The 55770-nt window shown below is 43.0% G+C and carries 66 protein-coding genes and 4 pseudogenes; 28 read left to right on the forward strand and 42 right to left on the reverse strand.

From position 1 onward, the window contains the following. The coding region (locus F6K53_RS02285) for a DNA/RNA non-specific endonuclease (RefSeq protein ID WP_293079799.1) at positions 1–1620 on the forward strand (1620 nt) is incomplete at its 5' end. Between the two features lie 65 nt (positions 1621–1685). Here F6K53_RS02285 and F6K53_RS02290 read toward each other — a convergent pair. The 3 genes and pseudogenes from F6K53_RS02290 to F6K53_RS02305 form a co-directional block, all read right to left on the reverse strand. Further along, positions 1686–2381, reverse strand: a complete 696-nt coding sequence (locus tag F6K53_RS02290) for an IS4 family transposase (RefSeq protein ID WP_293063920.1) — start codon at positions 2379–2381, stop codon at positions 1686–1688. Beyond that, the gene (locus F6K53_RS02295) at positions 2369–2824 is read right to left on the reverse strand and encodes a hypothetical protein (protein ID WP_293063918.1); all 456 of its coding nucleotides are present in this window, start codon (positions 2822–2824) and stop codon (positions 2369–2371) included. The genes F6K53_RS02290 and F6K53_RS02295 overlap by 13 nt, the downstream gene beginning before the upstream one ends. A gap of 322 nt (positions 2825–3146) precedes the next feature. Further along, positions 3147–3428 (reverse strand): annotated as a pseudogene (locus F6K53_RS02305) (XisI protein); the annotation flags it as partial. Positions 3429–3455: 27 nt separating this feature from the next. Between F6K53_RS02305 and F6K53_RS02310 the strand changes: the two are divergent. Then, positions 3456–3779 (forward strand): type II toxin-antitoxin system HigB family toxin, encoded by a 324-nt coding sequence (locus tag F6K53_RS02310; RefSeq protein WP_364300590.1) that lies wholly within the window; start codon positions 3456–3458, stop codon positions 3777–3779. Continuing rightward, a complete protein-coding gene (locus tag F6K53_RS02315) occupies positions 3754–4137 on the forward strand; it encodes a transcriptional regulator (protein ID WP_293063915.1) in 384 nt (127 codons plus the stop codon). Before F6K53_RS02310 ends, F6K53_RS02315 begins: the two co-directional genes overlap by 26 nt. Before the next feature lie 40 nt (positions 4138–4177). Here the strand turns inward: F6K53_RS02315 and F6K53_RS02320 are convergent, their stop codons facing one another. From F6K53_RS02320 to F6K53_RS02330, 4 genes are all read right to left on the reverse strand, one after another. Then, on the reverse strand, positions 4178–4336 hold the full coding sequence (locus F6K53_RS02320) for an element excision factor XisI family protein (RefSeq protein ID WP_293063912.1): 159 nt from the start codon (positions 4334–4336) through the stop codon (positions 4178–4180). Continuing rightward, a complete protein-coding gene (locus F6K53_RS45680) occupies positions 4287–4406 on the reverse strand; it encodes an element excision factor XisI family protein (protein ID WP_293064140.1) in 120 nt (39 codons plus the stop codon). The genes F6K53_RS02320 and F6K53_RS45680 overlap by 50 nt, the downstream gene beginning before the upstream one ends. 109 nt (positions 4407–4515) lie before the next feature. After that, positions 4516–4902, reverse strand: coding sequence for a PIN domain nuclease (locus F6K53_RS02325; protein ID WP_293063909.1), 387 nt, complete (start codon positions 4900–4902; stop codon positions 4516–4518). Between the two features lie 63 nt (positions 4903–4965). After that, positions 4966–5244, reverse strand: coding sequence for a hypothetical protein (locus F6K53_RS02330; protein WP_293063906.1), 279 nt, complete (start codon positions 5242–5244; stop codon positions 4966–4968). Positions 5245–5466: 222 nt separating this feature from the next. Here F6K53_RS02330 and F6K53_RS02335 point away from each other — a divergent pair, with 222 nt between their 5' ends. The 4 genes from F6K53_RS02335 (at position 5467) to F6K53_RS02350 (ending at position 8107) form a co-directional block, all read left to right on the forward strand. Next, the gene (locus F6K53_RS02335; protein WP_293063904.1) at positions 5467–5625 is read left to right on the forward strand and encodes a hypothetical protein; all 159 of its coding nucleotides are present in this window, start codon (positions 5467–5469) and stop codon (positions 5623–5625) included. 170 nt (positions 5626–5795) lie between these two features. Then, a complete protein-coding gene (locus F6K53_RS02340) occupies positions 5796–6131 on the forward strand; it encodes a XisI protein (RefSeq protein WP_293063901.1) in 336 nt (111 codons plus the stop codon). 120 nt (positions 6132–6251) lie between these two features. Continuing rightward, positions 6252–7358: a hypothetical protein gene (locus F6K53_RS02345; protein WP_293063898.1), complete on the forward strand. Its 1107-nt coding sequence runs from the start codon at positions 6252–6254 to the stop codon at positions 7356–7358. Between the two features lie 92 nt (positions 7359–7450). Then, positions 7451–8107: an ankyrin repeat domain-containing protein gene (locus F6K53_RS02350; protein ID WP_293024472.1), complete on the forward strand. Its 657-nt coding sequence runs from the start codon at positions 7451–7453 to the stop codon at positions 8105–8107. 326 nt (positions 8108–8433) lie between these two features. On the opposite strand, the gene F6K53_RS02355 is transcribed toward F6K53_RS02350, so the two are convergent. Then, complete coding sequence (locus F6K53_RS02355) at positions 8434–8574, reverse strand: hypothetical protein (RefSeq protein ID WP_293039604.1); 141 nt, start codon at positions 8572–8574, stop codon at positions 8434–8436. A gap of 43 nt (positions 8575–8617) precedes the next feature. Between F6K53_RS02355 and F6K53_RS02360 the strand changes: the two genes are divergently transcribed. After that, entirely contained in the window at positions 8618–8959 is a 342-nt protein-coding gene (locus F6K53_RS02360; protein WP_293024468.1) for a XisI protein, read from the forward strand. A 35-nt stretch (positions 8960–8994) separates the two neighbouring features. Here the strand turns inward: F6K53_RS02360 and F6K53_RS02365 are convergent, their stop codons facing one another. From F6K53_RS02365 to F6K53_RS02400, 8 genes are all read right to left on the reverse strand, one after another. Then, complete coding sequence (locus F6K53_RS02365; RefSeq protein WP_293024466.1) at positions 8995–9102, reverse strand: type II toxin-antitoxin system YoeB family toxin; 108 nt, start codon at positions 9100–9102, stop codon at positions 8995–8997. A gap of 185 nt (positions 9103–9287) precedes the next feature. Further along, positions 9288–9593 carry a type II toxin-antitoxin system prevent-host-death family antitoxin gene (locus tag F6K53_RS02370; RefSeq protein ID WP_293024464.1) on the reverse strand — a complete coding sequence of 102 codons (306 nt, stop codon included), beginning with the start codon at positions 9591–9593 and terminating at the stop codon, positions 9288–9290. A gap of 624 nt (positions 9594–10217) precedes the next feature. After that, positions 10218–10352, reverse strand: coding sequence for a hypothetical protein (locus F6K53_RS02375; RefSeq protein WP_293063892.1), 135 nt, complete (start codon positions 10350–10352; stop codon positions 10218–10220). 13 nt (positions 10353–10365) lie between these two features. Further along, the gene (locus tag F6K53_RS02380; protein WP_293024498.1) at positions 10366–10716 is read right to left on the reverse strand and encodes a DUF5615 family PIN-like protein; all 351 of its coding nucleotides are present in this window, start codon (positions 10714–10716) and stop codon (positions 10366–10368) included. Positions 10717–10718: 2 nt separating this feature from the next. Further along, on the reverse strand, positions 10719–11045 hold the full coding sequence (locus F6K53_RS02385; protein ID WP_293024460.1) for a DUF433 domain-containing protein: 327 nt from the start codon (positions 11043–11045) through the stop codon (positions 10719–10721). A 135-nt stretch (positions 11046–11180) separates the two neighbouring features. Continuing rightward, a complete protein-coding gene (locus F6K53_RS02390; protein WP_293063889.1) occupies positions 11181–11807 on the reverse strand; it encodes a type I restriction endonuclease in 627 nt (208 codons plus the stop codon). A gap of 25 nt (positions 11808–11832) precedes the next feature. After that, positions 11833–12075: a DUF433 domain-containing protein gene (locus F6K53_RS02395; RefSeq protein ID WP_293039601.1), complete on the reverse strand. Its 243-nt coding sequence runs from the start codon at positions 12073–12075 to the stop codon at positions 11833–11835. Then, positions 12062–12247 carry an element excision factor XisI family protein gene (locus F6K53_RS02400; protein WP_366511313.1) on the reverse strand — a complete coding sequence of 62 codons (186 nt, stop codon included), beginning with the start codon at positions 12245–12247 and terminating at the stop codon, positions 12062–12064. The genes F6K53_RS02395 and F6K53_RS02400 overlap by 14 nt, the downstream gene beginning before the upstream one ends. Between F6K53_RS02400 and F6K53_RS02405 the strand changes: the two genes are divergently transcribed. The 3 genes from F6K53_RS02405 to F6K53_RS02415 all read left to right on the forward strand — a co-directional run bounded on the left by F6K53_RS02405 (position 12218) and on the right by F6K53_RS02415 (position 13442). Further along, complete coding sequence (locus tag F6K53_RS02405) at positions 12218–12415, forward strand: hypothetical protein (protein WP_293024454.1); 198 nt, start codon at positions 12218–12220, stop codon at positions 12413–12415. The genes F6K53_RS02400 and F6K53_RS02405 overlap by 30 nt on opposite strands. A gap of 293 nt (positions 12416–12708) precedes the next feature. Continuing rightward, positions 12709–13119: a XisH family protein gene (locus F6K53_RS02410; RefSeq protein WP_293024451.1), complete on the forward strand. Its 411-nt coding sequence runs from the start codon at positions 12709–12711 to the stop codon at positions 13117–13119. Further along, positions 13107–13442, forward strand: coding sequence for a XisI protein (locus tag F6K53_RS02415; protein WP_293024449.1), 336 nt, complete (start codon positions 13107–13109; stop codon positions 13440–13442). The genes F6K53_RS02410 and F6K53_RS02415 overlap by 13 nt, the downstream gene beginning before the upstream one ends. A 22-nt stretch (positions 13443–13464) precedes the next feature. Here the strand turns inward: F6K53_RS02415 and F6K53_RS02420 are convergent, their stop codons facing one another. Both F6K53_RS02420 and F6K53_RS02425 read right to left on the reverse strand, forming a co-directional pair. Beyond that, entirely contained in the window at positions 13465–13812 is a 348-nt protein-coding gene (locus tag F6K53_RS02420; RefSeq protein ID WP_293063882.1) for a XisI protein, read from the reverse strand. Continuing rightward, the gene (locus tag F6K53_RS02425) at positions 13788–14216 is read right to left on the reverse strand and encodes a XisH family protein (protein ID WP_293063880.1); all 429 of its coding nucleotides are present in this window, start codon (positions 14214–14216) and stop codon (positions 13788–13790) included. Before F6K53_RS02425 ends, F6K53_RS02420 begins: the two co-directional genes overlap by 25 nt. A gap of 172 nt (positions 14217–14388) precedes the next feature. Here F6K53_RS02425 and F6K53_RS02430 point away from each other — a divergent pair, with 172 nt between their 5' ends. Together F6K53_RS02430 and F6K53_RS02435 are read left to right on the forward strand one after the other, a co-directional pair. Beyond that, positions 14389–15507, forward strand: coding sequence for a YbjN domain-containing protein (locus F6K53_RS02430; RefSeq protein WP_293063878.1), 1119 nt, complete (start codon positions 14389–14391; stop codon positions 15505–15507). Between the two features lie 193 nt (positions 15508–15700). Then, positions 15701–15829, forward strand: a complete 129-nt coding sequence (locus F6K53_RS02435) for a hypothetical protein (protein WP_293079804.1) — start codon at positions 15701–15703, stop codon at positions 15827–15829. Here F6K53_RS02435 and F6K53_RS02440 read toward each other — a convergent pair. Further along, the gene (locus F6K53_RS02440; protein WP_293024442.1) at positions 15826–15981 is read right to left on the reverse strand and encodes a UPF0175 family protein; all 156 of its coding nucleotides are present in this window, start codon (positions 15979–15981) and stop codon (positions 15826–15828) included. The genes F6K53_RS02435 and F6K53_RS02440 overlap by 4 nt on opposite strands. 471 nt (positions 15982–16452) lie before the next feature. Between F6K53_RS02440 and F6K53_RS02445 the strand changes: the two genes are divergently transcribed. After that, positions 16453–17520 carry a hypothetical protein gene (locus F6K53_RS02445; RefSeq protein ID WP_293063875.1) on the forward strand — a complete coding sequence of 356 codons (1068 nt, stop codon included), beginning with the start codon at positions 16453–16455 and terminating at the stop codon, positions 17518–17520. Between the two features lie 349 nt (positions 17521–17869). Continuing rightward, a complete protein-coding gene (locus tag F6K53_RS02450) occupies positions 17870–18313 on the forward strand; it encodes a hypothetical protein (protein WP_293079807.1) in 444 nt (147 codons plus the stop codon). 171 nt (positions 18314–18484) lie between these two features. Here F6K53_RS02450 and F6K53_RS02455 read toward each other — a convergent pair whose 3' ends face one another. Then, on the reverse strand, positions 18485–18931 hold the full coding sequence (locus F6K53_RS02455; RefSeq protein ID WP_293024436.1) for a tellurite resistance TerB family protein: 447 nt from the start codon (positions 18929–18931) through the stop codon (positions 18485–18487). A gap of 195 nt (positions 18932–19126) precedes the next feature. Here F6K53_RS02455 and ligA point away from each other — a divergent pair. From ligA to F6K53_RS02470, 3 pseudogenes are all read left to right on the forward strand, one after another. Further along, a pseudogene (gene ligA / locus F6K53_RS02460) lies at positions 19127–21199 on the forward strand (NAD-dependent DNA ligase LigA); the annotation flags it as partial. A 27-nt stretch (positions 21200–21226) separates the two neighbouring features. Next, positions 21227–21628 (forward strand): annotated as a pseudogene (locus F6K53_RS02465) (helix-hairpin-helix domain-containing protein); the annotation flags it as partial. Positions 21629–21694: 66 nt separating this feature from the next. Beyond that, positions 21695–22306, forward strand: a pseudogene (locus F6K53_RS02470) (helix-hairpin-helix domain-containing protein); the annotation flags it as partial. Between the two features lie 12 nt (positions 22307–22318). Here the strand turns inward: F6K53_RS02470 and F6K53_RS02475 are convergent. From F6K53_RS02475 to dusB, 3 genes are all read right to left on the reverse strand, one after another. Continuing rightward, positions 22319–23551, reverse strand: coding sequence for a transposase (locus F6K53_RS02475; RefSeq protein ID WP_293024434.1), 1233 nt, complete (start codon positions 23549–23551; stop codon positions 22319–22321). 494 nt (positions 23552–24045) lie between these two features. Continuing rightward, the gene (gene rpsU / locus F6K53_RS02480; protein ID WP_008186741.1) at positions 24046–24225 is read right to left on the reverse strand and encodes a 30S ribosomal protein S21; all 180 of its coding nucleotides are present in this window, start codon (positions 24223–24225) and stop codon (positions 24046–24048) included. Positions 24226–24863: 638 nt separating this feature from the next. Beyond that, positions 24864–25874: a tRNA dihydrouridine synthase DusB gene (gene dusB, locus F6K53_RS02485; protein ID WP_293079810.1), complete on the reverse strand. Its 1011-nt coding sequence runs from the start codon at positions 25872–25874 to the stop codon at positions 24864–24866. Between the two features lie 915 nt (positions 25875–26789). Between dusB and dnaK the strand changes: the two genes are divergently transcribed. The 4 genes from dnaK to F6K53_RS02505 all read left to right on the forward strand — a co-directional run bounded on the left by dnaK (position 26790) and on the right by F6K53_RS02505 (position 31018). Next, positions 26790–28700: a molecular chaperone DnaK gene (dnaK, locus tag F6K53_RS02490; RefSeq protein WP_293063867.1), complete on the forward strand. Its 1911-nt coding sequence runs from the start codon at positions 26790–26792 to the stop codon at positions 28698–28700. Between the two features lie 494 nt (positions 28701–29194). Continuing rightward, a complete protein-coding gene (locus F6K53_RS02495) occupies positions 29195–29359 on the forward strand; it encodes a hypothetical protein (RefSeq protein WP_293063864.1) in 165 nt (54 codons plus the stop codon). A 10-nt stretch (positions 29360–29369) separates the two neighbouring features. Beyond that, positions 29370–30707, forward strand: a complete 1338-nt coding sequence (locus F6K53_RS02500) for an ATP-binding protein (RefSeq protein ID WP_293063861.1) — start codon at positions 29370–29372, stop codon at positions 30705–30707. Between the two features lie 98 nt (positions 30708–30805). After that, positions 30806–31018 (forward strand): hypothetical protein, encoded by a 213-nt coding sequence (locus tag F6K53_RS02505; RefSeq protein WP_293063859.1) that lies wholly within the window; start codon positions 30806–30808, stop codon positions 31016–31018. Here F6K53_RS02505 and F6K53_RS02510 read toward each other — a convergent pair. The 3 genes from F6K53_RS02510 to F6K53_RS02520 form a co-directional block, all read right to left on the reverse strand. Next, positions 30977–32170 carry an HhoA/HhoB/HtrA family serine endopeptidase gene (locus F6K53_RS02510; protein WP_293063857.1) on the reverse strand — a complete coding sequence of 398 codons (1194 nt, stop codon included), beginning with the start codon at positions 32168–32170 and terminating at the stop codon, positions 30977–30979. The genes F6K53_RS02505 and F6K53_RS02510 overlap by 42 nt on opposite strands. 459 nt (positions 32171–32629) lie before the next feature. After that, positions 32630–35683 carry a tetratricopeptide repeat protein gene (locus F6K53_RS02515; protein WP_366511314.1) on the reverse strand — a complete coding sequence of 1018 codons (3054 nt, stop codon included), beginning with the start codon at positions 35681–35683 and terminating at the stop codon, positions 32630–32632. Beyond that, positions 35684–36520, reverse strand: coding sequence for a hypothetical protein (locus F6K53_RS02520; protein WP_293063854.1), 837 nt, complete (start codon positions 36518–36520; stop codon positions 35684–35686). A gap of 420 nt (positions 36521–36940) precedes the next feature. Here F6K53_RS02520 and F6K53_RS02525 point away from each other — a divergent pair, with 420 nt between their 5' ends. Then, a complete protein-coding gene (locus F6K53_RS02525; protein ID WP_075897588.1) occupies positions 36941–37195 on the forward strand; it encodes a hypothetical protein in 255 nt (84 codons plus the stop codon). A 746-nt stretch (positions 37196–37941) separates the two neighbouring features. Here F6K53_RS02525 and F6K53_RS02530 read toward each other — a convergent pair. The 4 genes from F6K53_RS02530 to F6K53_RS02545 all read right to left on the reverse strand — a co-directional run bounded on the left by F6K53_RS02530 (position 37942) and on the right by F6K53_RS02545 (position 42648). Continuing rightward, positions 37942–38082, reverse strand: a complete 141-nt coding sequence (locus F6K53_RS02530) for a hypothetical protein (protein ID WP_293018229.1) — start codon at positions 38080–38082, stop codon at positions 37942–37944. Continuing rightward, a complete protein-coding gene (locus F6K53_RS02535; protein WP_293018231.1) occupies positions 38079–38441 on the reverse strand; it encodes a four helix bundle protein in 363 nt (120 codons plus the stop codon). The genes F6K53_RS02530 and F6K53_RS02535 overlap by 4 nt, the downstream gene beginning before the upstream one ends. Before the next feature lie 286 nt (positions 38442–38727). Further along, the gene (locus F6K53_RS02540) at positions 38728–40857 is read right to left on the reverse strand and encodes a glycosyltransferase family 39 protein (RefSeq protein ID WP_293079813.1); all 2130 of its coding nucleotides are present in this window, start codon (positions 40855–40857) and stop codon (positions 38728–38730) included. Between the two features lie 417 nt (positions 40858–41274). Continuing rightward, positions 41275–42648, reverse strand: coding sequence for a hypothetical protein (locus F6K53_RS02545; RefSeq protein ID WP_293037719.1), 1374 nt, complete (start codon positions 42646–42648; stop codon positions 41275–41277). Positions 42649–42920: 272 nt separating this feature from the next. Here F6K53_RS02545 and F6K53_RS02550 point away from each other — a divergent pair, with 272 nt between their 5' ends. The 3 genes from F6K53_RS02550 (at position 42921) to F6K53_RS02560 (ending at position 45133) form a co-directional block, all read left to right on the forward strand. Beyond that, positions 42921–43922 (forward strand): permease, encoded by a 1002-nt coding sequence (locus F6K53_RS02550; RefSeq protein ID WP_293018236.1) that lies wholly within the window; start codon positions 42921–42923, stop codon positions 43920–43922. A gap of 233 nt (positions 43923–44155) precedes the next feature. Further along, a complete protein-coding gene (locus F6K53_RS02555; protein ID WP_293063849.1) occupies positions 44156–44281 on the forward strand; it encodes a hypothetical protein in 126 nt (41 codons plus the stop codon). Between the two features lie 153 nt (positions 44282–44434). Further along, on the forward strand, positions 44435–45133 hold the full coding sequence (locus F6K53_RS02560) for a TIGR03943 family protein (RefSeq protein WP_364300551.1): 699 nt from the start codon (positions 44435–44437) through the stop codon (positions 45131–45133). Here F6K53_RS02560 and F6K53_RS02565 read toward each other — a convergent pair. From F6K53_RS02565 to F6K53_RS02610, 10 genes are all read right to left on the reverse strand, one after another. Then, complete coding sequence (locus tag F6K53_RS02565; protein ID WP_293037725.1) at positions 45093–45314, reverse strand: hypothetical protein; 222 nt, start codon at positions 45312–45314, stop codon at positions 45093–45095. The two genes, F6K53_RS02560 and F6K53_RS02565, sit on opposite strands and share 41 nt — an antisense overlap. Beyond that, a complete protein-coding gene (locus tag F6K53_RS02570; RefSeq protein ID WP_293079816.1) occupies positions 45281–48223 on the reverse strand; it encodes a filamentous hemagglutinin N-terminal domain-containing protein in 2943 nt (980 codons plus the stop codon). Before F6K53_RS02570 ends, F6K53_RS02565 begins: the two co-directional genes overlap by 34 nt. A gap of 97 nt (positions 48224–48320) precedes the next feature. Next, entirely contained in the window at positions 48321–48545 is a 225-nt protein-coding gene (locus tag F6K53_RS02575; RefSeq protein WP_293079819.1) for a hypothetical protein, read from the reverse strand. 490 nt (positions 48546–49035) lie between these two features. Continuing rightward, entirely contained in the window at positions 49036–49548 is a 513-nt protein-coding gene (locus tag F6K53_RS02580) for a hypothetical protein (protein ID WP_293058579.1), read from the reverse strand. 2 nt (positions 49549–49550) lie between these two features. Beyond that, positions 49551–50801, reverse strand: a complete 1251-nt coding sequence (locus F6K53_RS02585; protein WP_293068253.1) for an AAA family ATPase — start codon at positions 50799–50801, stop codon at positions 49551–49553. Beyond that, positions 50794–51735 (reverse strand): cobalamin-binding protein, encoded by a 942-nt coding sequence (locus tag F6K53_RS02590; RefSeq protein ID WP_293068255.1) that lies wholly within the window; start codon positions 51733–51735, stop codon positions 50794–50796. The genes F6K53_RS02585 and F6K53_RS02590 overlap by 8 nt, the downstream gene beginning before the upstream one ends. Before the next feature lie 18 nt (positions 51736–51753). Continuing rightward, the gene (locus F6K53_RS02595) at positions 51754–51879 is read right to left on the reverse strand and encodes a hypothetical protein (RefSeq protein ID WP_293068257.1); all 126 of its coding nucleotides are present in this window, start codon (positions 51877–51879) and stop codon (positions 51754–51756) included. 228 nt (positions 51880–52107) lie between these two features. Beyond that, entirely contained in the window at positions 52108–52443 is a 336-nt protein-coding gene (locus tag F6K53_RS02600; protein WP_293019968.1) for a XisI protein, read from the reverse strand. Continuing rightward, positions 52431–52847: a XisH family protein gene (locus tag F6K53_RS02605; protein ID WP_293068259.1), complete on the reverse strand. Its 417-nt coding sequence runs from the start codon at positions 52845–52847 to the stop codon at positions 52431–52433. The genes F6K53_RS02600 and F6K53_RS02605 overlap by 13 nt, the downstream gene beginning before the upstream one ends. A 302-nt stretch (positions 52848–53149) precedes the next feature. Beyond that, the gene (locus tag F6K53_RS02610; protein WP_293019964.1) at positions 53150–53401 is read right to left on the reverse strand and encodes a hypothetical protein; all 252 of its coding nucleotides are present in this window, start codon (positions 53399–53401) and stop codon (positions 53150–53152) included. A gap of 114 nt (positions 53402–53515) precedes the next feature. Here F6K53_RS02610 and F6K53_RS02615 point away from each other — a divergent pair, with 114 nt between their 5' ends. Further along, positions 53516–53956 (forward strand): hypothetical protein, encoded by a 441-nt coding sequence (locus F6K53_RS02615; protein WP_293068261.1) that lies wholly within the window; start codon positions 53516–53518, stop codon positions 53954–53956. On the opposite strand, the gene F6K53_RS02620 is transcribed toward F6K53_RS02615, so the two are convergent. Next, complete coding sequence (locus tag F6K53_RS02620) at positions 53936–54094, reverse strand: hypothetical protein (protein ID WP_293079823.1); 159 nt, start codon at positions 54092–54094, stop codon at positions 53936–53938. The genes F6K53_RS02615 and F6K53_RS02620 overlap by 21 nt on opposite strands. Positions 54095–54293: 199 nt before the next feature. Here F6K53_RS02620 and F6K53_RS02625 point away from each other — a divergent pair, with 199 nt between their 5' ends. Next, positions 54294–54449 (forward strand): hypothetical protein, encoded by a 156-nt coding sequence (locus F6K53_RS02625; protein WP_293038780.1) that lies wholly within the window; start codon positions 54294–54296, stop codon positions 54447–54449. Here F6K53_RS02625 and F6K53_RS02630 read toward each other — a convergent pair. Beyond that, positions 54434–55444: a glutathione S-transferase family protein gene (locus F6K53_RS02630; protein WP_293068265.1), complete on the reverse strand. Its 1011-nt coding sequence runs from the start codon at positions 55442–55444 to the stop codon at positions 54434–54436. The two genes, F6K53_RS02625 and F6K53_RS02630, sit on opposite strands and share 16 nt — an antisense overlap. Positions 55445–55770: the final 326 nt, after the last annotated feature.

Raw genomic sequence — 55770 nt, forward strand, 5'->3', positions numbered from 1 at the left:
GTGGATGCCGTGAGTGCGATCGCATCTGGTGCAGTTGGTGGTGCAGCGAAGTTGGTAGAGAATGCTTTAGCGAAAGCTGTACCTGTGGTAATAGGGTTCTTGGCTTCCTTGTTGGGTATTGGTGGTTTGGCGAAGAAGGTTGAGAATATTATTGGTAAGATTCGCGAGCGGATTGACAAGGCGATTGATAAGGTGTTGTTGAAGGCGAAGGGGTTGTTTAAAGGGAAGAAGGGTAAGGACAATAGCAAAGAGAAACGAAAGGAAAAGCCAGATTCGCAAAAGCTTTTAAAAGACGTGCTAGGCATGGTGGAGCCTTATGAAAATAAATCGAATAAAAAGCACACACTTGACTTTGAACAGAAAGGTAAAGACATTATTCTTTATCGAAAGAGCATTCCCACTGACTTGAGGGAACATGTTAAGAATATTCGAGCTGCAATAAGCAATCCCGATCCGCAAAATCAACAAATAATCAAGAAATATAATGTGTCAGGAAGCTTGAATAAAATTGAAAAGGCCTTGACAAATGATATTGATCCTAAGATTGATGCCATTGAGAAATTCCTCACAAATTCTCAAGGAAGAACTACTAGTAATTTTGGTATTGATCATGGTAAAATAATTAAAGAAACGCTGGATTTTATTGCTAATTCCCTAGAAAATATTCCTGAAATTTATAAGGATGACAAAGGGAATCTATCATTCGTAGACAATACTTCTCAGGCACGGCCAAAATCAAAGGATGTTGACTTTGAAACGACTCCTTTAACTTTATCTGATGGGACAATAAGTAAAGATGGAAAAGTTATGACAGCACCTTTGCTGTCTATTAAAGGACCAAGTAATACTTCTGGAAGCCAGCCTACCTCGGCTGGGCGTTCAGTTTTATGGAAGAAACTCAGGCAAAAAGGTCGAACCATTGTATCAGCTCACTTGCTAAATCATCAGTTATTTGGGAAGGGCAATGACTCGGAGAACTTAACGCCTATTCCAAGCATTAAAAATAATCCAGAAATGGAAAAGAATATGGAGCGACATGCAAAAGATGCGGTTTTCAAAGAAAATAAGGTTATCAAGTATGTTGTGAAAGTCACCTATGGAAATAAAACCAGCGTATCAGCAACTGATACAGATGCTGGCAAACAAGAAAATGAACCAGGTGGAATTCCTGAAGACAAGCTAATTCCAACAAAAATTGAAGCAAAGCTCCATGAAATGGTACCTACTTCCACGGCGGAGGAGGATATGAATAAACCAGAAAATTGGACTCAAGGTAAAGAAATTAAGACTGATGATGTCAATATTGAATACACAACAGATCTAAAGATAGGTGAAGAAGGTGAGCAATTCAAAGCAGCAGATCTTGATGATCATACTTTAATGGCAGAAAATAAGATAGATGAAGAAGCAATAAATGCTATCACAGGAGCGATTCAAAAGGCTTCGGCAAACTCTGTGCAGATTAATACTCTAACACTGCTAATCAAATATATGGAATTACTAGAAAGGATTTCTCAGCCTGTAATCAAAGAAGTCAAGACAGCTCATGAGGAAAATAAGATTAAAATAAAATATGATGTAGAAAAAGCTAAAGATAATCTTAATGATGAGCAAACTTAAATATCAAATGATAATTAAATGGTCAGAATAAGATAATTGTTTTTTCTGACGGGGCGACATGAAAGCTACAAGGCAGACAGAACTTGCAATCTAGCCCTGAGACCCTTTAGATAATTAGGCAACTTATGGCGGTTAATTTGCATTAACTCCTGCACACATTCAGAGTAAAGTTGAAATAAATCAACCCACAAATGAGCATGAATACCAACATAAAAACTACTATGTCTACGGATATAACGTTGAGGTTCTCGCTGACGAACTAAGTATTTTTGTAAGCCCATATTGGAAAGCATACGTCCTTCTAAGCATGCGCTAGTATAGGCAATAGAAATTAGTACAATTAAAGTAGATAAGCGCTTGCTTGTCAGTTTAGTCTCTTCAAGATTGTAGCCACCAGTCTTGAAATCTCGAAACATTTCCTCAATGCCAAAACGTTTCTTATAAGCTCTAATAGCTAGTTCTAAGTTAGGCAGATTAGTTAACAGATACCAAGGTTCTTTAGCACTAAATTCTCGGTAATTTTTGCGCCACTTACCCGCCAGATTAAACGGACCAAAGCCCTTTTGATTAGTAAGATTTACGCCCTGAAAAAAAAGTTTCATTCCCGGAGATAATCCTAAGTTTTTCAAGGCAGTTGAGAGTTGGTGTTGACTGCTAACATTTGTGGATTGTTTCTGTCTCAAACAAAAGTCTACACCCTTGGCGGTGAGATACTTTCCTAGTTTGGGTGAGCAAAATTCTCTGTCTCCTAATACGACCACTTGATGCTCAGTAAATAAGGGGAATACTTGGTTGAGGACTTTTTGTTCTCAAGATTACTATTCCCTTTTTTGTCTAATAGTATCCAAGCTATTGGCAAGGCACGTTTTTGCAAAATTAGACTCACCATCAAGATGTTTACCAATCCCCAACTCGTTCTATCTATGGCTAAATATAACGTCTTTTCTTCACAAAAAACTTGTTTTAATAATAGCTCTACACAGGGGAGCCAGCACTTTTCGATAGTTAGTTGTTCTAAGTCTAAGAATCTTTGTAGTTTTTTTATTCTACTCTCAAATAAAATCGGGATTGGTAGTGCTTGTGCTAGCACTTCTAATTTGACATTTTTGACTTTTTGCAGTATCCCTATTACCAGCATTAAGACTAAGTAGTGGGCTCTCGATAGTTGCTTTTCTAGGTGTGAGGTGTACAATTTAGCTATCATTTTTGTTTGATGGGGTCGCGGTGAGAATCTCTCTCATCTTTTCTGACCCCATTTTCTCAGATTTCAGTCCCACTGTGCTTTTCAACTTCCATGTCACCCCTTCAGTTGTTTTTTAGTTGGTTTCCCGGACTTACCCGGACAACAATGGCGGACTCATGGAGAAACTTATGAAGAAGCAGTTAAGAATGGAACTGAAGCTTTAGAATCTTTGGTAATAGCCTATCAAGAAACAGGTGAAACTCTTCCGGAACCAACTATTAATAAGGCAGCATAGTTTAATTTCCTGGGGAAAAACTATCAAGAAATACTCTCATCTAAGCCCCTAAGCAATTGCAAATTCGGTATATTGTCTAACATGAGGTGGATGAAATGCCAAAACAATCTCCTCTCGTAGTATTCCTTTCTGTAACAAATCTGTCGCCACCCCATCCTCTGTCCAATCTTCCTCAATCCAAATCTTGTCATCCTTCAAACGGATATGAATCATCACACTCTTAATCCGTTCATCTTTGTGCCAACCCATCAGCAGCAAAAGGTAATGATTGTGTACTTTATCAAAAGCTAAAACACTTTCCGTTGTGGAACCAGACTTTTCATTGATCTGATGATACTCTGTGTTAAATAATGAAGTTTGATTGTTAAAACCATGCGGGTGATTAGTCGGAGGAGTTTACGAGAATTTTGGGAAAAGCACTCAACAGCGAGAAATAGCTTATTATTATGGTATGAAAGAATCACTCAACCTTCCATTGAGAATTTTGCCCAATTGCGTCAATTATTTCCTTCTGCTGATTTAGTTGGCAACTTTACCGTTTTTAATATCAGTGGTAACAATTATCGCTTAATTACTTACATTGACTACCAAGCACAAATTATTTTTATTCGTGCTGTTTTAACCCACGCAGATTACGATAAGGAGAATTGGAAAAATGACGACTGGTTTAACAAGTCCTAGCCATTATTACCTCAATTTGCTCACAGAATTTGCACCTCGTCCTATCACCAATGATCTTGAATTAACGGCAACTCAACAAAGAATTAACTCAATACTAGACAAAAACAATCTTAATCAAGATGATCGAGATTATCTAAGAGTATTAGGAATGCTAGTCTATGATTATGAAGAAAAAAACGAGCAATTCCCTCAGTTAAATGATCAAGAACTATTACAAACCTTAATGGAAGACTACAATTTGAAGATATCGGATTTTTTAGTAATTTTCCAGCAAGAACAAACAATACTAGACATATTAAACGGAAAACGTCAACTAAATTCTCAAGAAGCTATTAAATTGCGATCGCTGATCTTGTAACTAGCAGCCCATTGCTCGATCAAACCCACCAAAACCAATTCTATGCCACTGCATACCCAGTATGTTCACGAATCTCACGGGGATGGAAAGCCAGAACAATCCTATCCTTCGGTACTCCTGAAGCAACCAATTCCTCCGTGATACTATCTTCAATACCGTCGTACTTCAATACCGTCGTAGTGAATCCAAATTTTACCATCGCGGATTTGAGCATGAACAATCGTACCATATACACGGCGATGATTTTCCCAGCCTTCATGGAGCAGCATAAAATAATTGCGTTCGCACAAGCGCGGAAGCTTCGCTTCATCGCGCCCCACGTGACCTACGGTCAATCGCCACTGATACTCACATAGGTTGTTACATCACCGAATATATCTAAGCTTGTGAAGCAACACTTTGGGGATTAACACTTATAATCTCATAAAAACGTTTGAAGTCATCAATGTTAAATGTAAGTAAATGTGTAATTTTATGAGTTACCATCGCAGCGACTAAACGAGCATCATGTACTTGTTTTCCCTTAACCTGATGTTTAATAACAATACTTTCCCACTCAGCCAAAATCCCAGGAGGATCAGGATATAGTACAAATAGTATCTTGATTTTATCTGTTGCTTGTGAAGCTTCATCAATAGATAAACCTAAACCATTATTGCTAATTGGTCGTGTAGCAACAGCCCAAAACTCGATAAGATTCTGTGGAATAATACATACATAAGGAAACACCTTGTCTTCTAAGTATAAAAATCGCTTTTCGAGCATCGGGATGCATCGGGCTAGTCTTCTGCACCAAACGCAGCAAAACATTTGTATCCACCAAATAGCTCATAACATTTCTTCTTCTCTTGTGTAGATACTTTCTCGGTCAACTGCTGTATCCGCAAGTGGCGGTGCTACAGTAAAAGCTGGACTATTGATTAAATCCATCAATTCCGAGTTCCATTCTTGATCGGTTGCTGTTTGATATAAAGATATTGGTTTTTGGTTAATCAAACTATCTTCAATTACAGATTCAAGATAGGTGTCTAATGATAAACCTTTGGCAGCAGCTTGAGCAATTAAACGAGCCTCTACTTCTGGTTTAAATTGAAGCGTTATAGTCATTTTTTTATAAATAATGAAATTATTTTCCAGGCATTACCATTATAACTGAAGTTACCCATACACGTGTACTATCAATACCTCAAAGCTTACCTTTGTAAAAAACCTACCCTTGTAAGGACTGTGGTACCCGGGCGCGGGAAGTGTAGGAAGTGTGGGAATTTTTGCCCGAATTTGTGCCTAATTCCAAAATTCAGTGCACCCTCTTGCCGTGGAACGGGCATCTTGGCCGTTTCATTTCCGGGCAGGCAGGATGCCCATCCCACTCCTATTCATTTCCTAATTCAGCAACGCCACTTAAAGAGCGATCGGCGTTCGCGCAGCGTGACCTACGGTCAATCGCACTTTCGATCCCCTTGGACTATACGCGATCGCGTAGCGTGACCTACGGTCAATCGCTTTTAGCGGCTCCTAGGTCGCATCGCGTAGCGTGACCTACGGTCAATCGCTAACCTAACCCAGAATAACTCAAAACTCTAAAGTAAGTCCATTATTGTATAATAGTTTTGTATCAAGATTTGCAGAGATTGCTTATCTTAAGAGGTGATGTTAGAATGGAAAAAATAATTCAGTATCGCCAATACATTAAACAACTTCTGAGTGATTATGCCAGTAAAAGTCCATCTGATCAAGATGTTGAAGCTGCCTTAATTTTTGACTCAGACCACGACCATTACCAAGTTGTCTATACTGGCTGGAAGAATCGTCAACCCATGTATGGTTGTGTTCTACATTTCAGCATCAAAAATGCCAAAATTTGGATACATCATGATGGAACTGAAATTGGTTTTGCCAACGAACTCGTCAAATTGGGAGTACCAAAGACTGATATTGTACTAGCATTTCAAGAACCTGCTGTACGTCAATATACTGAGTTTGCCGTTAATTAGAGTAAAATGGTGTCGCTACAAAGAGGGTAAGCATATGCGCTACTTGAGATGCTACTTGAGGTGCTAATGGGCTACTTGAGATGCTACTTGAGGTGCTAATGGGCTACTTGAGATGCTGGGATGGAGAAAAGCGTGGAAATATTCCAGGTATTACGCGATCGCGGACCGATGGGACTGTGGGAACAGGTTAAGGAACAGTTCAACGACCTGAAACAAACAGTCATCGAAGAAATCAAGAGCATGGTAGTTACCCAGGTGATCACCGCCGGGGTGAAGTGGGTTCTGAGCTTGTTAAATCCAGCATCAGCTTTTGTCAAAGCCGCCATGGCAATCTATGACATCATCATGTTCTTTATCAATCGCGGTAGTCAGGTGCTGGAATTGGTAAATGCAGTTGTGGATGCCGTGAGTGCGATCGCATCTGGTGCAGTTGGTGGTGCAGCGAAGTTGGTAGAGAATGCTTTAGCGAAAGCTGTACCTGTGGTAATAGGGTTCTTGGCTTCCTTGTTGGGTATTGGTGGTTTGGCGAAGAAGGTTGAGAATATTATTGGTAAGATTCGCGAGCGGATTGATCAGGCGATTGATAAGGTGTTGTTGAAGGCGAGGGGGTTGTTTAATGGGAAGAAGGGTAAGGGGAGTAAGAATGAGCAAAGTAAAGAAAAAGTAGTTGAAGCCGGACTTAGAGACTTACATGTTGAAGAGAATAAATATTTAAAGAACAATAAAATAACTAAAGCTAATGCAATGAAAGCTGCCAAGATTACAAAGAATAAACATCCTATATTCAGCTCTATCACAGTTATTGATGGGGGAAAAGATTGGGATTATGATTATACAATTCGAAGAAGTAAAAGAGAAGATGGCAAAAAAAAAGCGGAAAGAGATAGAAAACATTCAAATCAGACTTGTGAAGATGAAGTCCTTGAGAGACTCCAAGAGGAAAAAGATGCAATTTGTGGTTCTATACCACTGCCTAAGTGTAAGCCAGCTTTGGATAAGCTAAAAGCAGGGAAAAAACTCAAAGGAAGATCAGTCAAAGGAATGACGAAAAACCATGTTATTAACAGAATTATAATTATACAAGAATGTATTGATAAAAGACAACAAATACAAGATGAATGCTTTGGTGGAAAACCGGATCAAAGACATGAAGATGCTATCAATCAAATGAAGAATGCACTGGAAAACTGCCAAGAGCTATTAGACAATTATGGAGATTATATATAGAGAATATTTTTAGCTCAAGCCTTGAACGTTACTATTAATCTCAAGTATTGAGTTTACAGTAGTTTATCATAATGTTATTTTGGTTAATTAAAATGAACAATCAAGATATTTTTGATATAATTCGAGACCATGATGATAGTAATCTTGCGAAAATGATTGAACAAGGCCTCGACGTTAATTTTTACATGCCTAATCCCCCTTTCTGGACTCCCTTACAAGAAGCGATAGATGAAGTGGATTATGGAGGAAAAATAGAAATTGTAAAACTTTTGATAAAAGCCGGAGCTGATGTCAATGCTTGGAATCTAGACCGGGATTCTCATCCATTACTCATGGCTATGTGGGGCGGCCACAAAGATATAGTAAGCTTACTATTGAAAGCGGGAGCTAATCCTAATGTCAAGGATAATGAAGGCAATTCTCCTCTGAGATGGAGTGTAGAGGAAGAAAATATAGAAATGGTTCAACTGCTCCTTAATCACGGAGCAAAAGACACAATCAATGAAGCTGGCGGATTTAGTGGAATGAATGCATTAGGGATCGCGGTAAGTAAGCTGAATATTCCGATAATTAAAACGCTTCTCGATCGAGATGCCGATCCCGAAGTAATTGATAACGATTACCGAAAACCAATAGAAAGGCTGCCGAAGAATGCAGACACTGAGATAAAAGAGAAAATCACAAGATTATTGGTGCGTTACGGCGCAAAAGAGCCAAATGTCTCTTACCTCAAGCAAACAATCCCATGACACACTCTAGACATACCTCATAGTATGGTGGTAGGCGTTCAGCTTAGTGCGATCGCGAAGCGTAGCCCTTTGGGCTAATCGCTGATCTTGCTTTGGTGCGCCCTTCGACAGCGTAACGCACCAAAGCAATCGAATCGATAACGGTACTAACGCCCGCAAAATAGCAAAATGTTCCTTATATTGACCAAACAAGTGCCTGAAGCACCCTACTCATCACTATGGTTTCCCTTTGCTAGCGTAAGCATCCCGCTCACTATTGAAGGATAAATGAAAATTACTCATATATAGCGCTACGCGCCAGGCAAGAGGCAAGAGGCAAAAGTTGACTACAACAGCTTTTGAGCATGTATCAATGTCCTAAATTTAATGGGTAGTGCTATACCAAAGGGAACAGGGAACAGGGAACAGGGAACAGGGAACAGGGAGTAGGGAGTAGGGAAAAGGGAACAAAAATTCTCACAATTCATTTAGGATTGGTATATATAATCCTGTTGAAGAGGTAATCATCCAATGGAAAAACTAGAAAAGTACCGATTATTCATCCGCCAGCTATTAACTAATCATGCCACCTTAGAAGCGAATAATCCAAATTCAGAGATTGAGTGTCAACTTATTTTTGACACAGAACATGACCATTATCAACTTCTAGATATCGGCTGGGATGGACTCAAACGAGTTTACAACTGTTTCATCCATTTAGATATCAAAGATGGTAAAGTTTGGATTCAGCGAAATATGACAGAAGCTGATTTGGCGCAATATTTGGTGGACATGGGTATACCAAAAGAGGACATTCTTCTCGGTTTACATCCCAGTTATAAACGTCCTTACACAGGCTACGGAGTGGCTTAGTAGTGGATTAATTGACAATAAAATATAACAAAACATCACTCATAATGATACCGACAAGCCAGAAAATCAATCTGACTACTTCCCACCCGATAAACCAGCCGATGTTCCAAATCAATGCGGCGTGACCAAATATCTGCATCCATATACTTTAATGGTTCTGGTTTACCAATGCCCTCAAATGGATTGATTGTCCATTACAGCAGTAACCAAATCCAAAATTTTCGACGCCACTTTAAAATCATGCTTGAACCACCAAGCCAAATCTTCCTTAAACCTAGAACTAAAACCAGGACTGCGATTAACCACAACTGGCTTTACTTGATCCAATTCAGCCTTTTTCTTCTTCTTCTTGCTCAATTCCCAACTCAGAGTAAAGTTCTTCAATGGTTTGAGGTTTTATTTTTCCAGTCTTAGACTCCTCAATTGCATCCAGCAGGCGAATTGCATTGCTAGGGGTTCTTAACAGATAAACCGTCTCTACTAAACTCCTCAAATCCGATTCTGTAATCAAAGCAACATTCTCCCCATCACGACGATTGATGATATATACCTGATTATTTTGTGCAACTATATCCAACAACTTAAATAAGTTATTTTTAGCATCATTTTGAGATGTAATCTCGTAATCAAACATCAGTTTATGTACAGATTTACGTACATATATTATATCACTTATTCCAAATCAAGCAACGTAAGCATTCAGCCATCAGCCGTCAGCCGTCAGCCGTCAGCTTATTGTATTCAAAAGCTGATAGCTGATACGCGACACGCTGATAGCTGATACGCGACACGCTGATAGCTGATACGCGACACGCTGATAGCTGAAGACTTACCTAGCAACAGATGCTTTCCTTGAAACCAAAACCTGATCTGACTTTATGAATTGTAAATTGTTATGAGTAATCATACTGAAAATTTACCTTTAGACAAAGAGTTAACCTTAAGCGACTCCTGCAATCCCTTAACCATTTCCACAACTTCAGGTGCGACCCGTGGCGAATTTAATTCTTAATGGTAAGAGCGCACCTACCTATCCCTCAGCAAACAAAGTGCAACGCTAAGCAATTGCAAATTCAGTGCGATCGCCCCTAGGTTGGGTTGAGCGAATAAATATTTTTGAGAAAACCTATCGATTTGATAGCAGAGCGGAACCCAACATCATCTCTTATTTTACCTGAATTTGTTGGGTTTCGTTGCCTCAACCCAACCTACAATACTACAATACATTCCCAAAATGAAGAAACAACAAGGCAATGTTTCAACAAACCCTACTTACCAGTGCGATCGCATAATCTTGTAGGTTGGGTAAAGCTTTCGCGAAACCCAACAGGGAGAATTGGTGTTGGGTTTCACTTTTGGTGGCTTTCGATAAATTTTTCAGGTGTTTGATCAACGCTTTGCCACAATTATTGTGATAAATTAGGAGGTTGTACTCGATAAACTCGAATAAGTTTACCTGCGAGAGTTTCTAATCCATTTATCGCCTGATCAATATTCATTACCATTCTCTGGCGATCGCCATCATCTACGCAAGCAATAATTCCGCAATGTTCCTGATTTAAACGATGTAAACGAAAGAAATCACGGCGATTTAAAGTTAATACTGCGCGATTTTGGTTCACAGCAAAAGCTAATACTGCTTCATCGGATAAACCCTGATTACCAGCTTCTTGGACTGTTAAAACATCATGTTCTAAAGAACGAAGTAATTCTACTACTTGTCTAGGAAACTGCTCATCAGCATATAAACGAACCATCATTAATCTGCCTCATTTTCTTGGATTGCAGTGGCAACTTCCTCAGGATTAACTTGGGCATAGATCCAAGCATTCGCTAAATCAATTGCTGTTAATGTAGGATAGTCATAGAGTAGTTGAGACTCGCTAATGCCTAGATTACGGGCATTTACCAATACCCAAACAGGAATACGAGTTCCAGCAATACAAGCATCACCACCACAAACGTTTCTGGTTTTGGTTATTCCACGCCAGTTTTGGTTCAAACTATGGGCTAAAAGGTGAATTGCTTCTGTTTTCTCTGTGGGAGATAGAGCAAGTAATTGGGTTTCTAGTTGTTTGATAGTCATAGATATTACTTAGGGTTTGCTGAAAAAGTCTTTTGGTATGGGTAGGAGTCAGGAGTTAGGAGAAATGGGAATTATACAGGAGGTAGTCGGAATAATTGTCCCTTGATTTTTCATCCGCTTCGCTAACAGCAATCTCTAGTTGTCGGAAAATTTGTTGGTTTTTAACTTCTTGAGAATAGTCGCAACCTCGTAGAGCTTATTTTGCCGAGACAATAATGAAAACGCATCAGAAAAATCGTATACTTTATCCTTCAACTTGCAGAAGATAAAATCGCTGCCATTCGTTACCATGCCAAAGCTTGGTTGTCGTGGTGCAGCACTCATATAGGCTAAACACTGTGGTAAAGCAATATCCGCCGCAAACTTAGATCGTTTAGCTTCTACAGTCAGTATCCAAACAAGATCGCGAATCACCAATACATCTATCCGACCTCGATAAACTTCATTGTGTTCTTCCACCTCCAGACTGATAGGAACCTCAGATTGTACGAAAAACGGAGGCTCATGAAATTCTAACCGTTCCAGCAGTGGTGCAACAATAGATAAAAGCACCGTTCCTTCAGTTAAGAGACCAGCATTGTAGTAATTATGATATCGCTGCCGGAGACGGTCCAGAAAAGATTTATCATCATCTAATATCTCAATAGAGGATACCTGCCATTCTGAAAAAAACGATTCATCAGTGGCGCGACATAACCCCAAGCGCTCATGTAATGCTTGAAAGCTTGAAATCGTTTTCTCGATTGCCAGTAGTCTACTCATACAGAGCGATTGCTATGGAATTTATTCATTGTAGCTTTTTATGATGAGGCATTCCTATGGGAATTTCTTCCGGAGGAACTCCCATACGCCAGGTTTCAACAACTGCCCTCACAGGAGTTCGAGTCCCCTTAATGATCGGTTCATTATTGAGAATCTGGTCATCTCGAACAAAGTACAGGTAATCAGTAACCTGAACCATAAACACAAAAGAAACCGTACTATTTTCCTTAAGCCTAGCCCTTCCAAAGCAAACACTATCCAACCCCATACCCAGTATGTTCACGAATCTCGGGGGGATGAAAAGCAAGAACAATCCTATCGTTCGGTACTCCTGAAGTAACTAATTCATCCGTGATACCATCTTCAATACCGTCGTAGTGAATCCAGATTTTACCATCGCGGATTTGAGCATGAACAATCGTACCATAGTAAGCATTCAGCGGTCAGCGGTCAGCGGTCAGCCGTCTGCTTTGTGGCACAGGCTTTGGCCTTGGCCAAAAGGCCACGCGGGGCGCGTTTGGCCACGCTGTGCGAACGACGCTGGGACTTTTGTGACTATTAAACAAATGGTTACCTGTTTTATTCAAAAGCTGAGAGCTAATAGCTGATAGCTCTGAGCTAATCACTGAGAGCTGAGAGCTGAGAGCTGATAGCTGATAGCTTACGTACCATATACACGGCGATGATTTTCCCAGTCTTCATGGAGCAGCAGAAAATAATTGCGATCGCTCTTAGCGGAAGCTGAGGCCTTTGGCCACGCTTCGCGAACGCTTCATCGCGTAGCGTGACCTACGGTCAATCGCTAACCTGACCCAGAATAACTCAAAACTCTAAAGGAAGTCCATTATTGTATAATGGTTTTGTATCAAGATTTGCATAGATTTCCCGTCATAGCCAGCGAATGAGAGACGTATTTCATAATGCTGTAAGGCACGGACTAGAAAAAGAGGGCTGGACAATTACCGATGATCCTCTCAGGATTCGGTCTGGCCGAGTTGATATGCAAATAGATTTGGGAGCTGAGAGGTTACTTGCAGCAACAAAAGGAAATGAAAAAATTGCTGTTGAGATCAAAAGCTTCACCAATCCCTCTAATATTTCTGAGTTCCACACTGCTCTGGGGCAATTTTTAAATTACCAAGTTGCTTTAGAACAAGAGAAACCTGAGTTCAAACTGTTTTTGGCAATACCTGTTGGGGCATTAAGGACTTTCTTTAGTCTACCATTTGTGCAAACAGTAGTTAAGCGTTTTCAGCTCAGTCTCTTGGTTTATGATCCATCTGAAGAGGTGATTTTAGAATGGAAAAAATAATCCAGTATCGCCAATACATTAAACAACTTCTGAGTGATTATGCCAGTAAAAGTCCATCTGATGAAGATGTTGAAGCTGCCTTAATTTTTGACTCAGACCACGACCATTACCAAGTTGTCTATACTGGTTGGAAGAATCGCCAACCAATGTATGGTTGTGTTCTACATATGAGTATCAAGAATAGGAAAATTTGGATACATCATGATGGAACTGAAATTGGTTTTGCCAACGAACTTGTCAAATTGGGAGTACCAAAGACTGATATTGTACTAGCATTTCAAGAACCTGCTGTACGTCAATATACTGACTTTGCAGTGAATTAGATTCAGATAACGATGCTAAACCCTATGCAACCCCATACCCAGTATGTTCACGAATCTCGGGGGGATGAAAAGCAAGAACAATCCTATCCTTCGGTACTCCTGAAGCAACCAATTCATCCGTGATACCATCTTCAATACCGTCGTAGTGAATCCAAATTTTACCATCGCGGATTTCAGCATGAACAATGGTACCATATACACGGCGATGATTTTCCCAGCCTTCATCGAGCAGCATAAAATGATTGCGATCGCCACTGATAATTACAGAGGTTGTCACATCACCATAGCGGTAAGGAAGATTGGCGTAATACTTTAAAATATTTTCTAGGGTTTCACCCCATTGCTCTAAACGTTGATTGGTGGTTTCCATTCGATAATTTCCTCAATATTTACATCGAAAACAAGTAGGCGAAAACCAGGTTCTTCCAACAGAATTTGTCCAGCTTCCTCCTCAAACAATGTTTCAAAAATCTTGCGAGCAACTGCCAGATATATTTGGCGATTAGGATCTCGTTTCTTGAGTATCCTACTATATAAAAAGAATTGTCCCCATGCTTTTTCAAGATCATTAATAGGAGAAGGGCTGATAAAAGTTTTTACTTCAACCGCTATTTTTGTAGCACCTCGTTCAGCAGCAATCAGTTTTTCAGCACCTAAGTCAACTAAGGCATTACGGGTACCGATTTTGATAATCAGTGGATCATCAGTAATAGTCCAACCATCTTTGATCAGGGCGGTTTTGACAGTATCATGATAAAGGTCTTTAGCAGGCATCGACGAGTTGTTCCATAGTTTGAGGTTTAATTTTTCCAGTCCGCTGATAGCTGAACGCGCACGCGTGCGCGTAGCGCTTAAGCTTACAGCTATACTAGCAAAGCCCTAAACCTGGAACTAAAACCAGGACTGCCATTAACAACAACTGGATTTACTTTAATTTATCAAAAAAATGAATGATTATACTGAAAACTTCCCTTTAGACAAAGAGTTAACCTTAAGCGACTCCTCCAATCCCTTAACCATTCCCACAACTTCCCTATCTCTCACCACACAAAACGAGCAAATCATCGAATGTCGCCTTAACTTCCACGTAACCCCCGAACTTTACCACCGCATCGACACCGAAAAACTATTCAACCTCAAACCAGAAGTACGGGCACCCATGAGTGGTGGTAACTTTCTCCCCAGTGGTGACATCCAAATTGAAACCACTCTCCAACCGGATTTACTGCCACAGCTATTAGAAAACGCTTCCACCGCAGAAGAAGCTGCTAACTACCTGCTTGACCTTTGTCAACAACCCGAAAACCCCTTAACAAACAAACTACTCAACACCGAAAGCTGGCTATGCTTATCCGTAAAACAGCAACAACCCAACGGTGAAGTCGGTTATAACACCTTCTGGAACTACCTTAATCCTTCCACCATTAACCACCCAGAAGCTACCAGCGAAGAACTTTCCGCAGGAATTGTTAACTTTTTCCAAGAATGGACCCAAGCCAATTTAGCTGAAGCTACCCAAAACGCTACCTCTGAATTTCTTGAGGGAATTACCAGCATTTTAAACGAATTAGTTGATGAAAAATTCTCCGACACAGAAGAAGATACCACCACAAACCAATCAATCTTTACCGCAATAGTTAACTTTTTTGAATCAGACGAATGGCAATTTGTCAATATACCAGAAACATCAGCCTTGCGTCTTTTATTCCGAGGGGAAAATGGACAATGGACTTGCTACGCCAAAGTCATAGAAGAACAAAGACAATTTGTATTTTATTCAGTTTGCCCCGTTAAGGCTCCAGAAAACAAGCGCCTACCCATTACAGAATTTATCACTCGCGCCAACTATGGCATGATTATGGGTAACTTTGAATTCGATTTAGACGATGGAGAAATCCGCTACAAAACCAGCATTGATGTACAAGAGGACAATCTTAGTTTTGCTTTAATTAAACCAATAGTTTATGCTAACGTGATGACAATGGATGAATATTTACCGGGAATTATGGCAGTTCTTGAATCAGAGGTGGAAGTGAAAGAAGCGATTTCATGGATTGAGGGTTAAGACATATAGCAATTCTACGACTTGTGAGGTACAAATTTATGGGTTTTAGGGAGCAGGGAGCAGGGAGCAGGGAGCAGGGAAATTTTTAAAGCTGCTCCAGCAGCTAATTCATTCGCCACAGCTTGAGGGACAATAACGGAGCCATAAAGTTGTGGGAGTAAATCTAGTAAATTTGTTTGATAGAGATATTAGATTGGTTAGGTATAGTAATCCTAAATCAATTGAGAGAATGTTTGTTACCTGTTCCCTACTCCCTGCTCCCTGCTCCCTGCTCCCTGTTCCCTGTTCCCTGTTCCCTTTGCTATATCAGCAATCACATTAGGCATTCGCTAAATCCTCTGTTAATTCTGCTTCTGTTAATCTGAAAGTGTTGATACCATAGTCACTCAACTTAGATAAAAAAACTACTCGCTCAATACCAGCTAGTTGAGCAGCAGCACCAGAGTAAAGTTTACCTAATTTATAAAGTTTCATCGCAGCACTTAAACATAATTCTTCTCCTAGTGTGGTGTTAGGTTTAAAGCCTGTGCGGTTTCTTCTGGAACAGATAGGGTAAGTTGATACATAATCAAAGGGAAAGCTACTTTGCTATAAATATAGCAATTATCATAGCTATAAGGTACACAATTTCGGGATTTTAGGGAACAGGGAACAGGGAACAGGGAACAGGGAACAGGGAAGAGATAAGAGATAAGAGAGAAGAGGGAAGAGGGAATAGGGAATAGGGAATAGGGATGCGCTGCATCAAGACTGTACCTTATAACTGCCAGAAACGCTATATAGCATTTATCAAATACGTGAGGTACAGTACGTACCGGAAGCGCTACCCCTTTGGTCTAATCGCCGATAGAAACAATTTCCTCAACATGGACAAAGCCAGGCTTTAAAGATAATTGAAAATCTAAAGTACTATTAACGTTAACAAGGATAACTTCGAGGTGCGCAATGGATCTACACAAATCTAAAACTATACTCTTGAGTAGCATACTCTTAGCATACTTGAGTCTCAATGCTTGTAACGAACAAGGGACACCGCCACCGGATACATCCACTTCCTCTCCATCTCCTATAACAGAAGTAGAAACATCCCCAACTCCTACCCAAACTCAAAATACCCCTAAGCAAAGAAAAGTTAAGGTTTTTTTACCCAAGCAACCTCAAAGTAATGAGGATTTTAGGTATGTGGAACCTGTAGTCAGAAGCACCAATAGTCGTGCAGTGGCTACTTTTGCCATTGAACAGTTGATTATTGGTCCGACCACAGCAGAAACTAAAATTGGTTTCACCGAAGCACTAAAACTTAAAGGTAGCTCCAACTGTGGTAAAGATTTTACTCTCTCTATTGCAGCAGAAACCGCCACCCTCAAGTTTTGCCGTGCCATTCCTTCCCCTGGAGTAGGCTATGATGCTAGAGCTACCAGTGCTATTCAATCTACCCTCAAACAGTTCTCAACTATCAAATCGGTAGTTATCCTCAACAAAGACGGCAATTGTTTTGGGGACTTAAGTGGTGAAAACCTCTGTTTGAAGACTGGGAGCAAGAGAGAAAGACTTTCTACTAAATCTAAAATAGCAATTAATGGCATTGGCCCCATCACCGTGGGCATGACGGTGAAAGAAGCATCCCAGGCTGGGCAAGTTAAATTAGTGCAACAAACTAGTGGTGGAGAAGACTATGGTTGCTTAATCTACAAGCCAGAAGGAATAGAAAATCTCTGGTTTATGGTGACAGAAGGAAAAATTACCAGGGTAGACACACGTTCTCCACAGATTAGCACAATTAGCGGGATAAAAGTGGGGGATAAGTTAGATAAAATTATGTCTTTGTATCGTAACAAAATAGAACTTGAACCCCATCAATATGTACCGGGTGGTAAATATGCAACCTTCGTACCAACAGATACTTCAGATAAAAATTATCGAGTGATTTTTGAAACCAATCCAGAGGGTAAGGTAACTAGTTTACGCGCTGGGAAACTACCGGAAGTGGCATATGTAGAAGGATGTGTTTAACTCAAGTTGGAAAGAAGTACTGCGCTCTAATGAAGGTGAGCTTCCCTTGGGAGAGCCAACCCAGAATCTAGAAAATCGGCTCTTCGGTACCGGTTATATCATGTCCGGTTGAATACTTACACAGATAGATTCTGATCAAACCAAAAAATCCTCGGATCTCTTTCCTTCTGTTCCCTGTTCCCAGATCCGCTGTTCGCTGTTACCTTCTCCTTATTTTCGATTCCCTATTACCTGGTAAACACGTCAGTAATTTTTATTTAATTCGAGATAATAACTTGACAAAAATATCCGTGGCGAAGTAATATCATTTTGGTTTCATCAGAAACAAACATTAGAGATAAGTTAGGTGATGAAAATCTTAAAAGTTATCAAAAACGGCATGAACTTCAAATTCGCCCAAGCGTTGAAAGTGCTGTGCGCTTTGTTGGTAGCGGCACAACTGTTTTTAACTAGCGCCCCCCCTGCGATCGCACAACCCATTGGCCCTTGTGTACTAGATCCGGCTGATATTGGTGTGCCCTGTACTCGTGATATCAATCCCTGTGGCAATCCTAGCATTTGCCTCTGCCCGGATGGATATTCCTATGATCAATCTGTCGGCAAGTGCATGATCAAAGACATTTCTATGGCAGGCGGTCCTGGAAAACCTGTTGATAGCAAGTGTGCAATCCCACCGCAGGGTATTTGCACCCGAGACATCAATGCGTGTGGCTATCCGAGCATTTGCCAATGTCCTGGAGGAACCGAATACAGTGCGTTGACTGGTTCTTGTGAAGTACAGGTCGGATACTAGAACCTCACTCTGTTAGTAATTCTATCCAATCCCAGGTGATCACAAGTTAGATTCAGATCATAATTAACAGTTGAGGGTTCACTTTCAGCAGTGAACCCTCAACTGAACAGACTTAGCCAGTTTTGTCAACATTAATTAAGTCAGTAATTGTTAATTAAAATAAAAATCCTATTACCCTTGATTTTTAATTAACATTACCTCTATAATTTTTACGCCAGTTTCCTCTGATATCTCTAAAGCCTGAGAAAGCTCGTTCAAAAAGTCTTCTTCCTCATCGGTAATTTCTCCATCTGCTAAGATAATATCAGTGGCGATCGCAAAGGCTGTTCCTTGTAGCTCATAGGGGAGTGATTTCAGGGCTGCACTAAGAAGAGGATAAGAACCTTGTCGCTGCAGGAGCATCAAAATTCGTTCAAACATTCTTGCCATTACATCAGCTGAGTAGCTCCTAAACAGCTGCATTCGAGATAAGGCAGTAATAATGGCTTGTACTTCAGAATTAGTCGCGTATCCGTCAGCAGCAACAGCGATTAATGCGATCGCAGCAAATGCTTCAGCTGGTCCGAGTGTTGTCTGGCTGTGTTGACGACTAATTGAAATTTTATCAAACAGACCCATTTTTGTTGTCTCTTGGAAAAGTACCTTAGTTAATACCAAGATGACATTGGTGACCGCAAATGGAATTAGTGGAAATACTGAACTTGTGACTAGACTTTGCGAAAGTTTCCTATTCCACCTCAAGCAGGGCTATAGTTAATCTGGTTAATCTGACCAATAAACTAGAGTCAATCTCCATCAAGGATAATCACCCCTGTGGCACCAGTAACCCCCGACGTAAACCAGCGAGTTCAGGAACTGCGGCGACTGTTGCAAAACGCTAGTTATGCCTACTATGTCCTCGACAATCCCATCATGGCAGATGCCATCTACGATCAACTCTACCGGGAACTGCAAGAGCTGGAAACAGAGTATCCTCAGTTAGTAACCTCTGATAGTCCAACCCAGCGGGTAGGAGAAAAACCAGCTACTGGTTTTGTTTCCGTGCGCCACAATATCCCACTGTATAGTCTGGATAATGCCTTTAACCTTGAGGAATTTAATCAATGGCAAGAACGATGGCAGCGTCATATTTCTGGTGATATTTCCCAAGACTCAGGACTCAATACTGAATACGTTTGTGAACTGAAAATTGACGGTTCAGCATTAGCACTGACCTATGAAAATGGGATTTTAGTGCGGGGAGTGACCAGGGGTGATGGGTCCACAGGAGAAGATATTACTCAGAATGTCCGCACTATTCGCTCCATTCCTTTGCGGCTGAATCTAGATCAACTTAATCTAGACGAAAATCTAGACCAACTGCCAGCTTTAGTAGAAGTGCGTGGTGAGGCATTCTTACCTCTGGATGTATTTGAGAGGATTAATCAGGAACGAGCACAAGCAGGTGAGCCATTATTTGCTAATCCTCGTAATGCCGCTGCTGGTACGTTGCGCCAATTAGAACCTCGAATTGTTGCTAAACGGCAATTGGCTTTCTTTGCTTATACCTTACATATTCCGAATCAGGATAGTAGTGAGGAGTACACCATCCCAATGCCCAATTCCCAATGGGATGCTCTAGATTTGCTGCAAAAGCTTGGTTTTCCGGTGAATCCCCATCGCCAATGTTGTGCTTCCCTACAAGATGTTCAGGATTATTACAATCATTGGGATGCGAAACGGAAAGATTTACCTTACCTGACCGATGGGGTAGTGGTGAAAATTAATGCTTTCCCGATACAACAACAATTGGGGTTTACCCAGAAGTTTCCTCGTTGGGCGATTGCTCTGAAATATCCGGCTGAAGAAGCTCCCAGTCGTGTGGAAGCAATTACAGTTAATGTGGGACGCACCGGAGCAGTGACACCCTTGGCTATTTTAGAACCAGTGCAATTGGCAGGGACAACAGTACAACGGGCTGCCCTACACAATGGTGATTATGTTGCCCAATTAGATTTGCGAGTTGGGGATACGGTGATTGTACGGAAAGCGGGGGAAATTATCCCGGAGGTGGTACGTGTCTTACCAGAGTTACGTCCTGATCATGCTAAACCCTTCGAGATGCCTACCCATTGCCCTGTTTGTAATCAACCCTTGGTGCGTCCTAAGGGTGAAGCAGTGACTCGCTGTATTAATTCATCTTGTCCTGCTATTGTTAAGGGCACTCTCACCCACTGGGCAAGTCGTAATGCTCTTGATATTAATGGTTTGGGGGAAAAGATTGTAGAACAATTGGTAGACCAAGGCTTGGTGACATCGGTTGCTGACCTTTATGATTTAACCCTAGAGCAGCTGGTGTCATTGGAGCGTATGGGGCATAAGTTAGCCCAGAAGTTGCTAAATGCGATCGCAAAATCCAAAACTCAACCTTGGTCACGAGTCCTGTATGGGTTGGGGATTCGTCATGTGGGTAGTGTCAATGCTCAAACCCTCGCCCAGACTTTCCCTACCATTGAGCAGTTGGCTCAAGCAACCGTCACCGATATTGAGGGAATCTACGGCATTGGACCAGAAATTGCTCAGTCTGTCTGGGGTTGGTTTCAGATTTCCAGCAACCAAACCTTGATTACTCGATTGCGAGAAGCAGGTTTACAGTTAGCAGCCTCCCAGAACAATATAGCGCTAGATAAACCCCAACCCTTAACTGGAAAAACTTTTGTGATTACTGGCACTTTGCCTACCCTCAAGCGTAGTGAAGCGAAAGACTTGATTCAAAACGCTGGTGGTAAGGTTACTAGTTCCGTTAGTGCCAAAACTGATTATTTGGTGGTTGGGAAAGATCCTGGTTCTAAGTTAGAAAAGGCTAAAGCATTAGGAATTACCCAATTACGTGAATCCCAGCTATTAAGATTTACCCAGAAGTTTCCTGCGATTGTGAAGGGAACTATCACCCACTGGGCAAGTCGTAATGCTCTTGATATTAATGGTTTGGGGGAAAAGATTGTCGAACAATTGGTAGACCAAGGCTTAGTCACATCCGTTGCTGACCTTTATGATTTAACCCTAGAGAAGTTGGTGTCATTGAAGCGTATGGGGTATAAGTCAGCCCAAAAGCTGCTAAATGCGATCGCAAAATCCAAAACCCAACCTTGGTCACGAGTCCTGTATGGGTTAGGGATTGGTCATGTGGGTAGTGACAAGGCTAAAACCCTTGCCCAGACTTTCCCTAACATTGAGAAGTTGGCTCAAGCAACCATCTCCGATATTGAGGGAATCTACGGCATTGGACCAAAAATTGCTCAGTCTGTCTGGGATTGGTTTCAGATTTCTAGCAACCAGACCTTGATTGATCGATTGCGAGAGGCAGGTTTACAGTCGATTGACAAGAGACCTCTGACCCGCTGGGCAAGTCGTGATGCTCTTGATATTAATGGTTTGGGGGAAAAGATTGTCGAACAATTGGTAGACCAAGGCTTAGTCACATCCGTTGCTGACCTTTATGATTTAACCCTAGAGCAGCTGGTGTCATTGAAGCGTATGGGGTATAAGTCAGCCCAAAAGCTGCTAAATGCGATCGCAAAATCCAAAACTCAACCTTGGTCACGAGTCCTTTATGGGTTAAGGATTCGTCATGTGGGTAGTGTCAAGGCTAAAAACCTTGCCCAGACTTTCCCTACCATTGAGCAGTTGGCTCAAGCAACAATCCCCGATATTGAGGGAATCTACGGCATTGGATCAGAAATTGCTCAGTCTGTCTGGGATTGGTTTCAGATTTCCAGCAACCAGACCTTGATTGATCGATTGCGAGAAGCGGGTTTACAGTTATAAGGATCACCTTAAACTATAGCGCTATATAAAATCCAACCATTAACCGGAAAAACCTTTGTGATTACTGGCACCTTGCCTACCCTTAAGCGTAGTGACGCGAAAGACTTGATTCAAAACGCTGGTGGTAAAGTTACTAGTGCCGTTAGTGCCAAAACTGATTATTTGGTGGTTGGGGAAGATGCTGGTTGTGACATACTCCTACACTGATCTTTTCAGATTCAGTGTAGGCTTCTTACCAACTCCACCTATTGGTTCGGATACTCGGTAAGCTTTACTTCGGACGGGATGCCCCACCGCCAACTTCAATATATTTTTTGCCGCATTCACGTCCCGGTCTTCCGTGTATCCACAGTGAGGACAAGAATGAATGCGGTCTTTTAATTTTTTTTGAACTTTTTTGCCGCAATTAGAACAGTTCTGACTGGTGTTTCGGGGGTTCACTGCTTTCGTGGCCAGTCCAGCGATCTCGGCTTTGACTGATAAGATTGACAGAAATTGACCCCAACCAGCATCTAAAACTGACTTGGCCATTTTGCTCTTAGCCAGACCCTTAATGTTTAATTTTTCATGAGCCACTAGATCGTGATTGTCTAGTAAGTCTTTCGCGGTCTTAAAATGGAAGTCTTTCCTGGTATCAGCTACCTTTTTGTGAGCCTTTCCCAATTTAAGAACAGCCTTTTTTCTGTTGTTGCTTCCCTTCTTGGAGCGGCTAACGGCTTTCTGAATTTTTTTTAGCCGTTTTTGAGCTTTTCGGTAGTACTGAGGGATGGGTACCTCGGTACCGTCAGATTTGATAAGGAAAGACTTAAGACCCATGTCAATCCCGACAGGATTAGTGACACTGTTGATCGGGATAATCTCCGGTGCAGAGTCATCTTGAATCAACAGGGTAACGTAATAACCATCGGCTTTTCGGGTTATCGTGGCGGTCTTAATTGTGAATCCATCAGGGATTGGTCTGTGATATATCATCTTGACCTTACCAAATTTTGGTAGGGTCAGAATATTGCCGCTAACTGGATTTTTAGACAAGGATGGAAAAGTAAAAGAGCGGTATCTGCTCTTACTCTTGAATCTTGGTTTTCCGCTCCTGTTGCCATTGCAGTCTCCTTTCAGAAACCGCTTAAAAGCCAGATCTACCCTCTTTACACAGTCTTGTAAGACCTGAGAGTGGATTTCTGCATACCAGGGTCTACTTTTCTTTAGTCCAGGTAGTGTCTTTTTCTGAGAAAAATAGTCTGGTTTTTTTCTTAGTTCTGGTAGATAGCAGGTTAGTGGACAGGAGTTAATAGAACAGCGATTCCGCTCATACCAATTAAATCTGTCAGCTAACAAGTAATTGTACTGACAACGCAACATATCAAGCCATTTTTCGATCTTGGCTATTTGATTTTTGTTTAGTCGCAACTTGTACTGGTAAGCTGATATCACTTTACTGTTCTCCTGTCTATCGACCTAAAACCATGCTAGCATGTGGGTGACCAATTGCAAACCCAGAATAGCCCAAAAATTGAAATACAAAAAACTAGTAGTCAGATTGACTGATTTTGAAAAAAGGCAGTTAAGACAAGAGGCCGAGCGGAGGGGTATGACTCCATCTGAGGAACGTAAGAAGCTTCATAGCTCGCCTACCAATACCAAAAGACCCAGTGCAAAATTCATCCCACACTCATGCTACGCATTGAGATGTGGGATGAATTTTGCCGGACGGCTAAGTTAGAAAAGGCTAAAGAATTAGGAATTAGCCAATTAAGTGAATCCCAGTTGTTGGAATTGCTGTAAGTCACCGTATCCCATACCAAATCTATGTTATCGATTCCCGATTCCCTTACTGTGGTTGGTTAAACCGGTCAGGTGATGGCAAGTAAGTCAACCAAAAAACCCCGCGTCTCATGACCGGGGAGTGTTGACAGTGGATTGAAGGTTTAGCGGTAACGACGCTTGCGTCTGCGAGCGATCGCTTTGCGCTTTTTCTTTTCAATGGGAGTCTCAAAGTGCCGTAGACGCTTCATATCAGCAAAAATTCCTGCTTTAGATACTTGTCGCTTAAATCTACGCAGGGCTGACTCAATACCTTCATTTTCACCGACAACCACTTGGGTCATACTAAATTAATCCTCCTAAATTTGAACAAAAAATTCTACCTATAGTATCATACAATTATACTATCTAGCAAGATTGGTGATAACAAGACGTCATAAGATATTACCAAAAATTTTGGGTAATCGCGCCCTGTCCTTATAGGACGGCTTTTATTTAAACTTTATCTTGACAGTTTGTGATAGGTGTGCTAAAAGAAAAATATAAAAGACTAGATAGATACTATCTAACCATAAGTAGACAACGTAAAAAATATGTATCAGATACATATTGCGTAATTTGGTCTAACGACTTAAACGTCTGCCGAAAAATTTAGATAAAAAAAAGTACCTATCTATCTAATATAAAAAAAAGGTACGGTGGGGCACACCGGAACCTGGATCTGAAATGATCTAAACGCTCGGGGAGATTTGTCCTCTACTCTTCCTGGTTCCGGCTGGCCCACGCAAGACGAGTCGTTGATCCAAGAATCCCCGTTCTTATAGGACGGGGAGTGTCAAACCGTCAAATACTGGAAAAAAAGACTATTTCATTAACAATTGCGGTTGATCTCGATGAAGGTAAGGATTCAGCTATCAGCTATCAGCTATCAGCTATCAGCTATCAGCTATCAGCTGACGGCTGACGGCTGACGGCTGATTGCTTATGGATGAAGTTTAGCGATCGCATTTTCAATCAACTCAACTCCTTGCTCAACCGTCTCTATTCTACTGAGTTTCTGACGCAATTCCCCTGCTCCAGGAAACCCTTTCGCGTACCAACTCATGTGTTTCCGGGACTGATAAATACCCCGCTCCCCCTTATAGTGCCATAGACCTTGTAAATGCTCCTTAGCACATTCAAGCAGTTGTACGGGTGTGGTTGGGGGGAACAGTTGTCCGGTTTTCAGAAAATAGTCTATTTCTCCGACTAGAAAGGGATAGCCCAGGGTTCCCCGAGAACACATTACCCCATCAGCACCGGTTTTTTCCAAGCAGCGCACTGCTGCATCGACGGACAAAATATCCCCATTAGCAATCACTGGGATAGACAGCACATCTTTTACCCGCTTAATCCATTCCCAGCGAGCCGAGCCATTATACCCTTGGTCACGAGTACGGCCATGGAGGGTCAACATCTGAGCCCCGGCATCTTCCATACGTTGGGCAAATTCTACCGCATTGATCTCCTGATTAGTCCAGCCAATACGGGTTTTGACTGTTACAGGTACCTCCACTGCCTTGACTACTGATCGTACAATTGCTTCCGCCGTTTCTGGATCTCGCAGTAAGGCAGACCCGCCACCATTTTTAGTAATTTTATTAACAGGGCAACCCATATTGATATCCACAGTATCTGCCCCTTCTGCCACTGCCCTTTGTGCTGCTTGAGCCAGAAAGTCCGGGCGACAGTCGAATAATTGGATACTGATCGGTTTTTCTAATGGGTCTACCTCCATAATCTTGGGCAATTCTCGGAGATACTTTAACTGGCTAGCATGAACCATTTCGGTATACATCATCGACTCAGTGGCGTAGCGACGCACTAGGCGACGAAACACCAAGTCGGTTACTCCAGACAGGGGTGACTGTAAAACCCGGCTGTTGACCTCAACCGAGCCAATTTTAAGGGGTGACGCTAACCGTTGCTGTAATTGTGGAGATAGAACTGGCATGGGTAATGGTGCTGTTTCCGTCGTGATCGCCCTTATTAATAGATAATTGATGCTTTAAAGATACTATAGTGCTGATTATACTTAGCTGATCATACTTATCAGGTAAAGTCAAGTTTCTTACCCCTATTCCCTACTCCCTACTCCCTACTCCCTACCCGGTTTCAGTTTCCTCCACTACTCTCAAGACGGCAAACACAACTGATTTTTTACGGTTCACACCAATCCCAACAGCAGTTAATTTTCGTAAATTAGACACAGGCAAGGCAAGAAAAACGGATAAGGAAAAAAGCAGACATGGGTTTTGACCATAGCAGTCCTAATTGAAACGTGACGGAAATCAGAACTCTGGGTGGATTCTTCCCCAACTTCGGTGATCTTCCCTATGTTCCGACTATCACACCTAATCGAAAATGGCGCTGATTAACCATAACTTTTTTCTTTCCTGCTGCCCCTTGACCGAGAAAATCAGTAGATAATCGGTTATCGAAGAGGGGAGTTTGTTCGCGTAGCGTGGCCTTTGGCCAGGGTAAAATTCATCCCCGTCCTCTTAGGTCGGGGATGAATTTTACCCTCAATGGCGTTAATAAACGAAAAAACTGGGTATCAATCCTACCCGGCTACCCCCGGAACGAGGGAAAGTTACGCCCATGGAGTTAACAGCCACTTAGTTGGTTGTGCCTGGGAATCCCCATCCTCTTAGGTTGGGGAGGTTCAATCAATAGAGAACCGTCCCATCTTAGGTTCGGGAAACCACCCTTCATTAGACTGGCAAATCAAGTTCAGTATAAATAATGGTAATCCAACCGATGGTATAAAAACTGGCAACGGTTATTCCTTGAACCAATCTGACGGATAATTCTCTAATCCTCTCCTACCCTACCAGTATTTGTAGTTATACGCACCCGGAACACTCTTATGGCAAAAGTTGTTGGAATTGACTTAGGTACAACAAACTCCTGCGTAGCAGTAATGGAAGGTGGTAAACCCACGGTTATTGCTAATGCAGAAGGTTTTCGGACAACCCCTTCAGTCGTAGCTTATGCCAAAAATGGCGATCGCTTAGTCGGTCAAATTGCTAAGCGTCAGGCGGTGATGAACCCCGAAAACACTTTTTATTCAGTCAAACGCTTCATTGGACGTAGATACAGTGAAGTCACCAACGAGGCTACCGAAGTATCTTACAAAACTCTCAAGGTTGGTGATAATGTCAAGCTAGATAGCCCAGCTCAAGGAAAGCAATTTGCGCCAGAAGAGATATCAGCTCAGGTGCTACGCAAGCTGGTTGATGATGCTAGCAAGTATCTTGGGGAAACCGTTACCCAAGCGGTAATTACTGTGCCAGCTTACTTCAATGACTCCCAGCGTCAAGCTACTAAGGCAGCGGGTAAGATTGCTGGTGTTGAAGTGCTGCGGATTATCAACGAACCGACTGCAGCGTCTCTGGCTTATGGTTTAGACAAGAAGAGCAACGAAACTATCCTAGTGTTTGACTTGGGTGGTGGTACCTTTGACGTCTCTATTCTAGAAGTAGGTGACGGGGTGTTTGAAGTGTTAGCTACCTCCGGTGACACTCACCTCGGTGGTGATGACTTCGATAAGAAAATTGTTGATCACCTAGCCAAAGAGTTCCAAAGCGCAGAAGGGATTGACCTACGTAAGGACAAGCAAGCTCTACAACGTCTGACTGAAGCCGCAGAGAAAGCCAAGATTGAGTTGTCTAGCGTTATGCAAGCTGACATTAACTTGCCTTTCATCACCGCTACCCAAGAAGGGCCTAAGCACCTGGATATGACCTTGACTAGGGGTCAGTTTGAAGATATTTGCTCTGACTTAATCGACCGTTGCCGCATTCCGGTAGAAAATGCTATCAAGGATGCCAAACTCGACAAGAGTGCCATTGATGAGGTGGTCTTGGTTGGTGGTTCTACTCGGATCCCTGCAGTGCAACAGGTGGTCAAGAAGGTACTTGGCAAGGATCCTAACCAGACCGTTAACCCCGATGAAGTGGTAGCGGTAGGTGCTGCTATCCAAGGTGGTGTATTGGCTGGTGAAGTCAAGGATATCCTACTGTTGGATGTCACCCCCTTGTCCTTGGGTGTGGAAACTCTCGGTGGCGTGATGACCAAACTGATTACCCGTAACACCACTGTCCCCACCAAGAAGTCAGAAACCTTCTCTACTGCTGTGGATGGTCAGACCAACGTAGAAATCCATGTTCTTCAGGGTGAGCGGGAAATGTCCTCTGACAACAAGAGCTTGGGAACTTTCCGATTGGATGGAATTCCCCCTGCACCCCGTGGCGTGCCTCAGATTGAGGTAACCTTTGATATTGATGCCAACGGTATCCTTAATGTTACCGCTAAGGACAAGGGCACTGGTAAGGAACAGTCGATCAACATTACTGGTGCGTCCACCCTATCCGATCAGGAAGTAGACCGGATGGTGAAGGATGCTGAAGCTAATGCAGAGGCTGACCAAGAGCGTCGTGAGAAGATTGACCGTAAGAACCAAGCTGATTCTCTGACCTACCAGGCCGAGAAACAGATTAAAGAACTCGATGATAAATTGCCAGCAGCTGATAAGGAGAAGATCGAAGGGTTGATCAAAGACCTGCGAGAGGCAATTGGCCAAGAGGATGATGAGAAAATCAAGACTCTGACCACTGAGTTACAACAAGCTCTCTACAGTGTTAGTGCTAACCTCTATCAACAAGCTGAGGGGGCTGCTCAGCCTACTGATGCTGGCGCACCAGGTCCTGATGCTGCTGCTTCTGGTAGCTCTGGCGGTGATGATGTCATTGACGCTGAGTTTTCTGAAAGCAAGTAGGGGTTTAGGTAAGCATATGCGCTACCTCACAGGCTAGAAGCCTGTGCCACGCACGCTACGCGAACAGCAGTCAGCGGTCAGCGGTCAGCTTGTTTTATTCAAAAACTGTTCCTGTAGCTTGCCCATTAGCTGATAGCTGATAGCTTATAGTTGATCCCTGGCCAAAGTCTAATCAAGGTTGATGAGTGATAAAATGCTCATCAACCTTTTGTTTATTGGATTTTAGGGAGTAGGGAGTAGGGAGTAGGGAGTCGGAACCCACCCCTAACCCCTCCTCGGAGGGGTTAGGGAATAGGGAATAGGGAATAGGAAATAGGGAATAGGGAAAAAAATTCTCACAATTACGACACGGATTGCTATATGATAAATTAGTAGCTAAAGTCTAGGCAAAAGGCAAAGGGCTAGAGGGAATAGTCGTCAGTTAGTAGAGTTTATTAAAAATAGGGTTATCAGTACTTTTGGCCAAATTAGTAAATCTTTAAAGTAGTTTATATGTGACATTTTTAAACCATAAAAAATCCAACTTAAAGAAACTTTTGCCTCTTGCCTCTTGCCTCTTGCCTCTTGCCTCTTATGAATTCCCGATTCCCGATTCCCTACTCCCTACTCCCTACTCCCTACTCCCTACTCCCTGCTCCCTAAAAACCTTACCCAACTGAAAACCCTATTGTGGATAAACAAACGATTGATTCAATTCAATACCTCCGCTACCAAGCTGCATCTTTGCTAGTTTATCAATCAGTATTGAGTGAAGGAGTAGGTTTAGCGTTTTTGAAACTATTAGAAGCTATGGTGAACAGTGATGTGGATGACATCAGTTGTTTAAAAGCTTATGGTGACTGGTTTCAAGGGTTAGCTAACAAAAACCAAAGTTGGCAAGATTATCTGTTTAGGCAAATCCTGAGGGCTGATAATTCCTTTACCAGGCAAGTTCAAGGTTCTGAATTAGAAACATTACCGCCAGCATTGGTAGAGGCAGCTCGTCATGACTTACAAGCTTTACAAAATATCTATCAGTGCAGCAGTAAACAACTTTGTAAGTGGGTCAAAAGAGCATCTGTTTTACCGGTTGAACTGGTGCCTTGGAATTGTGAGTCAAGTCAATCCAGGTCGGGAGCTGACCAGAGTGATAAACGTACTCGATGGCAAGGGGAGCTGCAAGCTAAACTAAACAATTTAGAGGATTGGGCTGATGGTTTGGAAGCGATCGCAGCATACTATCGAGAGTTTGGGACTGGACTTTTTGCTGACTATCAGGGGTTTCGTTGGCAATCGGGTCAGTTGTTTGGTATTGCCAATCCAGATCCGATTAGACTCAGTGAGCTGGTGGGCTATGAATTGGCGCGGACGCAATTGCTTAAGAATACAGAGTTTCTGCTGAAAGGCTACCGAGCCCTGAATGTATTACTTTACGGTAGTCGCGGTTCAGGTAAGTCTTCTTTGGTCAAGGCGTTGTTAAATGAATACGGTGAGCAGGGATTGCGAATTATTGAAGTCCCGAAATCAGAGATGATTGATTTACCGGTAATTACCGAGCAATTGCGAGACCAGCCTCAAAAATTTATTATCTTTATCGATGATTTATCCTTTGAAGAGGATAATGATTCCTACAAAGCCTTAAAGGTAATGTTGGAAGGGAATTTAACGGCACGACCTGACAATGTTGTGGTTTATGCTACCTCTAATCGACGACACTTGATTCGAGAATTCTTTGATGACCGTCCCCGTCCTAGCAATGAAGAAGTCCATGGTTGGGATACGGTTCACGAGAAACTCTCGTTTAGCGATCGCTTTGGCTTAACCTTAACCTTTGAGAAAGCTGACCAGAAAACCTACTTGAAGATTGTCCAACATTTAGCTACCCTAGCCCAAATCCCCCTTGAGCCTAGTGAAATCAGACGTCGTGCCTTACAGTGGGCAATCCGAGCCAATGGTTTCTCTGGTAGGACAGCACGACAGTTTATTGATTTTTTACACGCAGAGGAAGTCGGGAGTCGGGAGATGTAGGAGATGTAGGGTGGGCAGTACACAGACCGATTAACTCAGCTTGCTAATCCTGTAGCTAGCTACTGCCCACCTAGTCACAATCAATTCATTCAACTATCTTGATTTGCTATTATATCACACTTATCACATTTATTATAAAAATCGCCTTATTTCTTGAATCAACTTCCCCGACTCCCGATTCCCGATTCCCGTTCCCCTCCTGGGAGGGGTTAGGGGTGGGTTCCGATTCCCGATTCCCTACTCCCTACTCCCTACTCCCTCTATTATCATCAATTTTCCATAGGAAAAGCCCCTGGTCGGACGCTGATTAATTTGGTCTTACCGTTACGAAGCACTTCCACCTCTAACTGGGCACCAACTTCTGAGGCTTCTACACCCTGCTGAACCTCAGTGGCATTTTTAACTGCTTTCGACGCAACGGTTTTAATGATATCTCCTGATTTGAAACCAGCTCTCTGGGCGGGGGAGCCTGGCACCACCCGGACGATTAAAACCCCATCATCTTGGTTGACTTTAATGTCAAAGTTTTCGTCGAGATTAATTTTTTCTCTCAACTCTGGGGTCAAGGTCACCATCTGAATGCCTAGGTAAGGATGCTCAACTTTACCTTTAGAAAATAGTTGATTGGCAATCCGTTCCGCAGTTTCCACGGGGATCGCAAACCCTAAGCCTTGGGCATTGGCTCGAATAGCGGTATTAATCCCAACTACTTCACCAGTGGCATTCAACAAGGGACCACCAGAATTACCAGGGTTAATGGCGGCATCAGTTTGGATAAAGCTGACCCGTTTTTCAGGAACCCCGACTTGGGAACTGGAGCGCCCTAAGGCACTGATGATACCGACGGTTACAGTATTATCTAAACCGAGGGGATTACCAATAGCGATCGCCCATTCTCCTGGGGTCAAATTCTCAGCTTTACCCAAGTTGACTGTGGGCAAGTCCGTTGCTTCAATTTTGACTACGGCTACATCGGTCACTGGGTCAGTGCCCACGACTTGACCGTCAAAGCTGCGACCGTCTTTTAGGGTGACTTTAACTTCCTCTGTGCCTTCTACAACGTGGGCATTGGTAATCAAGCGTCCATCGGAGCTGAGGATAAACCCTGAGCCGGTGCCTTGCTCGATGCGCGGTTGTGGCATGGGCAGGTCTTCCCCAAAAAAGCGCCTAAAGAAGGGATTTTGGAAGGGTTGTGGGATATCCCGTGATACTTGACGGGCGGCATCGATTCTCACTACTGCCGGACCTACTTTTTCTACCGCTTTAGCAATGAAATTCAGGTTTTTCTGGGGTGTAACTGTTGATCGTTGTGGCGTGAATGGTTGTAATACTGCTGGAACGATTTGTGGGCGTCTGATTACCTCTTGCTCTGCCATGAGATAGCGACTACCCAAAACCCCTGCACCTCCGCCCAAGCCCAGCAATGTCAGATAAACGGTCAGCTGCTTTAGGGATAAACTCATGGTTCTAGAATTTTTAATAATTGCTTTTGGGGTCTATATACTTACACTTTACTGAAAAATGAGAAGTGTTGACGGAATAATATTTTTGAGTTAGGGAAAATAGGGGGTGGGGAGTGTGGGAGGTGTGGGGAGTGTGGGAGGTGTGGGTAGAGGCATGAATATAGGGTAATATTATATTGTAGCGCTTTTGATAGGAATTTGGTAAACAGAGCTATTGTTTGGTTGTTGGGTTGAGAATGCGATCGCGTAGCGTGACCATTCGCGAAGCGTGGCCTAAAGGCCAAGGTCAATCGCTTTTAGCGGCTCCAAAGGAGCATCGCGTAGCGTGACCATTCGCGAAGCGTGGCCTAAAGGCCAAGGTCAATCGCTTCCTGTGAATTATAATTTCTTTTGATAACTGATCAGTTTTAGGAATAAATCACACAAAATAGCCAATTTTTTCCTAAAATAATTCAAAAATTAGGGATTATTACGGATATCACGCAACCTTTCCAGATTATCACGAAAGGTTACCGTTTTAGGATGATTTGACCCTAACTTCCGCTCTGCAATCTCCAATGCCTCGATATATAGAGGTTCTGCCTGATTGTACTGCTCCTGACTATAGTAGAAATTTGCCAGGTTATTGAGACTATCAGCTATATGGGGATGTTGTTCACCTAAGCAGCCCTTTCTCATCTCCAATGCTTGCATATAGAAGGTTTCAGCCTGATCGTATTGCTCCTGACTATAGTAGAGGTCAGCCAGCCTGTTGAGACTATCAGCTATATGGGGATGTTGTTCACCTAAGCAGCCCTTTCTCATCTCCAATGCTTGCATATAGAAGGTTTCAGCCTGATCGTATTGCTCCTGACTATAGTAGAAATTTGCCAGGTTATTGAGACTGACGACTAAATCTGGATGGTTCTTACCGAGCAACTGCTTTTTCATATCCAATGCCTCGATATATAGAGGTTTTGCCTGATCGTACTGCCCCTGAATATTGTAGAGATTTGCTAGGTTATTGAGAATGTGGGCTACATAGATATGCTTGCGACCCAGCAACTTCTTGTTCATGTCCAATGCCTGCTGATAGAGAGGTTCGGCCTGATCGTATTGCTCCTGACTATAGTAGAGGTTAGCCAGCCTATTGAGACTCTCAGCTATATGGGGATGTTGTTGACCTAAGCAGCCCTTTCTCATCTCCAATGCTTGCATATAGAAGGTTTCAGCCTGATCGTATTGCTCCTGACTATAGTAGAGGTCAGCCAGCCTGTTGAGACTCTCAGCTATATGGGGATGTTGTTCACCCAACCAGTGCTGTCTAATCTTCAATGCCTGCTGATAGAAGGTTTCAGCCTGATCGTATTGCTCCTGACTATAGTAGAGGTCAGCCAGCCTGTTGAGACTCTCGGCTATATGGGGATGTTGTTCACCCAACCAGTGCTGTCTAATCTTCAATGCCTGCTGATAGAAGGTTTCAGCCTGATCGTACTGCCCCTGAAGATTGTAGAGGTTACCCAGGCCATTGAGAATGTGAGCTACATGAGGATATTTTTTACCTAGGCAGGGTTTTATAATATCCAATGCTTGCAGCAATAGGGGTTCGGCCTGATCGTACTGCCCCTGAATATTGTAGAGATTTGCTAGGTTATTGAGAATGTGAGCTACATGAGGATGTTTTTCACTCAGGCGGTGCCTTGCGATCTCCAATGCCTTATGATAGAAATCTTCTGCCTGATGGTAGTCCCCCTGGGCAGAGTAGAGTGCTCCTAAGTTGTTGAGAATATATATTTTATAAGGATGGTCTTCACTCAACAACTTTTTTGTCATCTCCAATGCCTGATCTAAGAGGGATTTTGCCTGATCGTAGCGCTCCTGAATCCCATAGACTCTTCCCAAATTATTTAGACTTAGGACTAGATCAGGATGGTCTTCACTGAGCAGTGTCTTTCTTATCTCCAATGCCTTGAGGAAAAAGGATTCTGAGCGATCGAACAGCCCCTGATCTTCGAGGAATACTGCCAGGTCGTTGAAAGTTTCGGCCACATCAGGATGCTCTTCACCCAGTAACTCTTTTCTGAGCTCCAATGCTTTGACATAGAGGGACTGAGCCTGATCGTATCGCCCCTGATTAAAGTAGATTTCTGCTAGATGGTTGAGACTGGTGCCCACATCGGGATGTTTCTCACCCAGGCGGCTTATGGTTATGTCTAAACATAGCTCCCACCACCGTTCAGCCTGGTTATAGCTACCTTGACCTTCATAGAATCTTCCTAAGCCAGTAAAGAGTGATAGTAAATCTTCATCCCTGATCCAATTAGTGAAGACTGTGGCAGCTTCGGCTAAATGGGGGATGGCGGGTGTCACTGCTGCAATCTGATCACGAGTTGGTGTCTTGGGAATTTCTTTTGCCTTAGCCGCCATTGCCTGACAAAAGCTTTGCTTGTAGGAATCAGCCTCTGGTAATTGAGCGAGCTTGGTCTGGAAGAATTCCCGAATTAGTGGATGGAGTCGATAGGTTTTATTTTCAGTCAATGCCAACATATTAGGATTGACTAGAAAGCGATCGCATAATTCTTCTAATTCTTCTTGTGCTTTTCCCCATTCCTCCTGATCTTGAGCTTGGATAATACAAGCCTCTACCAGTGACCACTCAAAAGGAGCAGGAGCAAACAGACTCAGATTACATCCTAACTGCTGGGCTTTTGGTGGTAAATCATTCCACGATAAATCCAATGCTGTTGCTACATCCAACGGGGCTGTCATCTTCCCTTGTTCTGTTGGATAAAGTAACGCCTTAGCTGCTAATTTCTCTTGCTCTAAATGTTTCTGAACTTTAGCAATAGTGGAACTCGGATATAGATCTAAATATCGTCCTACTAATTCCAAACCCAAGGGCAAATAACCCAACCATTCACATAAGGCTTCTGCTTCTGTTAGTTCTTTGTCAATGCGCTCTTTTCCAACAAGGCTACGGAATAATTCTAATGCTGCCTCTGGGGATAATACATCCAAGTCAATTCGTCGGTAAGAAGCTCCTGGACGCTGACGGCTGGTGACCAGTACCTTGAAGCGGGATTGGGCTGGAGGTAAGTAGGGTTCAATTCTCTGTTTATAGTCATTGCCGAAAGAAAGAACATCATCCAGCACGATTAATACTGTTCCTTCTGGCCAATTTCTCCAGCAGTATCTTACCTGGTCGTTGAACTCTAGTTCATCTGGAATGGTTAATCCTAAGTCCCTACGCCCAAAACTAACAAGTTGAGTGCCAAGATCTGCACGGCGCACTTGCAACCAGCACAAACCACCACGATACTTATCCTGATATCTCAGTGCATATTGTAGAGCTAATTCGGTTTTGCCCAAACCGCCCATTCCGGCAATGGCACAAATCATTAATTGATCGCTCTGTTGAAGTTCCTGATGGAGCTGTTCAAGTTTATCTTGTCTCCCGACAAAGTGAGGAGTGCCACGATTAGTAATGTTACTGGGGGGATTTAACTTTGTCCGTTCCCGGTCGGACGACTCCAGCTAATGCTCATGAATACGAATCTCGCCAAAATAAACTGTTCCGTTGCTGTCATCCCTTAGGCGCACAGGAGTTTTGAGGCATTCCTCAATAAATTTCCTGACACCAAGATAGACCTGACTGTTTTGAGACTCTGGTTTGCATAGGTCAATATGGTTCTTTGCTATAGCAACCGGCTTCACTTTTTCAATGCCTGGGTTAGCACTATCTGGGTCTACCACTAAAATTCCTTTGAAAGGCTGGGTTTCATAATAGACCTTTGTAGCAATTCCTAAACTCCGAACATTTTCTCGATACCACTCATTTAATTCCCGTAACTGAGGGTGATGAGCTTTTAGTTCCTCCACAGTTACGGTGGTTCGTGACAAAACGCTAATATTATCAATTAAATTAGCTAGATTAGCACCAGTGTGGGGAGTACCCAGAAATACAATCCCTGTAGTCTTCTCAAGAATAGCTTGCTTTTGAAAGGTCAACGCACTGTTAAGCATTTTCTTGACTAAAAGCCCGCCCAGACTATGAGTAATAAATACTAATGGACGCTTGCCAAGATCGTGGATATTTAACCAATCTAATAAATTACTGGCTTGATCGAAAAGGGGCATACTGCTGTTGCTTTTCCAGTTTGTCCCTTCAGCGTTATACCCAAAAGACCAGATATTAAGACCTAGCTGATCGTTTCCTAACCAAACTGGCCAGAAGTCATAATCATCCCGTTTTTCCTTAGGATGCCACGTGCTTATCCCATTCCCTCCCAGCCCGTGAACAAACACCACATCTGCCTTGGCAAATGAGTCCTGGTGGCTTGAGATTTTTATCAAGTCCGTTAATTTACTCAAGGATTAGCCTCCAGTTAATTATATAGTATTAACCAGTAGATGCTTGAAACCCAATCTCGATTTAGTTTAACACAGGGAAATATCGGGAGTAGGGAGTAGGGAGTAGGGAGTAGGGAGTAGGGAGTAGGGAGTAGGGAGTAGGGAACAGGGAATAAAAATTATCACAATTCATTACTTTACCGATTTACTGTTTCCGTAGTTCTCGATAAAATTACTTCTCAAAAAAATGCGATTCTCTGAAAGAGACGCTACGCGATTCCATTTCAAAATTTCCCCTCTGTTCCCGATTCCCGATTCTAAATTATTAATTCTGTACAATTTATTTCAATATACCCTCAGAAAATAAATTATAAAATTCCTTGACAAACCAATTTATAATCGTTATTATTATAGTATAAACTTCAAACAAAGGTTTTAACGATGACTGAAGAGTTTATCCCAAACGAAAACAACAATCCTGAAGAGATTACTCCCGCTAATACTCCTCAGGAACCTTCTCAAAAAAAATACCCAGTTAAGCACATTTTAAAAGGATCACGTAAAGCCATAATGAAGACCATGCATACCCTATATGCGCTGCGTTACGCGGAAATCTCCGAGTGGAGCCCCCTTCAGCCCACTGGCATCTCAGGGGAATTCATCACGATGATGACCAAATACCTGATTATCGATTAAACTAATTTAGGGGGGGTAACCCCCCTGGCCGAAACATTAGGTCTCATCACATGGGATTGTGTTTAGGTTTGGTTGAAAAATTGTAGTCATCATCAAAACCTCTAGCCGTGGAAAAGATTTCTGCGGCTATTTTTTTTGGGAAGGTTGAAGGTTAGAATGTTGAAGGTTGAAGGTTAGGATGTTTAAGGTTGAAGGTTAGGATGTTTAAGGTTGAAGGTTAGGATGTTTAAGGTTTAAAGTTAGGATGTTTAAGGTTTAAAGTTAGGATGTTTAAGGTTTAAGGTTATGAGGTTGAAGGTTGAAGGTTAGGATGTTGAAGGTTGAAGGTTAGGATGTTGAAGGTTGAAGGTTAGGATGTTGAAGGTTGAAGGTTAGGATGTTGAAGGTTTAAGATTAGGATGTTGTTCGCGTAGCGTGGCCTTTTGGCCAAGGTTATTAAGGTTGAATTTTGTTCGCCCTTGGTCTTTCAGTAGGGTATAGTAATCAGTTGAGGAATTGTGAGAATTGTTGATGCCATTTCCCTACTCCCTACTCCCTACTCCCTGTTCCCTGTTCCCTGTTCCCTATTCCCTTTCCTTGATAAGCTTTAGCGGAAGCTCTCAGCCAAATGAATGCTCCGGTAGCGAAGGGAATTAGTAGGAAAAGGGTACCAAATGTCAGGGGATGTTCTCTGACATATTCGCTGTAAACCATCACTGCTATTGCTGAGCCACAATAAATTAATCCACACAGGGGAATCGCAATTACTAGTAAAGCAAATTTAGTATCTTTATCCATGGTATAGCGGTTTTTAAGCTAGTAAAGTACAATTTTTTGGGTTTTAGGGAGCAGGGAGCAGGGAGCAGGGAGCAGGGAGCAGGGAGCAGGGAAGGAGAAACAGAAGTCATTGTTCTAGCTTTTTAATAAGAGCAATAATCATTCGACTTTCTTCTTTAAGTAAAGAAACAATTACTTCTATATCTGTTTGCTTAGATAAGCCTACTCTAGAAGATAAAATAATATGTGTTTCTAATTCGTTAATTGAGCCTTGGGCAATATTAAGAAATCTGACGTACTCAGCGGTTGACCTTCTCCCATATCCTTCTGCTATATTAGCCGGAATAGATACCGCAGCTCTCCTAATTTGTTGAACCATGCCGTATAATTCATCTTTAGGAAAAAATTTAGTTAATAAATAACACTTTTCGGCTATATCCATGCCTTTTTGCCAAATTATTAAGTCTTTAAAATTATTAATGTTTGACATTTATAAACTTATTTATAGAGTATAGTGTTTACGGCGGTTTGCATAACTATCAGGTGCACAGGATTGTTTTCCGTCTTATGACTTCCCTCTTCACTGCTCCCTACTCCCTGCTCCCTGCTCCCTAAAAACCCAGAACTTTATACCTAACTGAATGGCAAACCGCTGTATGCTAGTTATAGCACTTTCCCTAAAAAAATGAGGTACATTAAATTTTATTACCCCTGCTCCCTGCTCCCTGCTCCCTGCTCCCTAAAAAATCTACCTCACCTAACTGAAACCCCTATGTTCAGCTTTCCCCAACACATCGATAAAGCTTATAACTGTATTGACCAGCCCACTTTCGAGAGCGCTTTTCTCGAAAGCATTGCTGAGAGTCTAGGTCAACTTTAGTACGGAAATTGACTAACCATAAGTCTAGTGGTCGTGGCAATTCCTTTAATTGTTGTTGTAATTGTTGGACAGAATCCTCGTAACTGGAACTATTCCGGTCACGATCTACTAAGAAAAATTGGGGAAAATCCCTGGAATTATCATTAGAACCATTAGCAACAACCATACCTTTCAATCCCCAAGCTAATCCCATCATCCGCCCGGTCTGTCCATGGTGTTTGTAGGTCGTTGCGATCGCAACCGGTGCTTCACTTGCTTCCTTAACAATAGACACTAATAGATCCGGGCGCTCGTTTTGAAGATAACCAAGATTCGAGACTGTCACTAATCCACCCAACAGCCCAATCAACCATACCGCTACAACTATCCTTCTGCCAAAGTAAGACTTATAGCCTTTTTCAGATGAATTGACCTCACTGCCTTTAGCTGCAAGCCCCCTAAATCCCCATCTGTCAAAAAGCGAAGCATCCGCTAATTCCCCCCAGAATTGGGGGGTTAGGGGGGCGGAATTTGCTGTATACCCTTTGTCATCCCGATCAGGTACATCGGATTTTGTTCCATTTCCCTGCTCCCTGCTCCCTGCTCCCTGCTCCCTGCTCCCTACTCCCTCCTCTTTCCCCCCCTTATTAAGGTCTTTCCCCCCCTTATTAAGGGGGGTTAGGGGGGATCCCAGCTCTGTCCGCTCCTGATTAAGACTTCGGTATTCTTTCCCCCCCTGATCAAGAGGGTTCCTGCTCCCTGTTCCCTGCTCCCTGCTCCCTGCTCCCTGCTCCCTGTTCCCTATTCCCTGTTCCCTATTCCCCACTATCTGATTCCAACAACCACCTAAGCTTGCTGCCACCAAGAGGATCACTGCTGGAAAGTAGACGAAGTGAAAACGAGGGGCTGTGCTTAAATCTATACCGAAACCCCAGGTCAAGACTAAACATAACCCAATTGCTGCTAAGACATACTCCCTTAGGATTGTGAAAGCGAAACGGTTATGGTGATCGAGTTGCTGCAATTTCAGTCCATAGCGGAGATGGGATACTATCCAAATCACCAGGATTAACGTAACTATACCGGAAACAATAATAATTTCTAGGGATAGGTCATAGAAAGAAGAAGGTAGCAGTAACACCATACTGAACAGCCATAGTAAGAATCGTCCTATGGGTTCAATCCATCGTGCGATCGCATTTTGGCTATAAATCCATTGGGTAGGGGGACTATCATGAATGGCTTGTAAGGCCGGTATCCACACTAAACATCCCGCTAAGGAACCCATAGCTACTCCATAAATCCGCCACCAGTAAGGTTTGATGAAAGCTAGTCGGTCTTGCTGAGTTTCTCGCCAAGCTTGTCCGAATAATGCGATCGCTTCCGCACCTAAAGTCAGGATAAAGAAATAATGGGTAGCAATCCCGAGACTATTCACTCCCACCCACGCTAACCCTAGCCAACTGGGCAACCGTTCACCACGGTCGATTAACTCTACCGCTTTCACCAAGCAACCCAGAGATGCTATCACCAGCAAAATAGCCAGAGTATAATGACGAGCCTGTTGAGCTAGGAAAATCCCGAAAGGGGACACAGCCATCATTGCTGCTGCTATGTGACCTACCAATAGTGAGCGAAAGGCCAGCCGACCTAGGCAAAAGATAGCTGGAATCGAGATTACTCCCAATAAAGCAGAAAGCGATCGCACTGCCCAAATGGAAACCATACCATCCTCTAATCGGAATAGTTTCAGCCACAGATGGGTCAGAGCAAAATAAACTGGCGGATGGGTACTTTCCGTTAATAAATAATGAATAACATTACTAATGCCACCCTCAGGAGATGGTTTCAGTGGGCTTAATAGGGTTTCTACTCCCATAAACTGATTCAGAGGTAACGAGTAAAAACTGTTACCCAGGCTAAATACTGTTGTCGCACATTCATCAGTCCAAGGAGGTAAAACTCCTAGACCAGCAAAGCGCAGCAAAGCCCCAATCGTAATCCACAGCAGCAATAATAAAACAGTTTGGGATTTTTTTAAGTACATAAAGGAAAGGGAGTAGGGAGTAGGGAGTAGGGAGTAGGTAACAGGTAATCGGGAATCGGGAATCGGGAATCGGGAATCGGGAATCGGGAATGATTTAGCTTAGTAATTTAAAATTTTTAGCAATTATTATTGACTCTTATTTCAAGGTTTTTTGTTTAATACAAAACGTATTAAACAAGGCATTTTGATTGAAATGAAACAGTTATAATTAACCCTTATTTTTAATAATTTATATAACGTTTTTTAAGCTGATCAGCTACATTCAATTTTATTACCCCGACTCCCGACTCCCGACTCCCGACTCCCGACTCCCGACTCCCGACTCCCCATCTCCCCATCTCCCCATCTCCCCATCTCCCCATCTCCCCATTTCCCTACTCCCTACTCCCTACTCCCTACTCCCTGTTCCCTATTCCCTTAACGACTAAATAACCGTAAAATTATCCACATTACCAGAGTAGCGATCGCACCAGTGAGAATACTCCAGGCAAAAGCTGGTGTTACTATAAAGATACTATTATTATCAGGGGGTTGTTGTTTAACTAGGACAGTAGCGGTAATGCTACTGGTTGCTACTCCCACACCAGCCAGAGCAATGCTTTGGTGTAAGCTGCGATTACTCTGAGTTTGGTAAGTTTGGGTCATGCCATCTACTGTCCGAATTAGATTTTCTAGTAAGGTTAAACCAGACTTTAATCTGCCATGCTCCATCTCCAATTGTTGCAGATATTGGCTAGCTGCTAAATCCCTAAACTCTCCCAGAATGTGCCAATCACTCCGTTGATAAACCTGTTTTAATTTAATCAATCGTTGTTGGTAATCTTCGATATTGGTTTTAATGGTTTGGGTTTGGGAATCCAGCCTCCCTAAATTAGTAGCATAACGAGACAATAGGTTGAGATTATTGCTTAGTATTTCCCTTAATTTTACTGTATTTTGGGGTAACATACTGATCTGATCAATAGTACTTTTAACTGAGACTAGATCAGCTTTAAGTTCTGCTAGTGGTCTGTTAATTTCACCATAAGCCCAAAGAATTTTGTTACGATAATACAATAGGTAAATTAAGTCTATATAAATGCCAGTAATGGTGTCGATGATAGAATCAATAGACCGCTTTTTGGGAAACAACCAGATTAACAAATGATGGTTGTGCTTGATCGCTTCTGGCTCTGACCAATCGGCGGGAGGACGCCAAAATTCAAATAAAGTCCCCCCTAGCACTTTGCCTTGGGCTTGGAAGTCTCTTGACCAGTCGGATTGAGACACCAGTTGCTTGTAGCATTCTAGGGCAATTTGTGTCGGGTCTTGATCACGGTCACACAGTTGACCCCACATGATCCAAGTTTGACCAATTGCTCCAGGTTGGTGATTGATGTGGGCAAGAATTTCCCCTTGGATTTTCTTAATATTTGTAATGGGTTGGGGGGAATGGTTGGATTGTCTGATACCATCAGCATAAACTCCGGAACAGTTGACCTGAAGGGCGTAAGTGTTACCAATTTGGATAGGGTAGTAGTAGCCTTCCAAAGGACGCTCGAAATGCTTGACCACATCAGCACCCAATAGTTCCACCAACCTAGATTCTGAGCGTTCTGCCTGTTTGAGCTTAGCCAGTAAGGTGGGCTCTAGGATCAGGTCTGATTCATCACCCTCGGGATGACCATAGATTCTTTGCCAGAATCGTTCACGGTTGTGATCAATAATTTCCGGGTCTTGCCCTAGACCTTCCCGTAGATCGTAGAGGAATAGGTCAAGATTAGGGTATACTATTTTGCTTAGGTCAGACATTGGCTTACCCTTTCATCAGGATAGTAACAAGGATAGTAACACTGTCACCTATTCCCAACCCTCTCATGAAGTGTAGCTAAGCGCCACCCTACGGGGAAACAGCTAGCCTCTATGCTAGAAAAGAAAAGAATCATCTGGTATCAGGTAAGGTATTCCCGATTAAATTTGCCTATCGCTGGTAGCCAAAAGCCTTGCCCTAGACTAGTGTTTGACCTTTGACCTTTGATTTTTCTCTTGCTTAACACGTTGCTCAAGCATAAATAGGAAAATGCATGAATCAGCTCAACAACGCCTTCACCCTATTCTTGAGTTTGTTGGTTGAAGCAACACCTTTTTTGCTACTGGGGGTTATTCTCTCCAGCTTATTGCTGTTTTTTGTGGATGAGCGCAAGCTAATTGCTAGTATGCCTCGCCACCCCTTTCTAGGAGCAGTTTTTGGTAGTTGTGTCGGCTTTTTGTTCCCAGTGTGTGAGTGTGGTAATGTGCCAGTGGCTAGGCGGTTGCTGAGCCAGGGAGCACCAGCACCAGTAGCAATTGGGTTTTTGCTCGCAGCCCCAACCATCAATCCTGTAGTAATTTGGTCAACTTGGGTAGCCTTTCGAGACCAGCCGGAAATCTGGGTATTGCGAATTTTATTTTCCTTAAGTATTTCCATCTTTATCGGCTGTGTCTTCAGTACTCAGAAAGACTTAGGCCCCCTACTGCAACGAGCAGTGTTTCGCTCTAGACCAAGGAAATTTGCTGAGGATAAGCCAGCATTACTACAATCAGGCTCATATTTACTCGGTCAATCTGGTACACCTTTGCCCTTAGACGCTAATGTCTTAAACACACCCGTTAGCCAGAACATAAATACTAAACCCTTATCTGATCGACTACAGCTCTTTGTCGAAAATGCTATACAAGAGTTTCGGGAGCTAGGCTCAATCCTAGTTTTAGGTAGTGCGATCGCAGCCATCATTCAAGTCGTTATCCCCCGTGATATTATCATTAGCCTCGGTCAAGGACCAGTGATGTCTATTTTGGCCATGATGCTATTGGCCGCTGTAGTATCCATCTGTTCCACCGTCGATGCATTTTTTGCCCTCGCCTTTGCCTCAACCTTCACCAGTGGCTCGTTGTTAGCATTTCTAATCTTCGGACCAATGATTGACATCAAAGCCATCGGTTTACTGTTATCTGTATTTAAAACCAAGTCAATCATTTACCTATTTCTAATAGCAGGGCAATTAACATTTTTATTGACTTTGTTTCTTAATTTGTATGTGAGTTAGGGAGTAGGGAGTAGGGAGTAGGGAGTAGGGAGTAGGGAGTAGGGAGTAGGGAGTAGGGAGTAGGGAGTAGGGAGTAGGGAGTAGGGAGTAGGGAGTAGGGAGTAGGGAGTAGGGAACAGTAAAAAATCCTATTGCCTGATTATTTGTTAATTATGAACAATTCATTATTAAGTATTAAGGGTGATCAATAATTTTTAAATAAGTGTTGAATCCAGTAGTAAACATTTCCCAACATGTCTTTATACTATCCCCAAAGTCTTAGCACTACTCCCTGCTCCCCGCTCCCTGCTCCCTGCTCCCTGCTCCCTGCTCCCTGCTCCCTACTCCCTGCTCCCTGCTCCCTGCTCCCTACTCCCTAGATTAAATTTTAAATATTCCTACAATCCATTGACTTGTTAATGATGAATCCATCTAACCATTCAGGGCGTTTGTCCAGAAAAAGTGCTTACAGGAGAAACTGGTCAATTCCTCTTTTAGAAGTAATTGCATTAGCTTTATGGGGAGTTTTATTGTTGAAATCCTGGCTAACTGGTGAGTTAAGCTTATTAATTCATCCCAATTACTTTAGCTTGGTAGTTATCACTGGTGTAATTTTATTGTTAATATCAGGGTTGAGGTTATCCCAACTCCTGAAGTTAGAGCGTAAACACCGATTAGGTAAGGCAGTAACTAGACCAGCTGTTCAACATACAACTTTATTTCCCCCTAGTTGGAGTAGTGGCTTCCTAATCGCTACGGCAATGGTTGGTTTAATCGTGACACCCAAGGCATTTACTAGCCAAACCGCCCTACACCGGGGTATAGCCGACTCCCCCACCATAACGCGATCGCAACCGCAATCCTTTCGCAGTGCTAGCAATCCTGAAAAGCGCACCCTAATTGAATGGATCAAGCTTTTGAATGTTTATCCTGAACCAGATGCCTATACCGGTCAAAAGGTAAAAGTGGATGGTTTTGTAGTAATTGCTCCTAATCTCCCTCCAGACCATCTCTTAATTTCCCGGTTTGTGATTACCTGTTGTGCTGCTGACGCTTATCCTTTGGGTTTGCCAGTAAAAATTAATGAAAACCGTAATGATTATCCCTCCGATACCTGGATCGAGGTTGAAGGTCAAATGATTACTGAAACCTTGGATGATAGACGCCAGCTGGTGATTGAAGCCAGTGGGATTAAGAAAATTCCTGAACCGAAAAATCCTTATTATTATTAGGGAGTAGGGAGTAGGGAGTAGGGAGTAGGGAGTAGGGAGTAGGGAGTAGGGAGTAGGGAGTAGGGAGTAGGGAGTCGGAGTTGTGAACATTGAATTTAAAATTTACCTCAATTCTCCCCATCTCCCCACACTCCCCATCTCCCCACACTACCTGTGCCCACACTCTCCAGACAGCCGCCAAGACCCATCCGGTGTCACGGTAGTGGGATAAGCAGTCAGAAAGATATTGCCATCAGCATCAATCATCAAGCCTTGAGCTTCTATAATCCGTTTTGGCTTAGGGGTAGTGGGGGGCTTAACGGGGGGCTTCACCAATGCCGTACGGGAGCGATACCGTCCACGGGCAGTGGGACGGCGTATATCTTCCCAAAGGGTATTGCTGCTGATTTCACCTGGGCGAGGGGGTATGCCGCCACGTCCAGTATTGATAAACCTACTGCCAGAGCTATTACCTGGTTGACAGCGCTGGTAAAATTGAGCTTTGCCCGGTTCCGTGGGTAAGCTGTTTGGCTCGCGCTCCAGGAAGTCATTGGTGATGTTGAGAGTTACATTACCGTTTATACTACCAGTGGCATCTACATCATTGGTGCTATTGCCATCAGTGGCTGGGCGCTCTTCAATATCACCCAAAATGGTGAAGGCATCGATTGTGATATCACCCCCTTGACCCGTTGGAGCTTTGGTAAGGATATCGCTACCATCAGGAGGAGTTGGGGGAAAGGCAATCAGTAATTCGGTCTCAATATCGATGTTGCCGCCCTTGACTTGTGGGAAATTCTGATTCTTAAAAGCCTCAGCAGAAATCTTGCCGGTACCTCGCAGTATTAGCTGATTAGTTGAGATATCTATGTTTCCACCATTTCCCATCGCTTTTGATGAGACACTACTGAACACACCATTGGGACATATATCATCACACAGAGGATCATCTTCAGTCCCTACCCCATCGAAAATCACCTGATCCCGTGCCTTAATTGTGACGTTACCGCCATTTCCTGTGCCTCGTGTCTCAGAAATAATACGAGAACCATTGGTGAGGAAAAGTGACCCAGTTTCTATGTGAACATCGCCGCCATTGCCCTTACCCTCTGGGTTAACCCTACTGAGAATAGAATTAGGACTTTTGTCGAAGGTGACTGTCTCTGTAGCGATAATTTCTACGTTACCCGCATCCCCTTTACCTAGGGTGTTAGATTGCAGTGAACCAACAGTTAAAGAAACCGACCTTGCCTTAATATTAATATCACCAGCCTTACCCTCACCTTGCTTCTCGATACTAGTGACGGCAGTACCACCAAATTCGGTCTGCCCGGGGCCAAAGGAAACTGTATCACGGGCAAAAATTTCAATATCCCCCGAGTTACCAACGGATTTGTCATTGGATTCGTCATTGGTCTGTCGATCTCCAACTCTGACTTGGAGTTGAGCCCCACCAGTTATAAACAAGGAACCTGTGGTAATCGAAATACCACCACTGTTACCTTCAGCCCCTTCTCTGATAATATTGACTGGACCCGTTGCTCGATCAGATATGTCCCGATCCTCTGGCTGTAGTGCGAATCCGTCAAAGGTTACTGTATCATCAGCAACAATGGTAATTTTCCCAGCATCTGCTTGACCAAAGGTACTGGTTTCGATTTGAGCACCGCCTGTGGCAAAGAGTGACCCAGTATCGATAGTAATATCCCCAGCTTTTTCGGTGCCAAAGGTATTGCTAATAATGAAACTTTTGTCACTTTCAAGGGATAGTTGACCATTTGTAATCACAGTAATATCCCCTGCTTGCCCAGAAGCGGAAGACGCATCAATGCGATCGCTTATGTCAATCCCCCCACGATAATCAATCAAGACCGAGCCACCATTTCCTGAAAACCTCTGGCTATTCAATGTCTTGAAGTTATTTTTATCCGTACCATCACCAGTCAGAAGCGAACTAATTTTAAGGGTGTCACTAACTAAGGATGGGTTAGGTTGATACTGATTCGTTAACAATACCAGTCCATTGGGAGCATTAATCGAGACCTCACCAATTTCGATATTTGCACTAGTAGCAGCACTGCCAAAGTTAGGCGCAAGGTTACCACTATCGGTATTTCCTGGAAAACCGCCGAGTAATGTCCAATCTATGCCAGCACGGATATCTAAAGTAGGTCGCTTACTGCCATCAATCACTACAGAGGTTCTCGCTTCGTCCGACAAGGTGACATTAGCCAGACTAGCCAAAAACGGATTGGAGTTACTAGGGCTAATCGCATTATCCCCGGTATCGGTAGAGTTAATTTCGATGTCACCAACGGTAACACTACCTCCTGCCAAAATATGCAGTGATGCTCCGGTATAGTTTCCTAAACTGACATCCCCATTGGCCAGAATAATGGGATCATTGGGACTGATGAAATTTCCTGGGTTACCATCCAACTGCTCAATGATGATATTTCCGCCAACGGTATAGTTAGTATCTCCGGTGATGGGATTAGCAGAGCGCAACCGTAAATCCAACCCAGCCAATAAACCACTATCGGAATGGTTCTTTGCTGCAATAGTAATTAACTGATTTCCCTGAATCAGTAGCGAACCACCAGAGTACGCTTTAAACGGTTGCGCTACACTATCGGTGATGTTGACTGTATCTTCTGCCAACAGAGTCAAATTCCTACCAGCATCCAGTTGACCCTGTAAATCGAGATTGCCTGCTGCTAGGGTCAAGTCTTTTCCAGCAGCTAAATTCCCAGCATTTGTAATTGTTGTCCTGGGGTCATATTTACCATACTGCAATCCTGGAGTAATATTAATCGTTAACAGTGGCGGGGCTTGTGGGGATGTGGCACTAAACTCCAGCCCATCACCAAATACCAAGCTATTAGCAGTAGACGCAAAAAACGAACCAGCTACATCTAATTTTGCCTGGGAGCCAAACACAATGCCATTGGGATTGAGCAAAAACAGATTTGCTGGTCCATCTACTCCCAAAGTCCCTAGAATATTGGATAGATTCCCCCCAGTTACCCTGGTTAGAATATTCTCGATCCCAGAGGGATTAGCAAAATAAACCCGTTGCAGTTCCCCAACATTAAATTCCTGNTGGAGCAACTGGATTTACCTGGATGGGATGTTGCTAGTTTACCAGATGACCCAAATGTGATTAGTAAAACCTGGCTAGAACACTATGCTAATGGTGAACCATTGACTAAAGACCAAATTCAGTCATTGGTAGACCGGGCAAGGATGCATCAGGATGTGCTGTTGGAAGTTTGTTAATTGTTAATTTTCCAAAGGGAACAGGGAGTAGGGAGTAGGGAGTAGGGAGTAGGGAGTAGGGAGTAGGGAGTAGGGAGTAGGGAGTAGGGGTAGGTTTTTTACATTTAGGGTTAAACAGGGAGTGTGGGGCGGGGGCGCGGGGGGAAAATATCAAGAGGAGATAAGAGGAGATATAGCACTACCCATTAAGATTAGGAGGCTGGCAACTGTTAAGGATTTTATCCAAGAATGTTGCACTATCTACAAAGATGTGTTAGACTTTAAACATAGATTCAGTTTCATTAGAGATACTTTGCGACTTACATTAAAGCCGAAAACCAAGGGTTTAAGGGTTGCGTTTTTTGTCAATAGTGGAATCAAATTTATGCGCTAAGCCGGGCATAGTCCGGGTTTAGCCTTGGGAGATACCCCCTGGCTGGCAAAATCCAGCTTGCATTAGTGAGCCAAAATCTGATTTGTAGATTTTGGTAGCTAAAAAGTATCGGAAGTGAAAATAACCTATAGTGTGAGGATAAAATACTAATGCCGCGATCGCATTCTCAAAGGTTGGTGGGCATTGCTTTGGTGAATTCGGGCAGGTAGGGGAGTGGGAAACAGGCAATGCTCACCCTACAAAATGCGTAAGCACTTGTCACGCCCTCAGCTCATCTACTTCTCCTGCGTCTGGGAATTGGGGCTGGTGTAGTGGGTTGGTATGCCTTAAGTCCATGATCACCAGTAAGAATCTCCACCTGGCAACCAGTTTTTGCGTAGAATTCTGCTACAGTTTTGATGGTAGCATCACCTATTGAAACTTTTTGTGCTGCGAGTTGAGACCATTCCACTGCTAATTTTTTCAGTCCTTGAGCGTCCCAAAGCACTGACTGATCCGTGAAAGCTGCCCAAGGTGTTTTTTCATCTGCTGCTTTTTCCATAATCTCAGCTAAAGCTTGGGCAGTTTCATACCTTTTTGTTCTAGCTTGAGCAATATGATTACCAGTTTCAATAATAGCAGCCAAGGGTAGTACAAACGTTGTCGATGCTTTTTCTTCTTTTTCCAAAAGCTCAACAACTCGCTGCTTATTCCATTTATTATTACCAGACCCACAAGTCTCTTTTCCAGGAACTTCTAGGTAAACGCAGAGAATCGATGTATCGATAATCAGAACCTTCCTCATGTCTATAGTGGCTTAGGATCAGAAATATTCCTTTCAATAGCTCCTTTAGTCACTAGGTTTCCCAAGGAACCAGATGCCATTAATTTAGGTAAATTATCAATAGTTTCTAGAAGGGTGAGTGTGCTTTCTCCAGTTTCTGAAGCCCGGTGTGCCACAACTACGAAGGGAATCATTTCTGGTCCTAAAGCATCTAGCAAAGCCGGATTGTGAGTAGTGACTAATATGTCGATTTTTCTCTTTTCTCCAATTTCTTTGAGCATGTTTATCAGCAGATGTAACCGAGATGGGTGCAATCCATTGTCTACATCTTCAATTACTAATTGACTCCCTTCTGGTCGTGTGATCAGTGCGGTAATAATTGCTAAGAAATGCAGGGTTCCATCCGACATTCCTCGCGCATCAATTTCTGTAGTTTGACCAGGTTTCCATTGTTCTTTACAGTAGAGCATAGCATCTGTACCAAACTTTCCTACTGGTTCCGCCCAAACTTCCTGTATATCTCGTTCTGGCAGATATTTCAAGTAAGCAGACACCGTTGAGTCAAACTCGTCTTTTTGCTCTTTAGGTAATGCGGCTAGCACACCAGCAATATTAGAGCCATCACTCTCAATGCGATCAGAAAGCGGTGAATAGTTCCGCATTCTGGCCGGAATAGGATTAAAAATAAAAATATTTTCTATAAGTGTACAAAGGTTTAAGATTACATCCCTAACATCGGCATGGGAGTCTATTTCCCTAAGTCTAGTCAAACTAGAATTAGAACCTTTCCAGTATTTTGGCAAAGGAATTTGTTCTTGCTCCGGCAATTTAACCTGAATACCTTGGTCTGGAGTTCTAGGATAAGATACTTGGAGCAAACTAGTTTGAGTAGGGAGTTGATTACTATCTGGTGAATAGACCTGGCGAATTAGAGATTCATCAGATAACTGAACACGTGGTTTCGTTTGTACTGTAATACTATAAAGGTAATCCGTTTGATCATCCTCTCCCTCAACCACAACTTTCAAGGTAAAGTGAGATTCTGGCTTGAGTGACGCCCACTCTACTCCACCTCGAATCCCAGGAAAAGCAGCATCCCCTGCCAAAGCCGATTGAATCTCCTTTCCAAACACTATTCGTTTTAAAAGTTCCAAAGCATCAATTAGATTAGATTTTCCACTAGCATTCGTTCCGATTAACACAGTCAGGGGATCAATCGGGAGTTCTGCATAACGGAAGCTTTTCCAATTTTTCAAAATAAGTTTCTTAAGCATTTCCTACCTCAAACCGTTCCCAGGCAGTGCCTTGATAACCAAAGGTGAACAGGTCTGGATGCAAAATTTCCGCTATCATTTCTACTGAATCGACTAGTCTTGGTCCTGGACGATTGAAATACCCATTACCATCAGTAACAAAAACCTTACCCTGGCGTACGGCTTGCAAACTTGACCACTGGGAATGGTGAGCCATCTGTTGGGTTTCTTGTGTTGTGCGTTCCAAATCAAAGCCGCAAGGCATTACAATAATTACGTCTGGATCAGCTTTGACTAAAGCATCCCATTCCAGATAAGGGGAATGTTTACCTAGAGCCCCAAACAGAGGATTACCACCTGCAATTGTCACTAATTCAGGAATCCAGTTACCAGCAGCCATGAGCGGATCAGTCCACTCAATGCAAGCAACAGTAGGGCGGTGATTTTCCGACATTTCCTGTGTCTTTTGCCTACAGGTTTCGACACGAGACTGTAATTGCTTCAGTACAGATTGTGACTCTACTCCCAGGATGGTAGCAACTCGCTCAATATCTGCCCACACTTCAGTTAGCAAGTTTGGCTGCAAGGAAATTATCTGAGGCTGGCTATTTGTAAGATTAGCAACTGCTTTCTCGACCACATCGAAGTTGACAGCACAGACATCACATTGATCTTGAGTAACAATGTGGGTTGGTTGCAGTTGTTCTAAAACATCAGTTTTTACTTGGTAAATACTCAAAGCACGTTTTACCAGATTGTTTATATCATCATCAATCTGGGCACTAGGTTTATCGCTGTTGATTTGAGCCTCGGTGCAGACAGGTCGATTTTTGATGGTTGCGGGATAGTCGCATTCGTGGGATCGCCCCACAATGGCATCTGTTAATCCTAAAGCGGCGACAATTTCCGTGGCACTGGGGAGCAGAGTAACAATTTTCAGGTTTTGTGAAAGCATAGTTTAGATGTTGATAAGTTAAGGAGATAAATAGTCAATAATAGGGAACAGGGAACAGGGAACAGGGAGTAGGGAACAGGGAACAGGGAGTAGGGAACAGGGAACAGGGATTAGGGAACAGGGAACAATATTATCACAATTCATTTAGCTTTTGTAGGGTGGGCAAAGGTCGATGATTCCTAATATAATTGCCAAATTTTCAATATTTGCCCACCCTACCCCACTGATAGCTGTTCGCGTAGCGTGCGCGTATCGCATTGGCTCTTGTCAGGTGGGCAAAGGTCGATGATTCCTCATTAAATTGCCAAACTTTCAATATTTGCCCACCCTACCATGCTGACCGCTGACTGCTGACCGCTGACTGCTTATAAATTAACCAACACCATAGTCCGTATATTGCCGAAATTCTGGTGCTTGAAACCCCAGCACAATATCGTCCTTCGCTACCCCTCTCTCCACAAGTTTTTGGGCTATTCTCATTTCCGTCATATTTTGTTCAATCCAAATCTTTCCCTTCTTAATATCCAAGTGTAAAACACAACCATAGACCCGCCGATAGCCATCCCATCCCACAGTCATTACCATGTAGTGGTCTTGTTTGGTATCAAAAACCGTGTAGCAATCAATCACTCCATTGGCGATGGGAATGGCAGCATAATCCGTCAACAACGACTGAATGATCTGGCGATAATACTCTAGGTTATCCATTGTACAATTACCTCTTGAATCGGGTCATAAATTATTTGTTTAATCTGATATCTTTCTAATAAAAATTGGGTAAATTCGCGCTTGAAAAAAGCTTCATAAGCAATCACAGGCACGGCTAAATATAGAATACGAGTTGGATCATTGATTTCTAAGGCAAGCCGATAATTCAAAAACTGTCCTAATGCAGCATGGTAAGCTGTTAGTGGCGAATCACTCAAGAAGGTTTTAATCTCTACTGCAATTTTTTCTTGGCCTCGCTCTGCTGCTAACAGTTGCTCCGCACCTAAATCAATTTCAAACTTGGTTCCGCCTACTTCCAGTCGCAACGGATCATCAGTAATCTTCCACTGCTCTTTTTCTAGGGCGATTCTAACCGCAGCATGAAATTTATCTTTGGCTGCCATTGTTATTTTTTTGTAGTTTACTTACAATCATAGAACAATTCAGATTCCAGTGCGATCACTAATAGTAGACCCCTTGCCAAAGTAGTATTCTGATACTGTTATTGATGTAGTCGCTCAAGTCGGGAACCCCATCAGTGCCATTCGGCTATATTATCAAGATCAGCGTAGGCATTTGGGATCGCACTAATCCGACCCCATGCAGTTATAGTGCCTGATAGCTGATAGCTGACGCCGGCAGGTTCGGGGGTTGGTTTCAAGCAATGCCCACCCTACTAAATCCGTACTACAACATGCGATCGCTTTTAGCGGAAGCTTCGCTTCATCGCGTAGCGTGACCATTCGCACCTCAAGCAGCGTGGCCAGAGGCCAAGCGTGGCCTTTTGGTCAAGGTCAATCGCGTAGCGGCTCCAAAGGAGCATCGCACTAGAAAAATCTCCTGAGCCGGAGCGTGGAGCTAGGAAAGATGGTGAAGGTAAAACAGTTCTTGAGTTTTCGGTGATGACGCAGGGAGTTAAACTAGGAAAATTTGTGGCATTCAATGGAGATGCCGCCATTCACACTCAGGCTTTTGCTGCCCTAGAGAGTCTTGAAGGGAAGTGTGGGAGGTGTGCTAAGTTGGGACAGTTTGGGAAGTTTGGGAAGTTTGGGAATTCGACTAATTTATAGTTATGAGAAATCCTAAAAAGCAGTTAAATATATTATCATTGACTCACTACATGTTTGGGGGATTTGTCGGATTTTACTCCCTGTTTATACTAATGTTGTATATCCCTTTTGGTCTGTTCATGATTGGTGCAACTGACTCAATTCCTCCAGACTTATCAGGAGAGTTATCAGAGTGGTTTAAGTTATCACGAAATGTCTCATCGGACTTGCCTGGCTATTTGCTGGTCATTTCTGGTGCCATACTTTTCATCCTTGGAGAAATCTTTGCTTTTGCTATCATTATCTCTGGATATATGCTCAGAAAAAGCAAGAATTATTGGTTTTCGTTTATGATAGCTTGCCTACTCTGCTGGTTCAGACCATTTGGCACACTTGTTGGAGTTTTAACGATTGTTGTTCTATCTCGGGAATCGGTAAAAAAATTATATCCTTTTAACTATTAAAAGGGAATAGGGAATCGGGAATCGGGAATCGGGAATCGGGAGTCGGGAATCGGGAATTGGGAATCGGGAACAGGGAGTCGGGAATCGGGAATCGGGAATCGAAAGCAAGGAACAGGGAAAAAATTTTTTGTATCTCATTGTCTTGATCCAAAGCGCGAATGGGGGTTTCCCACAAGACCGGGCTGCATCGCTACTATAAGAACCACTGTAGTTAGTATTACTATACTTGTGATTAGTGTAAGAGTGAACGGCTGAGTGCGATGGCCTTTGGCCACGCTACGCGATCGCATCCAATTCAATCAACACTATAGGGTACCTAAATAAATTGTGAGAATTTTTGTTCCCGACTCCCGACTCCCGACTCCCGACTCCCGACTCCCGATTCCCGACTCCCGACTCCCGATTCCCGATTCCCTACTCCCGACTCCCGATTCCCGACTCCCGATTCCCGATTCCCGACTCCCGACTCCCGACTCCCTATTCCCGACCATGAGGTCTAAGCAGGCTAGCCAAATCAGGGCCACTGGGAATAATTCCACCTGGATTGAGGGGGAACAGATTGCCGTAGTAATCCCGCTTGACATCCTCCAAGCTACAAGTATCAGCAACTCCAGGAAGCTGATACAAGTCACGCAGGTAGGGGCCTAAGTTATCGTAGTCCTGAATTCTGAAACGGTTGCACTTGAACAATCCATAATAGACCACATCAAAACGGAACAGAGTGGTAAATAGACGCACATCCGCCAGGGTTACCCTATCCCCACACAGGTATCTACTGGTCTCCAGGGCTCGATCAATCTTATCCAAGGTTGTGAATAGCTGATCGCAAGCTTTCTCATAAGCTTCTTGGGTCTGGGCAAAACCGCAGCGATAGACTCCATTATTCACCGTGTGGTAGATGGTCTCATTCCACCCATCAATGGTTTCCTTCAGTTCCTCTGGATAAAGGTCTAGGGTAGGATTAGTAGCGAACTCATTGAACTGTGAGTTCAGCATTACGATAATTTCTGCACTCTCATTGTTGACAATGGTTTTGCTCTGTTTATCCCACAGCACTGGAACTGTGCAACGACCGTTGTAGCCTGTTTTTCCCAGCTCGTAAAGTTCAGGAAGGGTATCGCAACCTTCCTGCTGCTCATTAAATACCCAAATCCCCTGATTTGAGGAAGGAGACGCAATGAATACCGGTATTGCGTCTTGGAGTCCCTTGAGTGCCCTGACGACGAGAGTGCGGTGCGCCCAAGGACAACCGAGTCCTACAAAAAGACAGTAGCGTCCTGCTTCAGGTTGGTAAGGATTCTCTGCTTCTGTCCCAATAAAATTCCTAAACTCGCTCTTCGGGCGAATGTACTCTCCAGAATTATTCCGTGGAGCCAGCTTCGACATCATCATTTGCCAGAGAGTTGTCCAGACAAATTTTCCCAACCTGATGATCAGTGTTGGCGGGAGTGACTTGCCTTTTTTCTTAGTTTCAGCAGCTCCGGTCATGATGGGAATTTATTGACACTCCCCGCCGAAGTAAGAACGGGGATTCTTACTTCAACGAGCCGACTTGCTCAGCCAGGTCGGAACCAGAAAGAGTAGAGGCCGATTCTTCATAAGCGTTTTGATCATAGATCTAGGTTTCGGTGTGCCCCACCGTACCTTTACTTTTTTTTTTAGAGATAGATACTTTTTTAGATCTAAATTTTTCATAGACGTTAAAGTCGTTAGACTAAATTACGCAATATGTATCTCAGACATATTTTTTACGTTGCCTACTTATGGTTAGATAGTATCTATCTCTTTTAAAAGTCTATTGTTTATAATCTTAT

It is taken from the genome of Moorena sp. SIO4A1, assembly GCF_010672065.1.
Lineage (GTDB): Bacteria > Cyanobacteriota > Cyanobacteriia > Cyanobacteriales > Coleofasciculaceae > Moorena.

Coding starts and splice junctions, on each gene's coding strand:
- F6K53_RS02550 (WP_293018236.1), top strand. CDS start 42,921: ATGAATCAGCTCAACAACGCCTTCACCCTATTCTTGAGTTTGTTGGTT.
- F6K53_RS02340 (WP_293063901.1), top strand. CDS start 5,796: ATGGAAAAAATAATTCAGTATCGCCAATACATTAAACAACTTCTGAGT.
- F6K53_RS02525 (WP_075897588.1), top strand. CDS start 36,941: ATGACTGAAGAGTTTATCCCAAACGAAAACAACAATCCTGAAGAGATT.
- F6K53_RS02530 (WP_293018229.1), bottom strand. CDS start 38,082: ATGACTTCTGTTTCTCCTTCCCTGCTCCCTGCTCCCTGCTCCCTGCTC.
- dusB (WP_293079810.1), bottom strand. CDS start 25,874: ATGCCAGTTCTATCTCCACAATTACAGCAACGGTTAGCGTCACCCCTT.
- F6K53_RS02365 (WP_293024466.1), bottom strand. CDS start 9,102: ATGGATGCAGATATTTGGTCACGCCGCATTGATTTGGAACATCGGCTG.
- F6K53_RS02385 (WP_293024460.1), bottom strand. CDS start 11,045: ATGACTATCAAACAACTAGAAACCCAATTACTTGCTCTATCTCCCACA.
- F6K53_RS02455 (WP_293024436.1), bottom strand. CDS start 18,931: ATGGGTCTGTTTGATAAAATTTCAATTAGTCGTCAACACAGCCAGACA.
- F6K53_RS02630 (WP_293068265.1), bottom strand. CDS start 55,444: ATGACCGGAGCTGCTGAAACTAAGAAAAAAGGCAAGTCACTCCCGCCA.
- F6K53_RS02390 (WP_293063889.1), bottom strand. CDS start 11,807: ATGAGTAGACTACTGGCAATCGAGAAAACGATTTCAAGCTTTCAAGCA.
- F6K53_RS02420 (WP_293063882.1), bottom strand. CDS start 13,812: ATGGAAACCACCAATCAACGTTTAGAGCAATGGGGTGAAACCCTAGAA.
- F6K53_RS02590 (WP_293068255.1), bottom strand. CDS start 51,735: ATGCTTTCACAAAACCTGAAAATTGTTACTCTGCTCCCCAGTGCCACG.
- F6K53_RS02600 (WP_293019968.1), bottom strand. CDS start 52,443: ATGGATAACCTAGAGTATTATCGCCAGATCATTCAGTCGTTGTTGACG.
- F6K53_RS02355 (WP_293039604.1), bottom strand. CDS start 8,574: ATGAATTGTGAGAATTTTTGTTCCCTTTTCCCTACTCCCTACTCCCTG.
- F6K53_RS02585 (WP_293068253.1), bottom strand. CDS start 50,801: ATGCTTAAGAAACTTATTTTGAAAAATTGGAAAAGCTTCCGTTATGCA.
- F6K53_RS02610 (WP_293019964.1), bottom strand. CDS start 53,401: ATGGCGGCATCTCCATTGAATGCCACAAATTTTCCTAGTTTAACTCCC.
- F6K53_RS45680 (WP_293064140.1), bottom strand. CDS start 4,406: ATGCTGCTCCATGAAGGCTGGGAAAATCATCGCCGTGTATATGGTACG.
- F6K53_RS02615 (WP_293068261.1), top strand. CDS start 53,516: ATGAGAAATCCTAAAAAGCAGTTAAATATATTATCATTGACTCACTAC.
- F6K53_RS02415 (WP_293024449.1), top strand. CDS start 13,107: ATGGAAAAAATAATCCAGTATCGCCAATACATTAAACAACTTCTGAGT.
- F6K53_RS02450 (WP_293079807.1), top strand. CDS start 17,870: ATGAAAATCTTAAAAGTTATCAAAAACGGCATGAACTTCAAATTCGCC.
- F6K53_RS02410 (WP_293024451.1), top strand. CDS start 12,709: ATGAGAGACGTATTTCATAATGCTGTAAGGCACGGACTAGAAAAAGAG.
- rpsU (WP_008186741.1), bottom strand. CDS start 24,225: ATGACCCAAGTGGTTGTCGGTGAAAATGAAGGTATTGAGTCAGCCCTG.
- F6K53_RS02330 (WP_293063906.1), bottom strand. CDS start 5,244: ATGACTATAACGCTTCAATTTAAACCAGAAGTAGAGGCTCGTTTAATT.
- F6K53_RS02535 (WP_293018231.1), bottom strand. CDS start 38,441: ATGTCAAACATTAATAATTTTAAAGACTTAATAATTTGGCAAAAAGGC.
- F6K53_RS02360 (WP_293024468.1), top strand. CDS start 8,618: ATGGAAAAACTAGAAAAGTACCGATTATTCATCCGCCAGCTATTAACT.
- F6K53_RS02380 (WP_293024498.1), bottom strand. CDS start 10,716: ATGGTTCGTTTATATGCTGATGAGCAGTTTCCTAGACAAGTAGTAGAA.
- F6K53_RS02405 (WP_293024454.1), top strand. CDS start 12,218: ATGAACAATCGTACCATAGTAAGCATTCAGCGGTCAGCGGTCAGCGGT.
- F6K53_RS02295 (WP_293063918.1), bottom strand. CDS start 2,824: ATGATAGCTAAATTGTACACCTCACACCTAGAAAAGCAACTATCGAGA.
- F6K53_RS02325 (WP_293063909.1), bottom strand. CDS start 4,902: ATGCTCGAAAAGCGATTTTTATACTTAGAAGACAAGGTGTTTCCTTAT.
- F6K53_RS02620 (WP_293079823.1), bottom strand. CDS start 54,094: ATGAGATACAAAAAATTTTTTCCCTGTTCCTTGCTTTCGATTCCCGAT.
- F6K53_RS02370 (WP_293024464.1), bottom strand. CDS start 9,593: ATGTTTGATTACGAGATTACATCTCAAAATGATGCTAAAAATAACTTA.
- F6K53_RS02595 (WP_293068257.1), bottom strand. CDS start 51,879: ATGAATTGTGATAATATTGTTCCCTGTTCCCTAATCCCTGTTCCCTGT.
- F6K53_RS02320 (WP_293063912.1), bottom strand. CDS start 4,336: ATGGTAAAATTTGGATTCACTACGACGGTATTGAAGTACGACGGTATT.
- F6K53_RS02425 (WP_293063880.1), bottom strand. CDS start 14,216: ATGCCTGCTAAAGACCTTTATCATGATACTGTCAAAACCGCCCTGATC.
- dnaK (WP_293063867.1), top strand. CDS start 26,790: ATGGCAAAAGTTGTTGGAATTGACTTAGGTACAACAAACTCCTGCGTA.
- F6K53_RS02510 (WP_293063857.1), bottom strand. CDS start 32,170: ATGAGTTTATCCCTAAAGCAGCTGACCGTTTATCTGACATTGCTGGGC.
- F6K53_RS02440 (WP_293024442.1), bottom strand. CDS start 15,981: ATGAAACTTTATAAATTAGGTAAACTTTACTCTGGTGCTGCTGCTCAA.
- F6K53_RS02345 (WP_293063898.1), top strand. CDS start 6,252: ATGGAGAAAAGCGTGGAAATATTCCAGGTATTACGCGATCGCGGACCG.
- F6K53_RS02580 (WP_293058579.1), bottom strand. CDS start 49,548: ATGAGGAAGGTTCTGATTATCGATACATCGATTCTCTGCGTTTACCTA.
- F6K53_RS02545 (WP_293037719.1), bottom strand. CDS start 42,648: ATGTCTGACCTAAGCAAAATAGTATACCCTAATCTTGACCTATTCCTC.
- F6K53_RS02605 (WP_293068259.1), bottom strand. CDS start 52,847: ATGGCAGCCAAAGATAAATTTCATGCTGCGGTTAGAATCGCCCTAGAA.
- F6K53_RS02315 (WP_293063915.1), top strand. CDS start 3,754: ATGACGACTGGTTTAACAAGTCCTAGCCATTATTACCTCAATTTGCTC.
- F6K53_RS02555 (WP_293063849.1), top strand. CDS start 44,156: ATGTCTTTATACTATCCCCAAAGTCTTAGCACTACTCCCTGCTCCCCG.
- F6K53_RS02395 (WP_293039601.1), bottom strand. CDS start 12,075: ATGGGGTTGGATAGTGTTTGCTTTGGAAGGGCTAGGCTTAAGGAAAAT.
- F6K53_RS02445 (WP_293063875.1), top strand. CDS start 16,453: ATGGATCTACACAAATCTAAAACTATACTCTTGAGTAGCATACTCTTA.
- F6K53_RS02350 (WP_293024472.1), top strand. CDS start 7,451: ATGAACAATCAAGATATTTTTGATATAATTCGAGACCATGATGATAGT.
- F6K53_RS02430 (WP_293063878.1), top strand. CDS start 14,389: ATGAATGATTATACTGAAAACTTCCCTTTAGACAAAGAGTTAACCTTA.
- F6K53_RS02540 (WP_293079813.1), bottom strand. CDS start 40,857: ATGTACTTAAAAAAATCCCAAACTGTTTTATTATTGCTGCTGTGGATT.